Source organism: Streptomyces sp. NPDC052114 (genome assembly GCF_040680155.1).
GTDB lineage: Bacteria > Actinomycetota > Actinomycetes > Streptomycetales > Streptomycetaceae > Streptomyces.
Window position 1 is genome coordinate 1 of the sequence record NZ_JBFAWC010000013.1, and the last position, 55,516, is coordinate 55,516.

The 55,516-nt window shown below is 72.9% G+C and carries 53 protein-coding genes (1 of these 53 cut by a window edge); 37 read left to right on the top strand and 16 right to left on the bottom strand.

Annotated features, from left to right (window positions below):
- Positions 1–197: 197 nt before the first annotated feature.
- Positions 198–746: a YbjN domain-containing protein gene (locus AB0L89_RS26995; protein WP_365145937.1), complete on the top strand. Its 549-nt coding sequence runs from the start codon at positions 198–200 to the stop codon at positions 744–746.
- 9 nt (positions 747–755) lie between these two features.
- Here AB0L89_RS26995 and AB0L89_RS27000 read toward each other — a convergent pair whose 3' ends face one another.
- Entirely contained in the window at positions 756–1,886 is a 1,131-nt protein-coding gene (locus AB0L89_RS27000) for a glycosyltransferase family 39 protein (protein WP_365146547.1), read from the bottom strand.
- Between the two features lie 201 nt (positions 1,887–2,087).
- Positions 2,088–3,287 (bottom strand): pyridoxal phosphate-dependent aminotransferase, encoded by a 1,200-nt coding sequence (locus tag AB0L89_RS27005; RefSeq protein ID WP_365145940.1) that lies wholly within the window; start codon positions 3,285–3,287, stop codon positions 2,088–2,090.
- Positions 3,288–3,410: 123 nt separating this feature from the next.
- Here AB0L89_RS27005 and AB0L89_RS27010 point away from each other — a divergent pair, with 123 nt between their 5' ends.
- The 8 genes from AB0L89_RS27010 (at position 3,411) to AB0L89_RS27045 (ending at position 10,402) form a co-directional block, all read left to right on the top strand.
- Positions 3,411–3,713, top strand: coding sequence for a hypothetical protein (locus tag AB0L89_RS27010; protein WP_365145943.1), 303 nt, complete (start codon positions 3,411–3,413; stop codon positions 3,711–3,713).
- Between the two features lie 395 nt (positions 3,714–4,108).
- Entirely contained in the window at positions 4,109–4,633 is a 525-nt protein-coding gene (locus AB0L89_RS27015; RefSeq protein ID WP_365145946.1) for a DUF2617 family protein, read from the top strand.
- Positions 4,634–4,745: 112 nt separating this feature from the next.
- Entirely contained in the window at positions 4,746–6,314 is a 1,569-nt protein-coding gene (locus AB0L89_RS27020) for a polyamine aminopropyltransferase (protein ID WP_365145949.1), read from the top strand.
- Between the two features lie 60 nt (positions 6,315–6,374).
- Positions 6,375–7,229, top strand: a complete 855-nt coding sequence (locus tag AB0L89_RS27025; RefSeq protein ID WP_365145952.1) for an SRPBCC domain-containing protein — start codon at positions 6,375–6,377, stop codon at positions 7,227–7,229.
- Between the two features lie 144 nt (positions 7,230–7,373).
- A complete protein-coding gene (locus tag AB0L89_RS27030; protein WP_365145955.1) occupies positions 7,374–8,168 on the top strand; it encodes an aldose 1-epimerase in 795 nt (264 codons plus the stop codon).
- 10 nt (positions 8,169–8,178) lie between these two features.
- On the top strand, positions 8,179–8,730 hold the full coding sequence (pyrE, locus tag AB0L89_RS27035) for an orotate phosphoribosyltransferase (RefSeq protein WP_365145958.1): 552 nt from the start codon (positions 8,179–8,181) through the stop codon (positions 8,728–8,730).
- Positions 8,731–8,865: 135 nt separating this feature from the next.
- Positions 8,866–9,888 carry a class II fructose-bisphosphate aldolase gene (gene fbaA / locus AB0L89_RS27040; RefSeq protein WP_365145961.1) on the top strand — a complete coding sequence of 341 codons (1,023 nt, stop codon included), beginning with the start codon at positions 8,866–8,868 and terminating at the stop codon, positions 9,886–9,888.
- A 100-nt stretch (positions 9,889–9,988) separates the two neighbouring features.
- Positions 9,989–10,402, top strand: coding sequence for a DUF3151 domain-containing protein (locus AB0L89_RS27045; RefSeq protein WP_365145964.1), 414 nt, complete (start codon positions 9,989–9,991; stop codon positions 10,400–10,402).
- Between the two features lie 110 nt (positions 10,403–10,512).
- Here AB0L89_RS27045 and AB0L89_RS27050 read toward each other — a convergent pair whose 3' ends face one another.
- Positions 10,513–11,643 (bottom strand): NADH:flavin oxidoreductase, encoded by a 1,131-nt coding sequence (locus tag AB0L89_RS27050; protein WP_365145967.1) that lies wholly within the window; start codon positions 11,641–11,643, stop codon positions 10,513–10,515.
- 120 nt (positions 11,644–11,763) lie between these two features.
- On the opposite strand from AB0L89_RS27050, the gene AB0L89_RS27055 reads away from it, so the two are divergent.
- From AB0L89_RS27055 to AB0L89_RS27085, 7 genes are all read left to right on the top strand, one after another.
- Complete coding sequence (locus tag AB0L89_RS27055; protein WP_365145970.1) at positions 11,764–12,360, top strand: CGNR zinc finger domain-containing protein; 597 nt, start codon at positions 11,764–11,766, stop codon at positions 12,358–12,360.
- Positions 12,361–12,510: 150 nt separating this feature from the next.
- Positions 12,511–13,404 carry a tryptophan 2,3-dioxygenase family protein gene (locus AB0L89_RS27060; protein WP_365145973.1) on the top strand — a complete coding sequence of 298 codons (894 nt, stop codon included), beginning with the start codon at positions 12,511–12,513 and terminating at the stop codon, positions 13,402–13,404.
- Positions 13,397–14,599, top strand: coding sequence for a kynureninase (gene kynU, locus AB0L89_RS27065; RefSeq protein ID WP_365145976.1), 1,203 nt, complete (start codon positions 13,397–13,399; stop codon positions 14,597–14,599). Before AB0L89_RS27060 ends, kynU begins: the two co-directional genes overlap by 8 nt.
- Positions 14,600–14,689: 90 nt before the next feature.
- Positions 14,690–15,568, top strand: coding sequence for an alpha/beta hydrolase (locus tag AB0L89_RS27070; protein WP_365145978.1), 879 nt, complete (start codon positions 14,690–14,692; stop codon positions 15,566–15,568).
- Between the two features lie 200 nt (positions 15,569–15,768).
- Positions 15,769–17,031, top strand: coding sequence for a histidine kinase (locus tag AB0L89_RS27075; RefSeq protein WP_365146550.1), 1,263 nt, complete (start codon positions 15,769–15,771; stop codon positions 17,029–17,031).
- Entirely contained in the window at positions 17,028–17,702 is a 675-nt protein-coding gene (locus AB0L89_RS27080; protein WP_365145981.1) for a response regulator transcription factor, read from the top strand. Before AB0L89_RS27075 ends, AB0L89_RS27080 begins: the two co-directional genes overlap by 4 nt.
- A gap of 57 nt (positions 17,703–17,759) precedes the next feature.
- The gene (locus AB0L89_RS27085) at positions 17,760–18,980 is read left to right on the top strand and encodes a cytochrome P450 (RefSeq protein ID WP_365145983.1); all 1,221 of its coding nucleotides are present in this window, start codon (positions 17,760–17,762) and stop codon (positions 18,978–18,980) included.
- A 32-nt stretch (positions 18,981–19,012) separates the two neighbouring features.
- Here AB0L89_RS27085 and AB0L89_RS27090 read toward each other — a convergent pair whose 3' ends face one another.
- Both AB0L89_RS27090 and AB0L89_RS27095 read right to left on the bottom strand, forming a co-directional pair.
- Positions 19,013–20,638, bottom strand: coding sequence for an ABC transporter permease (locus tag AB0L89_RS27090; protein WP_365145986.1), 1,626 nt, complete (start codon positions 20,636–20,638; stop codon positions 19,013–19,015).
- A complete protein-coding gene (locus AB0L89_RS27095; protein ID WP_365145988.1) occupies positions 20,635–21,555 on the bottom strand; it encodes an ABC transporter ATP-binding protein in 921 nt (306 codons plus the stop codon). Before AB0L89_RS27095 ends, AB0L89_RS27090 begins: the two co-directional genes overlap by 4 nt.
- Before the next feature lie 222 nt (positions 21,556–21,777).
- On the opposite strand from AB0L89_RS27095, the gene AB0L89_RS27100 reads away from it, so the two are divergent.
- Positions 21,778–22,191 (top strand): helix-turn-helix domain-containing protein, encoded by a 414-nt coding sequence (locus AB0L89_RS27100; protein WP_365146553.1) that lies wholly within the window; start codon positions 21,778–21,780, stop codon positions 22,189–22,191.
- A gap of 92 nt (positions 22,192–22,283) precedes the next feature.
- Here AB0L89_RS27100 and AB0L89_RS27105 read toward each other — a convergent pair whose 3' ends face one another.
- The gene (locus tag AB0L89_RS27105; RefSeq protein ID WP_365145991.1) at positions 22,284–23,120 is read right to left on the bottom strand and encodes a diacylglycerol kinase family protein; all 837 of its coding nucleotides are present in this window, start codon (positions 23,118–23,120) and stop codon (positions 22,284–22,286) included.
- A gap of 175 nt (positions 23,121–23,295) precedes the next feature.
- Here AB0L89_RS27105 and AB0L89_RS27110 point away from each other — a divergent pair, with 175 nt between their 5' ends.
- Positions 23,296–24,579, top strand: a complete 1,284-nt coding sequence (locus AB0L89_RS27110) for an adenylosuccinate synthase (RefSeq protein ID WP_365145994.1) — start codon at positions 23,296–23,298, stop codon at positions 24,577–24,579.
- A gap of 85 nt (positions 24,580–24,664) precedes the next feature.
- Here the strand turns inward: AB0L89_RS27110 and AB0L89_RS27115 are convergent, their stop codons facing one another.
- The 4 genes from AB0L89_RS27115 to AB0L89_RS27130 all read right to left on the bottom strand — a co-directional run bounded on the left by AB0L89_RS27115 (position 24,665) and on the right by AB0L89_RS27130 (position 29,415).
- Complete coding sequence (locus tag AB0L89_RS27115; protein WP_365145997.1) at positions 24,665–26,218, bottom strand: substrate-binding domain-containing protein; 1,554 nt, start codon at positions 26,216–26,218, stop codon at positions 24,665–24,667.
- A gap of 104 nt (positions 26,219–26,322) precedes the next feature.
- Complete coding sequence (locus tag AB0L89_RS27120; RefSeq protein WP_365146556.1) at positions 26,323–28,218, bottom strand: serine/threonine-protein kinase; 1,896 nt, start codon at positions 28,216–28,218, stop codon at positions 26,323–26,325.
- Positions 28,219–28,297: 79 nt separating this feature from the next.
- Positions 28,298–28,804: a MarR family transcriptional regulator gene (locus AB0L89_RS27125; RefSeq protein WP_365146000.1), complete on the bottom strand. Its 507-nt coding sequence runs from the start codon at positions 28,802–28,804 to the stop codon at positions 28,298–28,300.
- A gap of 14 nt (positions 28,805–28,818) precedes the next feature.
- A complete protein-coding gene (locus AB0L89_RS27130) occupies positions 28,819–29,415 on the bottom strand; it encodes a DJ-1/PfpI family protein (RefSeq protein WP_365146003.1) in 597 nt (198 codons plus the stop codon).
- Between the two features lie 163 nt (positions 29,416–29,578).
- Here AB0L89_RS27130 and AB0L89_RS27135 point away from each other — a divergent pair, with 163 nt between their 5' ends.
- Positions 29,579–30,226: a DUF4956 domain-containing protein gene (locus tag AB0L89_RS27135; RefSeq protein WP_365146006.1), complete on the top strand. Its 648-nt coding sequence runs from the start codon at positions 29,579–29,581 to the stop codon at positions 30,224–30,226.
- Positions 30,223–31,035, top strand: a complete 813-nt coding sequence (locus AB0L89_RS27140) for a VTC domain-containing protein (protein ID WP_365146009.1) — start codon at positions 30,223–30,225, stop codon at positions 31,033–31,035. The genes AB0L89_RS27135 and AB0L89_RS27140 overlap by 4 nt, the downstream gene beginning before the upstream one ends.
- Here AB0L89_RS27140 and AB0L89_RS27145 read toward each other — a convergent pair.
- Both AB0L89_RS27145 and AB0L89_RS27150 read right to left on the bottom strand, forming a co-directional pair.
- Positions 30,968–32,305, bottom strand: coding sequence for a HAMP domain-containing sensor histidine kinase (locus tag AB0L89_RS27145; RefSeq protein WP_365146012.1), 1,338 nt, complete (start codon positions 32,303–32,305; stop codon positions 30,968–30,970). The genes AB0L89_RS27140 and AB0L89_RS27145 overlap by 68 nt on opposite strands.
- Entirely contained in the window at positions 32,305–33,009 is a 705-nt protein-coding gene (locus AB0L89_RS27150) for a response regulator transcription factor (protein ID WP_365146015.1), read from the bottom strand. The genes AB0L89_RS27145 and AB0L89_RS27150 overlap by 1 nt, the downstream gene beginning before the upstream one ends.
- An 83-nt stretch (positions 33,010–33,092) precedes the next feature.
- Between AB0L89_RS27150 and AB0L89_RS27155 the strand changes: the two genes are divergently transcribed.
- The 5 genes from AB0L89_RS27155 to AB0L89_RS27175 all read left to right on the top strand — a co-directional run bounded on the left by AB0L89_RS27155 (position 33,093) and on the right by AB0L89_RS27175 (position 39,185).
- On the top strand, positions 33,093–33,683 hold the full coding sequence (locus AB0L89_RS27155; RefSeq protein ID WP_365146018.1) for a hypothetical protein: 591 nt from the start codon (positions 33,093–33,095) through the stop codon (positions 33,681–33,683).
- Between the two features lie 104 nt (positions 33,684–33,787).
- Positions 33,788–35,143: an aspartate aminotransferase family protein gene (locus tag AB0L89_RS27160; protein ID WP_365146021.1), complete on the top strand. Its 1,356-nt coding sequence runs from the start codon at positions 33,788–33,790 to the stop codon at positions 35,141–35,143.
- A gap of 180 nt (positions 35,144–35,323) precedes the next feature.
- Positions 35,324–36,022, top strand: a complete 699-nt coding sequence (locus AB0L89_RS27165; protein WP_365146024.1) for a GntR family transcriptional regulator — start codon at positions 35,324–35,326, stop codon at positions 36,020–36,022.
- Entirely contained in the window at positions 36,019–38,436 is a 2,418-nt protein-coding gene (locus tag AB0L89_RS27170; RefSeq protein ID WP_365146027.1) for a dolichyl-phosphate beta-glucosyltransferase, read from the top strand. Before AB0L89_RS27165 ends, AB0L89_RS27170 begins: the two co-directional genes overlap by 4 nt.
- 98 nt (positions 38,437–38,534) lie before the next feature.
- On the top strand, positions 38,535–39,185 hold the full coding sequence (locus AB0L89_RS27175) for a hypothetical protein (RefSeq protein WP_365146030.1): 651 nt from the start codon (positions 38,535–38,537) through the stop codon (positions 39,183–39,185).
- Between the two features lie 42 nt (positions 39,186–39,227).
- Here AB0L89_RS27175 and AB0L89_RS27180 read toward each other — a convergent pair whose 3' ends face one another.
- Positions 39,228–39,974 (bottom strand): SLATT domain-containing protein, encoded by a 747-nt coding sequence (locus tag AB0L89_RS27180; protein ID WP_365146032.1) that lies wholly within the window; start codon positions 39,972–39,974, stop codon positions 39,228–39,230.
- Between the two features lie 368 nt (positions 39,975–40,342).
- On the opposite strand from AB0L89_RS27180, the gene AB0L89_RS27185 reads away from it, so the two are divergent.
- The 10 genes from AB0L89_RS27185 (at position 40,343) to AB0L89_RS27230 (ending at position 50,566) form a co-directional block, all read left to right on the top strand.
- Positions 40,343–40,684, top strand: coding sequence for a YbaB/EbfC family nucleoid-associated protein (locus AB0L89_RS27185; RefSeq protein ID WP_079036579.1), 342 nt, complete (start codon positions 40,343–40,345; stop codon positions 40,682–40,684).
- 75 nt (positions 40,685–40,759) lie between these two features.
- Positions 40,760–41,359, top strand: a complete 600-nt coding sequence (gene recR, locus AB0L89_RS27190; protein WP_365146034.1) for a recombination mediator RecR — start codon at positions 40,760–40,762, stop codon at positions 41,357–41,359.
- The gene (locus AB0L89_RS27195) at positions 41,352–42,011 is read left to right on the top strand and encodes a DUF5063 domain-containing protein (RefSeq protein ID WP_365146037.1); all 660 of its coding nucleotides are present in this window, start codon (positions 41,352–41,354) and stop codon (positions 42,009–42,011) included. The genes recR and AB0L89_RS27195 overlap by 8 nt, the downstream gene beginning before the upstream one ends.
- A 74-nt stretch (positions 42,012–42,085) precedes the next feature.
- Positions 42,086–42,400, top strand: a complete 315-nt coding sequence (locus tag AB0L89_RS27200) for a trypco2 family protein (protein WP_365146040.1) — start codon at positions 42,086–42,088, stop codon at positions 42,398–42,400.
- Between the two features lie 15 nt (positions 42,401–42,415).
- A complete protein-coding gene (locus AB0L89_RS27205; protein WP_365146043.1) occupies positions 42,416–45,112 on the top strand; it encodes a tetratricopeptide repeat protein in 2,697 nt (898 codons plus the stop codon).
- A 121-nt stretch (positions 45,113–45,233) separates the two neighbouring features.
- Positions 45,234–45,752 carry a group II truncated hemoglobin gene (locus AB0L89_RS27210; protein ID WP_365146046.1) on the top strand — a complete coding sequence of 173 codons (519 nt, stop codon included), beginning with the start codon at positions 45,234–45,236 and terminating at the stop codon, positions 45,750–45,752.
- Between the two features lie 203 nt (positions 45,753–45,955).
- Positions 45,956–47,230 (top strand): aspartate kinase, encoded by a 1,275-nt coding sequence (locus AB0L89_RS27215; protein ID WP_362329816.1) that lies wholly within the window; start codon positions 45,956–45,958, stop codon positions 47,228–47,230.
- The gene (locus AB0L89_RS27220) at positions 47,227–48,297 is read left to right on the top strand and encodes an aspartate-semialdehyde dehydrogenase (RefSeq protein WP_365146049.1); all 1,071 of its coding nucleotides are present in this window, start codon (positions 47,227–47,229) and stop codon (positions 48,295–48,297) included. Before AB0L89_RS27215 ends, AB0L89_RS27220 begins: the two co-directional genes overlap by 4 nt.
- Positions 48,298–48,623: 326 nt before the next feature.
- Entirely contained in the window at positions 48,624–49,286 is a 663-nt protein-coding gene (locus AB0L89_RS27225) for a SigE family RNA polymerase sigma factor (protein ID WP_365146052.1), read from the top strand.
- A gap of 53 nt (positions 49,287–49,339) precedes the next feature.
- The gene (locus tag AB0L89_RS27230; protein ID WP_365146055.1) at positions 49,340–50,566 is read left to right on the top strand and encodes a hypothetical protein; all 1,227 of its coding nucleotides are present in this window, start codon (positions 49,340–49,342) and stop codon (positions 50,564–50,566) included.
- 95 nt (positions 50,567–50,661) lie between these two features.
- Here the strand turns inward: AB0L89_RS27230 and AB0L89_RS27235 are convergent, their stop codons facing one another.
- Both AB0L89_RS27235 and AB0L89_RS27240 read right to left on the bottom strand, forming a co-directional pair.
- Positions 50,662–51,510, bottom strand: a complete 849-nt coding sequence (locus AB0L89_RS27235) for an SURF1 family protein (RefSeq protein ID WP_365146058.1) — start codon at positions 51,508–51,510, stop codon at positions 50,662–50,664.
- Between the two features lie 522 nt (positions 51,511–52,032).
- Entirely contained in the window at positions 52,033–53,877 is a 1,845-nt protein-coding gene (locus AB0L89_RS27240) for a prolyl oligopeptidase family serine peptidase (protein ID WP_365146061.1), read from the bottom strand.
- Between the two features lie 71 nt (positions 53,878–53,948).
- On the opposite strand from AB0L89_RS27240, the gene AB0L89_RS27245 reads away from it, so the two are divergent.
- Together AB0L89_RS27245 and AB0L89_RS27250 are read left to right on the top strand one after the other, a co-directional pair.
- Positions 53,949–54,773 carry a class I SAM-dependent methyltransferase gene (locus tag AB0L89_RS27245; protein ID WP_365146063.1) on the top strand — a complete coding sequence of 275 codons (825 nt, stop codon included), beginning with the start codon at positions 53,949–53,951 and terminating at the stop codon, positions 54,771–54,773.
- Between the two features lie 124 nt (positions 54,774–54,897).
- A complete protein-coding gene (locus tag AB0L89_RS27250) occupies positions 54,898–55,056 on the top strand; it encodes a hypothetical protein (protein WP_157872243.1) in 159 nt (52 codons plus the stop codon).
- 175 nt (positions 55,057–55,231) lie between these two features.
- Here the strand turns inward: AB0L89_RS27250 and AB0L89_RS27255 are convergent, their stop codons facing one another.
- On the bottom strand, positions 55,232–55,516 hold the 3' portion of the coding sequence (locus AB0L89_RS27255; protein ID WP_365146066.1) for a hypothetical protein. It continues 249 nt past the right edge of the window; 285 of the gene's 534 nt are visible here — the last part of the coding sequence; the start codon falls outside the window, past its right edge; the stop codon is at positions 55,232–55,234.

A 55,516-nucleotide genomic window follows, 5' to 3' on the forward strand; every position in this document is an offset into this window, starting at 1 on the left:
AGACGCTGATCGGTGGTGCCGGGCTGGACCTGGTCGCGCCGGCGCAGCACCCGTCAGGGGCGCGGGGAACTGCGCGACCGGCCACGGCCTGTCCGCGGTCGGCGGACGGCAGAAACCCGGCAGTCGAGGGGCCGGGCTTGCCCCGGGGGCCCCACCCTGGGAGAGGATGGGCCCATCCATACGAAGGGACAAAGCACGTGAGCATCGACCCGTCCTCGATTCCGAATTTCGGGGGCCAGCCCGAACCGCAGCAGGGCGCAGGACCGGCGGGCCCCGTCGTCCCCGACCAGGACCTGGTCAAGCAGCTCCTGGACCAGATGGAGCTCAAGCACGTCGTCGACGACGAGGGTGACCTCGCGGCGCCGTGGGAGGAGTTCCGTACGTACTTCATGTTCCGCGGCGAGGACGACCAGCAGGTCTTCTCGGTGCGGACGTTCTACGACCGGCCGCACCAGATCGAGGAGAAGCAGCGGCTTCTCGAGTCGATCGACGACTGGAACCGCCGCACGCTGTGGCCGAAGGTCTACAGCCACACGCACGACGACGGCACGGTCCGCCTCATCGGTGAGGCCCAGATGCTGATCGGCACCGGCGTCTCGCTGGAGCACTTCGTGTCGTCGACGGTCAGCTGGGTGCGCGCCGCGATCGAGTTCGACCGCTGGCTCGTCGAGCAGCTGGGCCTGGAGGCCGACGTGGACTCGGCCGACGGCGAGGGCGACGAGAAGCCCGGCGACGAGCAGGCCTGAGCCCCCGCCTCACAACGGCATGTGGGCGATCGTCACCAGATACGTCCCATACGCGAACGAGAGCCCGGCCAGGGCGACCACCACCAGGTGGGCGCTCCTCGGCCGGGCTCTCGTCATGGCCAGGGCCAGCGGGATCAGCAGCGGGAACGCGGGCAGCAGGAAGCGCGGCTTGGACTCGAAGAAGCCGGAGCCGCCGACCGTGATCAGCACCAGCACGCCCGTGTAGACGAGGAGCGGCAGCGGCGCGGCGCGGTCCGCGACGAGCAGCGCGAACAGGAGCAGCGCCGCCGCGACGATCACCATCGTCATCGCGAAGACCAGCTTGTCGCCGTCGCGCAGCAGGTGCTTCACGAAGGCGAGCGAGCCCGCGCCGAAGTCGAAGCGGGACCCCCAGCCGTCCTGCACCGCGAAGTAGCCGCGCAGCGGATCGCCGGTGCGGATGCCGACATAGAGGACATAAGCGGTCCAGCCGAGCGGGGCGAGCGCCGCGCCCGTACAAACTTTCCACAGGCTGTGGGGAACTTTCCGGCGCCGCCACCGGACCAGCTCGAACGCGGCCGCCGCGCAGACCGCCGCGGCCACCGCGAAGCCGTTGGGCCGCGCGAGCCCCGCGAGGGCGGCCAGCGAACCGGCCCACAGCCACCGCCCGCTCAGCACCGCGTACAGCGACCAGGCCGCGAGCGCGGTGAGCACCGGCTCCGTGTACGCGAGGGACAGCACGACGGAGTGCGGGAGCAGTGCCCAGAGCGCCACGAGGAGGACGGCGGTGCGCCGCCCGTGCAGCCGCTCCCCGATCGCGTACACGCCCCAGGCGGCGGCCCCCGCCGCGAGCCAGGACAGCAGCAGCCCGGCGGCGCCGTGGCCGACGGGCAGGACGGCGGTGACGGCGCGCACCAGCCCCGGGTAGAGCGGGAAGAAGGCGAGGTCGCTCTGGACCACACCGGGCTCGAAGTGGAGGGTGCGCCCGTACCCGTGCGCGGCGATCCCCGTGTACCACCGCGAGTCCCACGACATCCCGAGCAGCCGGAAGGCGTCCTGGTGGGTGAGGTGCGCGACGAGGGCGACGCACGCGAGCCCGGTGAGCCGGACGGCGGCGAAGATCCCGAGGGCGAGGAGAGGGCCTGACGCTGTTGCGGGCAGGCGTCCCGCGGGGCGGGACGGGTGGGCACAGCCCCCGGTGCGGGGTGCCGATACGGGGGCGGCCAGCAGGGTACGACTCACACCCGCACCCTGCGCCCCACGCGGGCCCCGCGCGACCCGGGTCGTCCGTGCGGGGTAAGCGACGGCCCGTCGGAGCCGACGGCCCGTCAGACCCTCAGGGCCGTCGCTCCCTCAGCAGCGTCACCCCGCCAGCGACTTGAGCCGCGTGACGGCCTCCTCCAGGACGGACGTCCGCTTGCAGAAGGCGAACCGCACGAAGGGCGCCCCCGCGTCCCGGTGGTCGTAGAAGACCGCGTTCGGGATGGCGACGACACCGGCACGCTCCGGCAGGGAGCGGCAGAAGGCGAACCCGTCGGTCTCGCCGAGGGGCGTGATGTCGGTCGTGATGAAGTACGTGCCCGCCGGACGGTAGACGTCGAACCCGGCCGCCGTCAGGCCCTCGCTCAGCAGGTCCCGCTTGGCCAGCATGTCCGCGCGGAAGTCGGCGAAGTAGGAGTCGGGCAGGGCGAGCGCCTCGGCCACCGCGTACTGGAAGGGCCCCGAGGAGACGTACGTGAGGAACTGCTTCGCCGAGCGGACCGCCGTCACCAGCTCGGGCGTGGCCGTCACCCAGCCGACCTTCCAGCCCGTGAAGGAGAACGTCTTGCCCGCCGAGCCGATGGTGACGGTGCGCTCGCGCATGCCGGGCAGCGAGGCCAGCGGGATGTGCTCGGCGTCGTCGAAGACCAGGTGTTCGTAGACCTCGTCGGTGACGACGAGGAGGTCCCGCTCGACGGCCAGCTTCGCGATCTCCGTGAGCTCGGCGCGGGTGAGGACCGTGCCGGTCGGGTTGTGCGGGGTGTTGAGGAGGATCAGCCGGGTGCGGTCGGTGACGGCGTCGCGCAGCTCGTCCAGGTCGAGGACGAAACGGCCGTCGCGGGGGCGCAGCGTGACGGGGACGCGGGTGCCGCCCGCCAGGGCGATCGAGGCGGCGTACGAGTCGTAATAGGGCTCCAGTGCGACGACCTCGTCACCCGGCTCGACGAGGGCGAGCAGCGACGCGGCGATCGCCTCGGTGGCGCCCGCCGTCACGAGGACCTCGCGGTCGGGGTCGTAGGAGAGGCCGTAGCGGGCGAGTTGGTGTGCGGCGATCGCGGTGCGCAGCTCCGGGACGCCGGGGCCCGGCGGGTACTGGTTGCCGCGCCCGTCGCGCAGCGCCCGCACCGCGGCCTCGCGCACCGCCTCGGGGCCGTCGGTGTCGGGGAATCCCTGGCCGAGGTTGATCGCGCCCGTTCTCACCGCGAGTGCCGACATCTCGGCGAAGATCGTCGTACCGAACTCGGCGAGGCGGCGGTTGAGCAGCGGGCGCCCGCTCCCGGAAGTGGAGGTCATGGCCGTCATCCTGCGCCGAACCTCTGGACTTCCTCAACTCTGCTTTGCGTCGGCGTGCGCACGGGCATTCCCCTGTCACGCAAGAAGCGAGGCCCACGGGGGGACCCGCTTCGGGGGAACGGAAGGAGCGTGATGGCCGTGGTCGTGGCCTTCATCTTCATTGCGTTGTTCGTGTTCGCCCTGGCGGCGGCGATCAGCTTCGGCGGCAGCAGCCGGCGGCGGAAGCGCGCGAAGTGGAGCTCGGGCACCGCGTCGAGCACGGCGGGCGGCAGCTGGTGGGCCGGGTCCTACGACGGGAGCTACGGCTCGGGGCACCACGGTGGCGGCGGCGGGCACGCCTGCGGCAGCAGCTCCTCCTGTGGTGGCGGAGGTTCCTCCTGCGGGGGCGGTTCCTCGTGCGGAGGCGGCGGGGGCGGATGCGGCGGAGGCAGCTGACACGGGGCAGCTGGTCCACCGGTTCCACGGCGGCGCCCGGCGGGAGAGGCAACTCCCACCGGGCGCTTTCGTGTTGCGCGTGGTCGTGTGTCGTGGTGCGACGGAGGTGTGCCCCGGCGCCATGCCGTGAAGGACGACTGAACAGTTGAACTGTGCAGCCCTCGGGGGGATGGAAACCCTACGAAGTTGGGTAAAAACGCTGTGGCAGTGTCGCCGACCATGATTCCCTCTTAATCGTCAGCACCGCCCTCAATCGTCCGGCACAGGTTTCACGGACCCAGGTCTGGAGACTCGTCACGTGACGTTCTTGTGGGCACGAGCCGGCATTCCGACCTCCCGGTACCTGATCCGGGTGCGCCGGCCCCACCTCCATTGCGTGTTAGCGGAGCCGACCCATGCTCACGACCCTGAAGACTGTCTACACCGACACGCGCGCCGCGGACCTCGCCTGGGCCCTGGGGCGCGAGCCGTTGCCCGCCCTGGCCACCCTCGAACTCGAACTGTCCGACGCGAAGATGCAGCTCAGGCTGCTGGGGGCCTCGCACCAGGTGCTCCTTGAGGAGGAACACGGCAGCTGTTCCGAGACCGTGGCCTGCATCCCCGGCAGCAGTACGCCCCTGCCGCTCGGCGTCTCCAAGCGCGTGGGGGACTGGGAGTACGAGTTCGCGGCGCGCGTCGAGACGCTGTCGAGCGGTCAGTTCGCGGGCCGCGCGCAGGAGTTGCTCGCCCTGGTGGCCGAGCATCCGCACGGCCTGGCCGGCGTGTTCCCCGGCAGCCCGCACGCCTTCACCGCGATGCTGGCGCAGCGCCACGAGGGCTCGGTCATGTGGCGTACGTGGCACGCGTACCCGCAGGACGGGCAGTTGGTGGCGACGCGCACCCGGGTGGGCGTACGGATGCCGATGCCCGCCGCCCTGTGACCGGCGGGCGCCGCGGCCGTCCGCCGCGGGTGCACCAGGTGTGGCGCTTCTACACCTAGTTGCACCCTTGTGGGGGACCCAGTGCGAGTGCGCGGTGACGTAGCGTGCTGGCGTGATCGAGTCGTCGGTGCGGTTGCCGGTCTCGCCCGGAGCAGGACGGTTCTTCGTTCTCGTGGGCGTGTTCGTCTGCGCTGCCTGCGGGCTCGTCTACGAACTCGAACTGGTGGCCCTCGCCTCGTACCTGATCGGGGACTCCGTCACCCAGGCCTCCGTGGTGCTCTCCGTGATGGTGTTCGCCATGGGCATCGGCTCGCTGCTCGCCAAGCGGCTGCGGTGCCGGGCCTCGGCCTGGTTCGGCCTCGTCGAGGCGGCGCTCGCGCTGGTCGGCGGGTGCAGCGCCATGGCCCTGTACGCGGCGTTCGCGTGGACCGGCGACAAGGGCGAGGTGTGGGCGAGCGGATCGCGCTGGCTGCTCGTCGCGTTCTCCCTCGCCATCGGCGTCCTCATCGGCGCCGAGGTGCCGCTCCTGATGGTGCTCATCCAGCGCATCCGCCGCCAGGACGCCAGCGGCGCCGTCGCCGACCTGTTCGCCGCGGACTACGTGGGCGCGCTGGTCGGCGGTCTCGCCTTCCCCTTCCTGCTGCTCCCGCTGCTCGGGCAGCTGACGGGCGCCCTGTTCACCGGCGCGGTCAACGCGCTCGCGGGCGGCGCGCTCGTCTTCGGCCTCTTCGGGCGCGACCTGAGCACGCGCGGGCGCTGGGTACTGCTCACGGCGAACGTCGTGGTGCTCTCCCTGCTCGCCTCGGCCGCCGTCCTCGTCGACGACTTCGAGCGGGCCGCGCGCAGGGCGGTGTACGGCGGGGACGTGCGGGTCGCCGTCCAGACGGACGTGCAGGAGGTCGTCCTCACCGGCGCGAAGCGCAGCACCCTGCACCTCTTCCTCGACGGCCGGCTGCGCATCAGCGGACGCGACGAGAAGCCCTACCACCAGGGGCTCGTCGCACCCGCGATGCGCGGCCCCCACGCGCGCGTGCTGGTCCTCGGCGGCGGCGACGGCCTCGCGGCGCGCGAGGTGCTGCGCCACCGGGGCGTGCGCCGCGTCGACATCGTCGAGCTGGACGCCGCCGTCGTCGGCCTGGCCCGCCGCGACCCCGTCCTCAGCGCGCTCAACGGCCATGTGTACCGCGACCCGCGCGTCCACGTGGTGACCGCCGACGCGTTCCGCTGGCTGCGCTCGGCCCGCGCGACGTACGACGTGGTGATCTCCGACCTGCCGGACCCCGGCATCACGGCCAGCACGAAGCTGTACTCCCAGGAGTTCTACGGCCTGACCACCCGGGTCCTCGCCGAGGGCGGGCGGCTCGCCGTGCACGCGGGCCCGCTGTCCACCCGGGTGCGCGTCTTCTGGACGGTGGAGGCGACGCTGCGCGCGGCGGGGCTGCGGACCGTGCCGTACCGCGTCGGCGGCCGGGAGTCCGGCTTCGCCGCCGGGCCCGACCGCACGGCGGAGGGCGCGCGCGCCCCGCGCGACTGGGGGTTCCTGCTGGCCTCGCGGACCCGGCCCGTGCTGCTGCGCTCGGCCGGGTCCGAGGTGGTGCGCACGGGGGCGTGGGCGGCGGAGCGGACCCGGCTGCCGGGGCTCGCGCCCTCCACCCTGGTGCACCCGCGTTACGCGAACTGACGTACACGCTGCGCCGAACACACGTATACGGCGGCGCCCGCATGGGTAGGCTCGGCTGCCATGGAGCATGAGGTGTTCGTCCCGGTCTCGGCAGAGCGGCTCCGGCAGGTCCTGGCCGACCCCGAGCGGGTCGCCGGGGCGGTCCCGGGGCTCCAGCGCGACGCGGAGGAGACGGCGGGGCCGCTCTCCGGGCGGCTGCGGCTGCGCGTCGGGGGGCACACCATCACGTATCGCGGCGCGGCGACGGCCGTGGCGCGCAAGGACGGGACGTACGCCGTCGAGGGCGAGGGCACGGAGGCGCGCGGCTCCGGCTCCGTGAAGCTGTCGCTGACCGTGCGGCTCGTGCCGGCCGTCGCGGGGACGACGCTCGTGTTCACCGGGAGCGGGGCCGCGGACGGGCGGATCGCGGAAAGTTCTCCACAGGCTGTGGAATCCGCTGTGCGAAGGCTGCTCGAACGGTTCGCGGAGGGGCTGGGCGCGGGGGCGCCGCCCGACACGGTGCCGGAGGAGTCCGGCGCCGAGGGGGCGTCCGCGGCTCCGGAGGCTCCGGCGGCCCCGGCCGTCGCGCCCTCCGTCTTCGAGACGGAGGTGCCGCCGCCGTCCCTCGACCCGCTCGCCGACGACCTCGACGGGCTCGACGACGTGGATGACGCGGACGACGCGGATGACGCCGAGGACCTGCTGGACGACGACGGCCTCGGTGTGGCGCCCGCCGAGGCGGCGCATGCGCGGCGCACCATGATCGGTCGCAGTGCCGAGGAGGTCGACCATGCGCCGCCGCGCGGGCGGTACGCGCCCGCGCCGGCTCCCGAGGCGCTGTCCACGCGGGCCACGCTCCGGTGGGCCGCGCCCGCCGCGGCCGTCGCGCTCGCCTCCGCGATCGTCGTCGGACGGGCCCTGCGGAGGCGCCGCTGACGGCGTGCGCCGGGCGAAGGGGTTCCTCGGCCCGTCCGTCCCTGCGGGCCGCCTGTGGCCGGTCGCGCAGTTCCCCGCGCCCCTGCGGGGCTCTGGGGGGTGGTCCGTCTCGTTCCCCGGGGTGGGACGCCGTAGGGTCGGGTCGTGAGTACCGAAGACGTGATCCTTACCGCGGGTGACGCGGAAGTTGCCGTGCAGCCGGGCCATGGCTGTCGTATCGGAAGTCTCCGCATCGGCGGCGTCGAGCTGCTGAGGCAGGGGCAGAAGTACGGCTGCTTCCCGATGGTGCCCTGGTGCGGCCGTATCCGGGACGGGCGGTTCCGCGACGGCGCGACCGTCCATCAGATGCCGCTCAACTCCCCGCCGCACGCCATCCACGGCTTCGCCCGCGACGCCGAGTGGCGCACGGCGCGCACCTCGAAGACCGAGGCCGTCTTCACGTACGAACTGACCGACCCCTGGCCCTACCCCGGCCGCGTCACCCAGATCGTGGAGCTCACCGAGGAGGCGCTGACGCTGCGCCTGGGCATCGAGACGCACGGCGGCTCCTTCCCCGCGCAGGCCGGCTGGCACCCCTGGTTCAACCGCTCCCTGGACGGCGGCGGCGACCCCGTCCGCGTCGACTTCGCCCCCGCCTGGCAGGAGGAGCGCGGCGACGACCACCTGCCCACCGGCCGCCGTATCGACGTGCGGCCCGGCCCCTGGGACGACTGCTTCGGCATGCCCGAGGGCGTCGACGTGACGCTGACCTGGCCCGGAGCGCTCGAAGTGAACGTCAAGAGCCGCGAGCAGTGGGTCGTCGTGTACGACGAGCAGGAGGCCGCGGTCTGCGTCGAGCCGCAGACCGGGCCGCCGGACGGGCTCAACACCGACCCGCGCCTGGTCACGCCCATCGAGCCCCTGGAGACGGCGACGACCTGGACCTGGCGGCGGCTTTAAGCTCATAGGCATGACTGACGTACGCGGCGAGCTGCTGCAGCAGATCAAGGACAAGGCCGTCGTGCACGGCAAGGTGACGCTCTCCTCCGGCCTGGAGGCCGACTACTACATCGACCTCCGCCGGATCACCCTCGACGGCGAGGCCGCCCCGCTGGTCGGCCAGGTGCTCCTCGACCTCACCAAGGACCTCGACTTCGACGCCGTGGGCGGGCTGACCATGGGCGCCGACCCCGTCGCCGGCGCGATGCTGCACGCCTCCGCCGCGCGCGGCAGGCGCCTGGACGCCTTCGTCGTCCGCAAGGCCGCCAAGGCGCACGGCATGCAGCGCCGCGTCGAGGGCCCGGACATCAAGGGCCGCCGCGTCCTGGTCGTCGAGGACACCTCCACCACCGGCGGCTCGCCGCTGACCGCCGTCGAGGCCGTCCGCGAGGCGGGCGCCGAGGTCGTCGGCGTCGCCACGATCGTGGACCGCGCGACCGGCGCCGGCGAGAAGATCACCGAGGGTGCGGGCGTGCCGTACCTCTTCGCGTACTCGAAGGACGACCTCGGGCTGGCCGACTGAGGACCTAGGTCCCGGCGGATCCGGCCGCACTCCGGCTGGAGCTGTCCGGCAAGTCTGGAAAGATGGGGGCGACGATGACGTCGCCCCCATAGGTCAGGGCCCAGCACACACCCGCACATCCCAAGGAGCGGACACATGCCCATCGCAACTCCCGAGGTCTACGCCGAGATGCTCGACCGGGCGAAGGCAGGCAAGTTCGCCTACCCGGCGATCAACGTCACCTCCTCGCAGACCCTGCACGCCGCGCTGCGCGGCTTCGCTGAGGCCGAGAGCGACGGCATCATCCAGATCTCCACCGGTGGTGCGGAGTTCCTGGGCGGCCAGCACAGCAAGGACATGGTGACCGGCGCCGTCGCCCTCGCCGAGTTCGCGCACATCGTCGCCGCCAAGTACGACGTCACGGTCGCGCTGCACACCGACCACTGCCCCAAGGACAAGCTCGACGGCTACGTCCGCCCGCTGCTCGACGTCTCCGCCGAGCGCGTCAAGGCCGGCCGGAACCCGCTGTTCCAGTCCCACATGTGGGACGGCTCCGCCGAGACCCTCGCGGACAACCTGGCCATCGGCCAGGAGCTCCTGGAGAAGGCCCGCGCCGCCAAGATCATCCTTGAGGTCGAGATCACCCCGACCGGCGGCGAGGAGGACGGCGTCAGCCACGAGATCAACGACGAGCTGTACACCACCGTCGACGACGCGCTGCGCACCGCCGAGGCCCTGGGCCTGGGCGAGAAGGGCCGCTACCTCCTGGCCGCGTCCTTCGGCAACGTGCACGGCGTCTACAAGCCGGGCAACGTCGTCCTCCGTCCCGAGCTGCTCAAGGACCTCCAGGAGGGCGTCGGCGCCAAGTACGGCAAGACGTCCCCCTTCGACTTCGTGTTCCATGGCGGTTCGGGCTCGACCGCCGAGGAGATCGCCACCGCGCTGGAGAACGGCGTCGTGAAGATGAACCTCGACACCGACACGCAGTACGCCTTCACGCGTCCGGTCGCCGACCACATGTTCAAGAACTACGACGGCGTCCTGAAGGTCGACGGCGAGGTCGGTTCGAAGAAGACGTACGACCCGCGCACCTGGGGCAAGCTCGCCGAGGCCGGCATGGCCACGCGCGTCTCCGAGGCCTGCGCCGCGCTGCGTTCGACGGGCACGCGCCTGAAGTGACCGGCGCGGCTCCCGCGGGAGTCACCGGCACGGCTCCGTACGGGCCCGGCACCCTTCCCTGGGTGCCGGGCCCGTACGCGTATGGCGCAGACTGGAACCCATGGCCATTCACAAGGATCTGCTCGGGGGACCGCCCCCGACCCACCTGCCCGACGACCCGGAGCCGCGCGAGCTGCTCGCGAACGGCGCGGACCCGACCGACGTCGCCGCCAAGTACCCCACGTCCTCGCTCGCCTGGGCCCGGCTCGCCGACGAGGCGTACGAGAACGGCCGCGTCGTCGAGTCGTACGCGTACGCCCGTACCGGCTACCACCGCGGCCTGGACGCCCTGCGCCGCAGCGGCTGGAAGGGCCACGGCCCGGTGCCGTGGGAGCACGAGCCCAACCGCGGCTTCCTGCGCGCGCTGCACGCCCTGGCGCGGGCGGCGCAGGCGATCGGCGAGCAGGAGGAGTACGAGCGCTGCGCGGGCTTCCTCCGCGACTCCTCGCAGACGGCGGCCGAGACGCTCGGCTGAGACGCTCGGCTGAGAACGCATCCGCCCCGCGCCCCTTCCGGGGCGCGGGGCGGATCTCTTGGGGGCGAGGGGAACCGCGCGACCGGCCACAGCGGTCCCGCAGAGGCACCTCAGCGCAACGAACGCAGCAGACCCGCGTCGTACGGCGCCGCCTCGTCGAGGCGGTCCGTGAGGGCCTTGTCCGCCCACTCCGGGTCGGATATCAGCGCGCGGCCCACCGCGATCACGTCGAACTCGTCCCGCTCCATGCGGTCCAGGAGCGGGTCGATGCCGGTGACGGACGTGGTCTCCGTGGAGAAGGTCGCCGCGGCCGTGAACTGCTTGTCGAGGCCGACCGAGCCGACGGACAGCGCGGCCCTGCCGGTGAGCTTCTTGATCCAGCCCGCGAGGTTCAGGTCGTCGCCGTCGAACTCGGGGAGCCAGTAGCGGCGCGTGGACGCGTGGAAGGCGTCGACGCCCGCGGCCGCCAACGGCGCGAGCAGGGCATCCAGTTCGGCCGGGTCCGCGGCCAGCTTCTCGTCGTAGGCGTTGGCCTTCCACTGCGAGAGGCGGAGGATCACGGGGAAGCCGGGCGAGACCGCCGCGCGCACCGCCTCGACGATCTCCGCGGCGAAGCGGGTGCGGGAGGCGAGGTCGCCGCCGTAGCCGTCGGTGCGGCGGTTGGTGCGGCCCCAGAGGAACTGGTCGATCAAGTAGCCGTGCGCGCCGTGCAGTTCGACGCCGTCGAAGCCGATCCGCTCCGCGTCGGCCGCCGCGCGGGCGAAGGCCGCGATGACCTCGTCGACGTCGGCGGACGTCATCGCGTGGCCCTTCGCCGCGCCGTCGAGGTCGAGCCCGGAGGGCCCGGCGGGCGGCGCGTCGGGGAACGGCCCGTCGCCCTCGTTGCGGGTCGCGCCGACGTGCCAGAGCTGCGGGACGATCTTTCCGCCCGCCGTGTGCACGGCCTCGGCGACCTTCCGCCAGCCCGCGAGCGCGGCGTCGCCGTGGAAGTGCGGGACGCGGTGGCTGCTGCCGGCCGAGGCGTGGTCGACGTAGGTGCCCTCGGTGATGATCAGGCCGGTGCCGCCCGCGGCGCGGCGCGCGTAGTACTCCGCGACGTCGGCGCCGGGCACGCCGTCCGGGGAGAACTGGCGGGTCATGGGGGCCATGGCGATGCGGTTGCGCAGGGTGAGGCCGTTGATGTCGAAGGGACGGCCGAGGATCCGCGCGGCGCGCGACGTCGTCGTTTCCGTGGCTTCCATGGGTTCTCCTGGGGCTCTCGGTGCTTTCGGCACGGACATCGTCTTACATCGGTGACAGCACTGTACGGCTTTTGGTGATGCCGCATGAAGGGCGGGTCCCGAGCGGGTACCTTGAACGGCATGAACTGGCCAGCGACCGAGCGGCACTGTCTGACCCCCGCGCCCGGCGGCCTCGCCCTCGTCCAGGACCTCCTGAACACCGCGCCCACCGGCCACTCCGCCGCCGCCGACCTGCCCGACCTGCTGGCCGACGGCGCGCTCGAAGCCGCCCAGGAATGGGCCGACGGCGCCGTGCGCGGCTGGGCGCGGGAGACGGGGCGCGGCGACGTGCGTCTGGTGCTGACCGCCGAGGACCTGCCCAAGCTGCGCTGCCTGCGCGACCAGCTGCGCCGGGCGCTCGCCGCCGGGGAAGGGGGCGGGGACGCGGTGCGCTTCACCTCGGCGCCCGTGGTCGTCTCGCTCGGCGGCAACGGCTGCCTGACCGTGGAGCCGGAGGGCGCGGGCGCGCGCTGGCTGGCCTCCGCGGTGCTCGCCGAGGGGCTGCTCGCCCAGACCGCGGGCGTCTGGCGCCGCCTGAAGATCTGCCGCAACGAACCCTGCGCCGCCGCGTTCTTCGACCGCTCCCGCAACAACAGCGGCGTCTGGCACTCGGTGCGCGGCTGCGGGAACGCCGCCCACCAGCGGGCGTGCAGGCAGCGCAAGCGCTCGCAGGACTGACAGCAGCGTCCCGCTGTGGGCGCTGTCCGGGACCGGACATCCCTTGCCGTTTCGGAGAAAGTTGCAGAAGATTCCGGTGGGGACCGGGGCCCCCGTGCCGGTACCGGTAGGGGCGGACCGCTACCCGGAGTACGTATCGAGGAGACAGCGATGTCCCCACAGACGCATGAGGCGTCCACCCCGGCGCACGAGGCGTCCACCGAGGCGCGTGGCGGGTCCGCAGGGACCCCCGAGGGCGAGAGCCCCCACCTCGACTTCGCGGGCACCACCCCGTACGAGGACTACGTCCAGGCGGACGTCCTCACCCACCTCCAGCACCCCCGCTCGGACGACCCCGGCGAGATGGTCTTCCTGGTCACCACCCAGGTCATGGAGCTGTGGTTCACGGTGATCGTCCACGAGTGGGAGACCGCCGCGCACGCCCTGCGCCGCGACGACATCCCCGTCGCGGTCGCCGCGCTCAAGCGCAGCCTGCGCGAGCTGGAGGCCCTGAACGCCTCCTGGCGCCCGCTCGCCCAGCTCACCCCCGCGCAGTTCAACTCCTACCGCAGCGCGCTCGGCGAGGGCTCCGGCTTCCAGTCGGCGATGTACCGCCGCATGGAGTTCCTGCTCGGCGAGAAGTCCGCGTCGATGCTGGTCCCGCACCGCGGCGCGCCGCGCGTCCACGCGGAGCTGGAGAAGGCCCTCCAGGAGCCGAGCCTGTACGACGAGGTGCTGCGCCTGCTCGCCCGGCGCGGCCACGCGATCCCGGCCGCCGTCCTGGAGCGCGACCTCGCCGCGAAGTACGAGCCGTCGCCCGAGGTCGAGGCCGTCTGGACGGAGCTCTACTCCGGCGACGAGAGCGACGACCTGGCCCGCCTCGGCGAGACGCTCACCGACGTCGCCGAGCTGGTCTGGCGCTGGCGCAACGACCACCTGGTCGCCACCCGCCGCGCCATGGGCGCCAAGACGGGCACGGGCGGCTCCGCCGGTGTGGCGTGGCTGGAGAAGCGCGCCGCGAAGAACGTGTTCCCCGAGCTGTGGACTGCGAGGAGCCATGTCTGACCTGCGGACCGAGGCCGAGGCCCTCGACGAGAAGGACGAACTCCGTTCCAAGCGCGCCGAGTTCGTCCTCGACGACACCATCTATCTGGACGGCAACTCGCTGGGCGCCCTGCCCGCGAACGTCCCCGGGCGGATGGCCGAGGTGATGACCCACGAGTGGGGGAAGCTCCGCATCCGCTCCTGGGACGAGAGCGGCTGGTGGACCGCCCCCGAGCGCATCGGCGACCGCATCGCCCCGCTCGTCGGCGCCGCCCCGGGGCAGATCGTGGTCGGCGACTCCACCAGCGTGAACGTCTTCAAGGCGCTGGTGGCCGCCGTCCGTATCGCACGGGACCCCGCACACCCGGACGAGGGGCGCGACGAGATCGTCGTTGACGCCACGACGTTCCCCACGGACGGGTACATCGCGCGGTCCGCCGCCCGCCTCACCGGATGCCGGCTGATCCCGGTCGCGCCGGGCGAGGTGCACGGCGTCCTCGGCGAGCGCACCGCCGCCGTGCTCCTCAACCACGCCGACTACCGCACCGGACGCCTGCACGACCTGCCGGGCCTGACGGCGGCGATCCACGCGGCGGGCGCCCTCGCCGTCTGGGACCTGTGCCACACGGCGGGCGCCCTGCCGGTCGGCCTGGACGAGCACGGCGTCGACCTCGCGGTGGGCTGCACGTACAAGTACCTGAACGGCGGGCCGGGTTCGCCCGCCTACCTCTACGTGCGCGAGAGCCTCCAGGACCGCTTCGACTCGCCGCTGCCCGGCTGGAACTCGCACGCCGAACCCTTCGGCATGCGGCCGGAGTTCGAGGCCGCGGACGGCGCGCTGCGCGGGCGCGTCGGCACGCCGGACATCCTGTCGATGCTCGCCCTTGAGGCGGCGCTCGACGCCTGGGACGGCGTCTCCGTCGACGCCGTGCGGGCCAAGTCCCTCGCCCTGACGGACTTCTTCCTGCGGTGCGTCGATGCGTACGTACCCGAGGGGCGCGTCGAGTCGCTCACGCCGGTCGCGCACGCCGAGCGCGGCAGTCAGGTCGCGCTGCGCTGCGACGGGGCGGGCGACGTGATGAAGCGCCTCGTCGAGCAGGGTGTGGTCGGCGACTTCCGCGCCCCTGACGTGCTGCGCTTCGGATTCACCCCGCTGTACGTCTCCTTCGCGGACGCCGAGCGGGCGGCTCGGGTGCTGGCGCGCACGCTGGACTGATAGCGTCCGGCGGATCTTGCTCCCGCTTTTCCGCACCACGGAAGAGTGGGAGCATCACCGCCAGCCGCACTGCCGTTGAGAGGTTGCCGCATGCCGGACGACGCCGCCGTGGCCCGCGATGCCGCCGAGGCGGACGCCGCCTTCGCGCATCCCGCCGTGAAGCCGGACGCCACCGCCTCGTACGGCGAACACCCCGACCAGGTCGTGGACTTCTACGCCCCCAAGGGGGCGGCGGCCGCGCCCGTGCCGCTGGTCGTCGTCCTGCACGGCGGCGCCTGGCGGGCACCCTACGACCGGCAGCACATCACGCCCTTCGCGGACTTCCTGGCCCGCCGCGGCTTCGCGGTGGCCAACGTCGAGTACCGCAGGGGCAGTTCGATTCCCGCGCAGGGCGGCGACGGGCCGGTGGCCGGGCGCTGGCCGGAGACGTTCGACGACGTGGCCGCCGCGTTCGACGCGCTCCCCGCGCTCGTACGGGACGCCCTGCCGTCGGCCGACCCGCGCCGCACCGTCGTGACCGGGCACTCCGCGGGCGGCCACCTCGCGCTGTGGGCGGCCGCCCGGCACCTGCTGCCCGCCGACGCGCCCTGGCGCACCGACCGCCCGGCCGCGCTGCGCGGTGTCGTCGCGCTCGCGCCGATCGCGGACTTCACGGTCGCCGAGGAGCTCGCGGTGTGCGGGGGCGCGTCGGCGCAGTTCCTCGGCGGCGCCGAGCGGTTCGCGGAGCGCCTGCCGTACGCCGACCCGGCCGCGCTGCTCCCGACGGGCATCGCCACGACCGTGGTGCAGGGGCGCACCGACATCGTCGTGCCGCAGGCCGTGGCCGAGGCGTACGCCGACGCCGCGGCGAAGGCCGGCGAGGTGGTGGGCCTGACGCTCCTGGAGGACGTGGGGCACTTCCCCCTGATCGACCCGGCGGCCGACGCGTGCGCGGTGGTGGCGGAGGAGATCGCACAGCTGGCGTTCTGAGGCGCGCCGGTCCACCGCCGGCGGAGCGTGTAGTACCTGGGACGGACCCGGCAGAACCCCTCTTGCTGCGGACGCCCCGGCAGCGGCGCCCCCGTACCTTCGTAGACGTGACAGAGACGACCACTCAGACCCAGGCGGGCAGGACGGGCCGGCCCGGCGGCGCCCCCGAGTCCCGCTTCGTGCGCGAAGCCTTCGGCGGCATGCGCGAGGCACTGTTCCGCGACGCCTTCGCCTACCGCCCGCTGCCCCCGCGGGAGACCGCGGACGGGCTCACCGCCAAGCTGCTGCCCGGGCGGATACGGGAGTACGCGGTCTGGGCACCGCACGCCCAGGTGGTGGCCGCGGCCCTGTTCACCGTGTTCATCGGCTACCAGGTGGGCTTCGAGATGGGCGGTGTGCCGCACCTGCTCATCGGCCTCGTCCCGGCGGCCACCGTCGTGATGACGCTGGTCAGGCCGGTGGGCGCCTGGTGGATCTCGCTGGCCTCCACCCCCTTCACGGGAGTCCTCGCGGGCAGCTGGGACGGCCAGCCGTGGACACCGAGCTCCTTCGTCGCGCACATCGTGGTGATGGTCGTGGTGGCGGCGCGCACCGGACCGCGCACCGCCCTGTGGATGTGGCTCGGCACGGCGGCGTACGCGGCGGCCTCCGAGGTGCTCCTCGGGAGCTACGGGTCCGACAGCCCCCAGATGCTGTTCTTCTCGGCGCTCGCGCTGCTCGTCACCACGATGGTGCACGTGCGCCGCGAGGCGCAGCGCGAGGTCACCGTGCAGCGCACCGTCACCGCCATCGAGCGCGACAAGCGCACGCTCCTGGAGGAGCGCACCACCATCGCCCGCGAGCTGCACGACGTGGTGGCCCACCACATGTCGGTGGTCGCCATCCAGGCGGAGGCCGCGCCCTACCGCGTGGAGAACCCGCCGCCCGAGCTGGAGCAGGCCTTCGTGACGATCCGCGAGAACGCGGTGTCGGCGCTGACCGAGCTGCGCCGCGTCCTGGGCGTCGTCCGGGCCGAGGACTACGAGGCGCCGGACGCCCCGCAGCCCACGCTCGCCGACCTCGACCGCCTCCTGGACAACGTCCGCGACGCGGGTCTGACCGTCGACAAGGTGATCACCGGCGCGGTGCGGGAGCTGCCGCAGGGCGTGGAGCTGTCGGCGTACCGCATCGTGCAGGAGGCGCTCAGCAACAGCCTGCGCCACGCGCCCGGCGCCCCGGCCCGCGTCGAGGTGGGATACGTCCTGGGCGGCCTGGGCCTGCGCGTCGTCAACGGCCCCGCGACCGGCCTGGTCAAGCCGTCGCCCGGCGCGGGGCACGGCATCACCGGGATGCGCGAGCGCGTCACGATGCTGAACGGCGAGATGACGGCGGAGCCGACGGCGGAGGGCGGGTACGAGGTCACGGTCTTCCTGCCGGTGCCGCTCGCGGACCGCATCGACCCGGCGGGGGAGGACGGCTCATGACGATCCGCGTCCTGATCGCGGACGACCAGATGATGGTCCGCGAAGGGTTCTCCGTCCTGCTCAACGCGATGCCCGACATCGAGGTCGTCGGCGAGGCGGTCAACGGCCGCGAGGCGGTCGACCGCGTGCGGGAGCTGACGCCCGACGTCGTCCTCATGGACATCCGCATGCCCGAGCTGAACGGCATCGAGGCGACCCGCGAGATCGTCGCCAGGGGCGGCGAGAACGGCTGCAAGGTCCTGGTCCTGACCACCTTCGACCTCGACGAGTACGTGTACCAGGCGCTGCGCGCGGGCGCCTCCGGCTTCCTGCTCAAGGACGCCTCGGCCCGCCAGCTGGCCGACGGCGTGCGGGTGGTGGCGTCCGGCGAGGCGCTGCTCGCGCCGACGGTGACGCGCCGCCTGATCACGGAGTTCTCCAAGCTCGCGGAGTCGCCGCGGCTCTCGGCGGCCGTCCAGGCGCAGCAGTACGGCGAGCTGACCGAGCGCGAGACGGAGGTCCTGGTGCTGATCGCGCAGGGCCTGTCGAACGCGGAGATCGCCTCCCGGCTCGTGGTCGCCGAGTCCACGATCAAGACGCACGTCAGCCGGGTCCTGGTGAAGCTGGGCCTGCGCGACCGCACGCAGGCGGCGGTGTTCGCGTACGAGGCGAGGCTGGTCACGCCGGGCTGATCCCCCGGCCGTGCGGGGGATCTGGTCACGCCGGGGCGCGGGGGCTAGCGTCCCGGCATGGATGCCGCCGCGGTCTTCGCCCCCTGGTCACCGGAGTTCGTCGCCGACCCCTACCCGGCGTACGCGGAGCTGCGCGCGGCGGGCCGGGCGCACCACTACGCCCCCAGCGGCCAGTGGCTGATCCCGCACCACGCCGACGTCGCGGCGCTGCTGCGCGACCGGCGCCTGGGCCGCACCTATCTGCACCGCTTCGGGCACGAGGAGTTCGGGCGCCAGGCGCCGCCGCCCGAGCACGAGCCGTTCCACGTGCTCAACGACAACGGCATGCTCGACCTGGAGGCGCCGGTCCACACCCGCATCCGCCGTCTGGTGGCGAAGGCGTTCACACCGCGCACGGTGGAGGGACTGCGGCGCTACGTCGAGGAGCTGGCGGACCGGCTCGTGGGCGAGCTGGTGGCCGACGGGGGCGGGGACCTGGTGGCGCGCGTCGCCGAACCGCTGCCGGTGGCGGTGATCGCCCAGATGCTGGGCATCCCGGAGGGCGACCGGCATCTGCTGCGGCCCTGGTCGGCCGACATCTGCGGGATGTACGAGCTGAAGCCGTCGCCCGAGACGGCCGCGCGCGCGGTCCGCGCCTCCCTGGAGTTCTCCGCCTATCTGCGCGAGCTGATCGCGGAGCGCCGCGAGAAGCCCGGCGACGACCTGATCTCCGGCCTGATCGCGGCGCACGACGAGGACGGCGGCGCGCGTCTCGGCGAGCAGGAGATGATCTCGACCTGCGTGCTGCTCCTGAACGCGGGCCACGAGGCCACGGTCAACGCCACCGCCAACGGCTGGCACGCGCTCTTCCGCCACCCCGGACAGCTCGCCGCGCTGCGCGCCGACCCGGCGGGCCTGATCCCCACCGCCGTCGAGGAACTCCTGCGCTACGACACCCCGCTCCAGCTCTTCGAGCGGTGGGTGCTCGACGACATCGAGGTCGGCGGGGTGACGATCCCCCGGGGCGCGGAGGTCGCGCTGCTCTTCGGCTCCGCCAACCACGACCCGGCGGTCTTCGCGCGCCCCGCCGAGCTGGACCTCGCCCGCCGCGACAACCCGCACATCTCCTTCAGCGCGGGCATCCACTACTGCATCGGCGCCCCGCTGGCCCGCATCGAACTCGCCGCGTCCATGGGGGCGCTGCTGCGCAGGGCCCCGCGGCTCGCGCTCGCCGCGGAGCCCGGGCGCCGGCCGAACTTCGTGATCCGGGGGCTGGGCGAGCTCCTGGTCGCGGTCTAGGAGTTCCCGCCGTCCAGGAGCCCGCGCGGCCGTCAGGTGGTCATGTCCCGGCGCCGCAGCCCCGCGAGCCCCGCCGTCACCAGCGCCGCCGCGAGCACCGCGAGGAGCAGCACCGGCGGCCACGTCATGGCGCCGCCCGGCAGCTTCGGCAGGTGCCCGAAGGGCGAGAGGTTCATGACGGCCTGCGGCAGGTCGAGCGCGGGGCCGACCCAGCCGACGGCCAGGCAGACGCCCGCCGCCGCCCACGCGGCCACCGCCGCCCTGGGGAGCGCCCCGGCCAGCAGCACCGCGAGCCCGCCGAGCACCCACACCGCGGGGAGCTGCACCAGGCAGGCGCCCAGGACCGCGCCGAAGTCCTCGCCGTGTCCGATGCCGACGCCGACCCCGGCGAGCAGCAGCAGGGCCGCCGCGCCGCCGAAGGCGATGACCAGGTGGCCGGCCGCCCACCGCAGCCGCCCCACCGCGTTCGCGAGGACCGGCTCGGCGCGCTGCGCGGTCTCCTCGCCGTGCAGCCGCAGGACGGAGGCGACGACGTAGAGGCCGGCCACCATGCCGAACATCCCGATGATCGTGGAGAGGAACGCGTCCGTGAGGCCGGACTGTCCGCCCATCCGCTGGATGATCTCGCGGGTGCTCTCGTTGTCGCCGACCACGTCGGCCGCGCCGTCCGCCATGCCGCCGAAGACGGCCCCGGCGAGCAGGAATCCGGCGCTCCAGCCGAGGACGGCGCCGCGCTGGAGCCGCCAGGCGAGCCCGCCCGCCGTGGCGAGCCGCCCGCGCGCGGGGCCCGGCCGGGTGGCCAGGAAGCTCATGCCGACGTCCCGGCGCCCGGCGAGCGTGTAGGCGGCGACGGCCTGTGCCGCGACGGCCGCCACGACGAGCGGCAGCACCCACCACCGCTCCGTAGCGAAGGCCCGCAGGTTCTCCTGCCAGCCGAGCGGCGAGAGCCAGGTCAGGACGGAGGAACCGTCCCCGGTGGACGCGTCGCCGGCCGCCCGCAGCACGTACGCCGTGCCGAGCGCGCCCGCGGTGATGCCCTTGGCGAGCCGGGCGCTCTCCGTGAGCTGGGCGGCGATCGCCGCCATCGTGGCGAACAGCATGCCCGTGCCGGCCACCCCGAGGCCGAGCGCGAGCGCGCCCGCCGTGCCCTGTCCGGCGAGTCCGGCGGTGATCAGGAGGCCGGCCGCCGTGTTCGCCACGAGGGCCGTGAGCAGCGCGGCGGTGAGCGGCGCCCGGCGTCCCACCATGGAGGCGGAGAGCATCTCCTGGCGTCCGGTCTCCTCCTCGTCGCGGGTGTGCCGTACGACGACGACCAGGCTCATCACGGCCGCGAGCACGCCCGCGTACACACCGATGCGCCAGGCGGTGAGCGCGCCGAGGGAGTCCCCGAAGGCCGGGCCGTACATGGCGCGCATCGAGGAGTTGGAGTTCATCGACTCCACGGCGTCGGCGCGCTCGGCGGCCGTGCCGTAGACGGACTCCAGGGAGCCCGGCATGGCCAGGACGAGTCCGGCGACGACCAGGATCCAGACGGGCATCATGACCCGGTCCCGCCGCAGTGCGAGCCGCAGCAGGGTTCCGGTGCCCGCGAGCTGGCGCGCGCCGCCGCCGCGCGCGGTGAAGGCGGAGCCGGTGGCGGTGGGGGCCGCGGCGGTCATCGCGCCATCACCTCGTGGTCCGACCCGGTCCGCACGTCCTCCTGGTAGTGCCGCAGGAACAGCTCCTCCAGGGTGGGCGGGGTGCTGGTCAGCGAGCGGACGCCGGACCGGGTGAGGGACGTGAGGACCGCGTCGAGCTTGTCGGTGTCGACCTGGAGCCTGACGCGGTGGCCCTGGACGTCGAGGTCGTGGACGCCCGGCAGGCCCGAGAGGCCGTCCGGTGCGCCCGCGAGTTCGGCGGTGACGCTGGTCCGGGTCAGATGGCGCAGGTCGGCCAGGGAGCCGCTCTCGACGGTCTGCCCCTTCCTGATGATGCTGACGCGGTCGCAGAGGGTCTCGACCTCGCTGAGGATGTGCGAGGAGAGCAGGATGGTCCGCCCGCGGCGGCGCTCCTCCTCGACGCAGCTCTGGAAGACCTCCTCCATCAGCGGGTCGAGGCCGGAGGTCGGCTCGTCGAGGATCAGCAGGTCGACGTCGGAGGCGAAGGCGGCGACGAGGGCGACCTTCTGGCGGTTGCCCTTGGAGTAGGTGCGCCCCTTCTTGGTGGGGTCGAGTTCGAAGCGTTCGACGAGGCGGGCGCGCCGGGTCTCGTCGAGGCCGCCGCGCAGCTTCCCGTACAGGTCGATGACCTCGCCCCCGGAGAGGTTGCGCCACAGGGTGACGTCGCCGGGCACGTAGGCGACGCGGCGGTGCAGGTCGACGGCGTCGTGCCAGGGGTCACCGCCGAGCAGCTGGGCCGCGCCGGCGTCGGCGCGGAGCAGGCCGAGCAGGACCCGGATGGTGGTGGACTTCCCGGCGCCGTTCGGGCCGAGGAAGCCGTGCACCTCGCCGGTCTCGACGTCCAGGTCGAGGCCGTCCAGCGCGTGCGTCGCCCCGAACGACTTGTGCAGTCCGGAGACGGTGATTGCCTTCGTCATGTTTCTGAACATACGCTACTTTCACAAAGTTGTGAAGTTAAGGAAGCGTATAAACTGGCCAGTACCGGGGTGAGCTGCGAGGACGGCAGAGGAGATGATCGACGCATGACGCGGGACGAGACGGCGGGCGGGACGCAGGGCGGGGCGGCCGAGGGGCAGCCCGACGCCGAGGTGGTCTCCCGCTTCGTGGAGAAGTTCGCCTCACAGCTCGTCGAGGCGGGCATGCCGCGGATGCCCGCGCGGGTCTTCGCCGCCCTGCTCGCCTCCGACTCCGGCGCGCTCACCTCGGCGGAGCTCGGGGAGCGGCTGCGGGTCAGCCCGGCGGCCGTGTCCGGCGCGGTGCGCTACCTCACCCAGCAGCACATGGTCGCCCGCGAGCGGGAGCCCGGGACGCGCCGCGACATCTTCCGGGTGCACAGCAACCAGTGGTACGAGGCGCTGGCCAACCGCGACGGCATCCTCGACCGCTGGGAGAGCGCGCTCCAGGACGGCGTCACCAGCCTCGGCGCCGACTCCCCGGCGGGCCGCCGCCTCACGGAGACGCTGGCGTTCTTCGAGTTCGTGCAGGTGGAACTGGCCGGGATGATGACCCGCTGGCGGACCCACCGGGAGTCCCTCTTCGGCCCGGAGCAGTGATCCACCGGGGGTTCCTCTGCGGCCCGGAGCAGTGATCCACCGGTAGTCCCTCTGCGGCCCGGAGCAGCCCCCTCCGGACGGCGCGGGGAGCCTCAGCGCGGCAGCGTCAGCGACCACGCCCCGGGACGGACCGTCCAGGTCCGCGTGCGGACCGGGCCCGCCACCACCGCGTCCGCGCGGTAGCGGAAGTCCGCGCCCGACACCGTCACCGTCCGCGCCCGCACCCGCAGCGGCGTCGCCTCCGCGCCCACCGAGGACGGCCGGATCTCCACCTGCGCCATGCCCCCGCCGTGCCCCGCGCGCACGCTCACGCCCTCGACCGGCTGGTCCAGGTCGACCAGCGTGACGCCGTCCGCCTCGACCCGCAGCCGCGCGGGCGCGGGCCCGGGGGGCGCCGCCACGCGTGAGGGGCGCGTGGCCAGGGTGCGTACGAAGGACTGGCAGGTGCGCAGCCAGGCGTGCCCCTCGCCCGGCGAGGCGGTGGCCGGCTCCGGGGCGGACGGCACCGGCGGGATCCGGAGGTCGCCGAGCACCACGCCGTCGCTGTCGTCCACCAGCAGATCCAGCCGCCGCTCGGCCCCTTCGAGGACCGCGCGCGCGGCGGCGACCGCCCCCGACGGCACCCCGAGCGCCCGCGCGAGCGTCTGCGCCGCGCCCACCGGGACGACCGAGAGCGCGCTCCCCGCGAGGTCCCGCTCCCGGTGCAGCGTGCCGACCGCCCGCAGCAGCGCCCGGTCGTCGCCGACCACCACGAGCCGTCGCGCACCCCTCCTGGCCAGGGCTTTCGTGAAGTCCTCGGGCCCTTCGGGCCAGCAGACCCGGACCGCCGCACCCGCACCGAGTACGTCCTTCGCGATCCGTACCGACTCACCGTCCGTGCGCCGGGCGAACGGGTCGATGACGACAAGGAGCTGGTCGCGAGCCGACAACGTGCTCCCCTTCTTTTAGCCGTTCTTTGAGACCTCGGGTAGCATCTTTGTGCAAGAGCCCCTTGCGCTATTGCGCCAGGGGCTTCGTCTATTCCGGGGCAGCATCCAAGGCACACCCATAGGGCGTCGACGCCCCAGACCTTGGACATGCCCCGCCCGGAAGGGGTGTACGCCTGTGCCCGCACTTGTGCTGCTCGGTGCTCAGTGGGGTGACGAAGGCAAGGGAAAGGCCACTGACCTGCTCGGTGGCTCGGTGGACTATGTAGTGCGCTACCAGGGCGGCAACAACGCCGGCCACACGGTCGTCGTGGGCGACCAGAAGTACGCGCTGCATCTCCTCCCTTCCGGGATTCTCTCCCCGGACTGCGTCCCGGTCATCGGCAATGGAGTCGTCGTCGACCCGTCGGTCCTGCTCTCCGAGCTGAGCGGTCTGAACGAGCGCGGCGTCGACACGTCCAAGCTGCTGATCAGCGGCAACGCGCACATCATCACGCCGTACAACGTCACGGTGGACAAGGTCGGCGAGCGCTTCCTCGGCAAGCGGAAGATCGGCACGACCGGCCGAGGCATCGGCCCGACCTACGCCGACAAGATCAACCGCACCGGCATCCGCGTGCAGGACCTCTATGACGAGTCGATTCTGCAGCAGAAGGTCGAGGCGGCCCTGGAGCAGAAGAACCAGCTGCTCACCAAGGTCTTCAACCGCCGCGCCATCGAGGCCGAGCAGATCGTCGAGCAGCTCCTGGAGCACGGCGAGAACATCAAGCAGTACGTCGCCGACACCACGCTGATCCTGAACAACGCCCTCGACGAGGACAAGGTCGTCCTGTTCGAGGGCGGCCAGGGCACGCTCCTGGACGTGGACCACGGCACGTACCCCTTCGTCACCTCGTCCAACCCGACCGCCGGCGGCGCCTGCACCGGCACCGGCGTGGGCCCGACGAAGATCAGCCGCGTCATCGGCATCCTCAAGGCGTACACGACCCGTGTCGGCGCCGGACCGTTCCCGACGGAGCTGTTCGACGACGACGGCGAGGCGCTGCGCACCATCGGCGGCGAGCGCGGTGTCACCACGGGACGGGACCGCCGCTGCGGCTGGTTCGACGCCCCGATCGCCCGCTACGCGACCCGCGTGAACGGCCTGACGGACTTCTTCCTCACCAAGCTCGACGTCCTCACCGGCTGGGAGCAGATCCCGGTCTGCGTGGCGTACGAGATCGACGGCAAGCGCGTCGAGGAACTGCCCTACAACCAGACCGACTTCCACCACGCGAAGCCGGTCTACGAAATGCTGCCGGGCTGGTCCGAGGACATCACCAAGGCCAAGACCTTCGCCGACCTGCCGAAGAACGCGCAGGGGTACGTGAAGGCCCTGGAGGAGATGTCCGGCGCCCCGATCTCCGCGATCGGCGTGGGTCCGGGCCGCACCGAGACGATCGAGATCAACTCGTTCATCTAGGGGCACGTCCGCTCGTACCGAAGGGGCGTCCCGGCTCGGCCGGGACGCCCCTTCGGCGTGGGGAAGCGGCCTTGCGCCCCGCGGCTCAGGTGTCGTCGCCGCAGATGCGCAGGCCCTCCGGGGTGGCGCAGGGGAGGTGGCCGTGGGTGCGGATGACGTCCAGGCCGTTGCCGCGCGCGTAGGCGAGGAAGCTGGAGGCCAGCGAGTCGGCGGGCGGCCGGCCGTAGGTGTAGGCGTACTCGATCTCGCGGTAGGGGTAGCCGCTCCTGCGCAGCTGCTCGGGGGAGGGCTCGTGGCCGTCGAGGTTCAGCCGGTGCAGGCCCTTGAGGCCGGTGGCGGCGCGCAGTTCGCTGTAGCCGATGGCGCCGGGGATGCGGCCGACGGCGTCGAGGACCTGGTCGGTGGAGTCCAGCTCGCAGCGGGTGACGGGCACGGACCTGTCGTCCCTGCCCAGACAGTCGTTGGACGACGCCTTGAGCTCGAAGCCGCCGCCCAGGACCCGGCGTTGGAGGGTGTCACGGGTGCCCGAGCTCGACCCCCGGCTGACCAGGACGACCGGCAGGTCGGGGCCGCCGAGCTCCTTCCAGTTGCGTACGTCGCCGCGGTAGATGCGGCGCACCTCGGGCAGCGTCAGATTCCGCAGCGGTACGCGGTCGTTGAGGACCAGCGCGAAGACGGAGACCGCCACGCGCGTCTCGGCCAGGCGCGGGAAGCCGTCGGACTTGGGGCCGTCGGAGAAGGTGAGCAGCGGAGGGGAGCCCTTCGTGCCCCCGGTGCCCGCCGGACCGGCGAACGTCCGCCCCCGGTCGTCCAGTTCGCGCACCCCCGCCGCGCTGCCGTGCGCGCTCACCTCGATGTCGGAGCCGGGGCAGTCCTCCTCGTACTTGTCCGCGAGCTCCTCGGCGACCGGCGCGAACGCCGTCGAGCCGAGCACCGTCAGCTCGCCCGTCGCGCACTCGATCGGCGGCGGGTCGTCGTCGCGCAGCACGATGATCGAGGCGAGCGTCACGACGGAGAGCGTGAGCAGCACCGTCAGGAGCCGGGCCGGGCGGGACAGCAGCGGCGGCTTGTCGTCGGGCGTGGTCGAGCGGTTGGGCTGCACCTCGCCGTCCTGGAGGCCGCCGGACATGGTGATCTCGCCGCCGACGGGTCCGCCGGTGAGCAGCACGAGGAGCTTGTAGTGCTGGCCCCTGTTGAGCGGGACGCGCGGGATGTGCAGGGTGCTGCCCTCGTAGCGCAGGCCCGCGCCCGGGGCGAAGTGCTCCATCAGGTGGTCGGCGCCGGGCGGCGCGGTGACGGCGAGTCCGCGGACGGTGCGGCCCGTGAAGACGGCGGTCAGGCCGTGCAGGGCGCGCCCGGTGTAGTCGGCGTCGGAGACGGACTGCGAGCCGTCGTTCTCGACGCGCAGCAGGACGAGCGTGGCGTCCGACATCTCGGGCGTCTCGTCGAACAGGCCGAGGCGGGCGTTGGCGCCGCCCGTGCGGACGTCGTCCCCTATGGCCGTGTCCATCTGGACGCGGTACCCGATGCGTTTGCGGCGCGGCACCCGGCGCTCGTACCAGAGCGCGCCGACGGTGGCGGCCAGGCCGAGGACCGCCGTGAGCACGGCGATGGTGTTCTCGGCGCTCAACCAGTCCATGGGCGGTGACGGTAGGCGGCCCGGGGCCGCCCGGGGGCGGCTTCCCCGTTCCGTCGGCCGCTGTTCGCCGCGGGTTCAGCTCGCCCTCGTCGTACGCGGACCGCTCAGCTCCTGTCGTACGTCAACTCGCCCGTGCCGTCGGTGTTCGCGCGGCGCAGCTTGCCGTTGCCGAGAATCGTGACGACGCTCGACTCGCCCGGGGTGCAGGACTCCATGGGCTCGCCGACCGTGACGTCCGTGGGGCCGATGCGCAGGCGGTCCTCGGAGGCGGAGACGAGCTTGCCCTGGAACACGCAGTGGTAGGTGCCGCCGTCCTTCGTGGGCCCGTCCGCCGTCACGGAGAGCACGGTGTCGCCCACCTCGCCCTGCTGGAGGGTGAGTTCACGGGTGCTGTGGCCGGAGTCGGTGTCGAGCCCGCCCGTCCAGGTGCCCAGGTACTTGTCGGGGACCGTGCCGTCCTGGCCGGCGGGTGTGGTCGCGTCCTCGGTGGTCGGACCCGGCGTCGGCGAGTCGCTGCCCGGCGTCGTCGGGGCGCTGCTCGCCGAGTTCTTGCCGTCGCCGCCCTGCTTGTCGGTGCCGTCGCCGTTCATGACGGCGTACACCGTGCCGCCCGCTCCGATGGCCACTATCAACGCGACGACGATCAGCGCGGCGGTCGAACGGCCGCTGCGGCGCGGGGGTTCGGGCGTGGTCGCGGGGAGGTACAGACCGGGGCCGTACGGCGGGGTGGCGCCGTGGCCCGGCTGCTGGTGGGGGTAGCCGTAGGCGACGGGCTGCGGGTGCTGCTGCGGATAGCCGTACGCGGGGGTGCCGGGCGGCGGGGTGGGCGGCGGGGCCTGGCCTGCCACCATGGTCGGCAGGTGGTCGAGGGGCGCGCCGCCGGGCCTGCCGGGCGGCGGGGGCGTGGCGTCGGGGCCGTCGTGGGCGGGGGGAGCCGTGGGCGCGGGCGTGCTCGGCGGGGCGGGTGCCGCCGGGGCGGCGGGCGCCTCCGAAGGGGCCGGGCCTTCCGGGGAATCCGGTGCCCCCGCGGGAGCGGACGCCTCCGGAGCGGCCGGTGCCACCGAGGCCGCCCCCGTCTCGTCCGGGTCCTCCGCGTCCAGCAACTGCACGGCGTGCCGCCCCAGTTGGGCGACGAGGGCGCCGGGCAGCCAGGGGTCGAGCGCGCGGCCCTCGCCGAGGGCGTCCGCCGCGCCCGTGCGCTCCAGGATCTCGTCGAGGGAGGGGCGGGCCGCCGGGTCCTTGCGCAGGCACAGGCCGATCAGCTCGGCGAGGTTCTCGGGGATGCCCGCCAGATCGGGCTCCTCCTGCGCGATGCGGAACATCAGCGCGTGCACCCCGCTGTTGGCGGTGCCGAACGGCAGCGCGCCCGACGCCGCGTAGGCGAGGACGGAGCCGAGGCAGAAGACGTCGCACGCCGGGGTGATGCGGTCCCCGCGCACCTGCTCGGGCGCCATGAAGCCGGGCGAGCCGACCAGCGCGCCGGTGCGCGTCAGGCCGCCGTCGGTGACCGTCTCCAGGGCCCTGGCTATGCCGAAGTCGATGACGCGGGGGCCGTCGATCGTGATCAGCACGTTCGACGGCTTGAGGTCGCGGTGGACGATGCCCGCCGCGTGGATGTCCTTGAGCGCGCCCGCGAGCCCGGCCGCGAGGACGGTGACGGACCGCTCGGGCAGCGGGCCGTGGCCGTGCGAGACGACGCTCTGCAGCGAGGGGCCCGCGACGTACCCGGTGGCGACCCAGGGGATCGCCGCCTCGGTGTCCGCGTCCAGGACCGGCGCCGTCCACGCCCCGCCGACCTGCCGCGCGGAGCGCACTTCCTGGCGGAAGCGGTTCCTGAACTCCTCCTGCTCGGCCAGCTCCTGGCGGACGAGCTTGACCGCGACCGTGCGGCCCCGCCCCGACCGCGCCAGATAGACCTGCCCCATCCCGCCGGCACCGAGCCGCGCCAGCAGTCGGTACGCGCCGATCCGCTGTGGATCTCCGGGCCCGAGCTTCTCCATCGCCGCACCGACCTCCCCCATTGGTGTGCAACAGAGTGAGGATAGTGCGGCCCTACGACAGGGTGGACCGGACCGCTCTCTACGGTTCCGTAACGGGTTCCGGATCGGGCTCCGTGACGTTGTCCAGCACCTCGGACAGGCGTTCCAACACCCGTACGGTTTCCTCGAAACCGTCCTCGCCGAGCGCGGCCGAGAGCCATCCGGCGAGCTCCGCGTGGCCCGGGTCGATCCTGGCGACCGCCGCCCGGCCCGCCTCCGTCGGGCGCAGCAGTTTGGCGCGGCGGTGGGCCGGGTTCGGCACGTACTCGGCGAGGCCCTCGCGCGCCAGGAGATCGGCCACGCGCTGCACGCTCTGCCGGGTGATGCCCATCGCGCGGGCGATCCCCGCGACGGGCAGCGGCTCGCGCAGCACCGCGCCGAGCACCTGCCACCAGGCGGCGGTCAGGCCCGCGGGCTTCGCCAACTCCTCGGAGGCGGTGAGGAACTGGCCGTTGAGACGGAAGACGGTCAGGGCGGTGCGGCTGAGCAGGTCCTGCTGTGCGCGGCGCTCCGCCGCCCGCTCCGGGGCGCGGTCGGGGTCGGTCATCGTCCGTGCCCCGCTCAGGAGTTGAGCGTCTCGAACGCCGCCGGGTCCGAGTCGTGGAAGAGGCGGTACCAGGCGTCCAGCTTCTCGCCCTCGAAGACGTCGCCGAGCCGTCCGAAGACCTCCCGCGCGAACGCGACCGGCTCGGTCGGGCCCGCCGTGATCAGATCGCCGTCGGTGACCGCGTCCGCCTCGACGTACCGCTCGCCGCCCTTGTAGCCGGTGGCCGCCAGGTACATCGACGCGGCGCTGGTGTGCGCGCGGTCGTCGAGCAGGCCCTCGCGGGCGAGTCCGGCCGTGGCGCCGCAGATCGCGGCGACCGGCACCCCGGCGTCGAGGAACGCGCGGGCCGTGCGGGCGAACGGCGCCAGGTCCTCGCCCGCCTCCCACAGGTCGGCGCCCGGCAGGATCAGCAGGGCGCTGTCCTCGGGCCGCAGCTCGTCGAGGGCGAGGTCGGGGCGCACGCGCAGGCCGCCCATGGTGAGGACCGGGTCCGTGGAGAGCGCGACCGTGCGGATCCCGTACCCGGCGCGGGTGAGCCAGGCCGTGGTGTGGCCGGTCTCCCAGTCGGCGAGCGTGTCGTAGACGGCCAGGTGCGCGAGCCTGCGGTTCATGACGACCTCCTGCGTGCGGCGAGTGGTGCGTACGTAAGCATGCTGTCAAAACGACAGCATGCTGTCAATGGGTTCTCCCGTCGGCCCGCCCCGCGCCCCCGGCTCCGTTTCGTTAACGTCCGCGAGGGGCGGCCTTAACCCGGCCGTCCCTAGCGTCCTCGGCATGGACAGCACACTGACCCTCAGCGCCCATCTGGGCCTCGATCTGGCCGCCGTCTCGCTGCTGACCTTCGGTGTCTTCTATCCGCGGCACCGCAGGCGCGAGCTCGTGCCCGCGTATCTCGCCCTGAACGTCGCCCTGTTCGCGGTCGTCGCCGGGCTCGGTACCGTCGGCGGCGACGGCGGACTCGCCCTGGGCTTCGGGCTCTTCGGCGTGCTGTCGATCGTGCGGCTGCGCTCGGACGCCCTCCAGCACCAGGAAGTGGCGTACTACTTCATCACCCTGGTGCTCGGTCTGCTCTGCGGGCTCCCGGCGCTGAGCCTGCCCGTGGCGGGGCTGCTCGCCGCCGTGCTGCTCCTGGTGATGTACGGCGCCGACCACCCCCGGCTGTTCGCCGGGGACCGGCGCGCGGTCGTCACGCTCGACGCCGTCTTCCGCGAGGAGGGCCCCCTGCGGGCCGAACTGGAACGGCGCCTCGGGCGGCCCCTGGGCTGGACGGTCCAGGAGATCGACTACGTACGCGACCTCATGGTCGTGGAAGTCCGCTTCCGGCAACCGGAACCTTCTGTCCGGTCCCGGGAGTTGACGGTACGACGACGCACGACCCGGTCCAACACGATCGCCCCCAGCCAGCAGAAGGAGACCGTGTGAACCCCGCCGTACGCGCCATCGGCCGCGCCGCCCTCGCCGCGCACCCCATCGCGCTTGACGAGGTGAACGCCAGGGCGGAGCTCCTCGCCCGGTACGACAACAGCTACCTCGTGCCCGTGGAGATCTTCGAGGATCTCGCGGCGCTGCTCACCGACCCGCGCCGCGCCGGAGGCCCCTTCCGGGCGCTCAGCATCGGCGGCAAGAGGTGGTTCCGCTATCACTCGACGTACTACGACACCCCGGAGCTGGTGACCTTCCACGACCACCGGCAGGGCCGGCGCCTGCGCTACCGCATCCGGGAGCGCGTCTACCAGGACAGCGGGGAGCGGCAGTTCGAGATCAAGCTCAAGAGCGGCCGCGGCGAGACCGTCAAGCACCGCCAGCGGCTGGAGGGCGACGACCACGTCCTGGACGCGGCCCGGCGCGGCTTCCTCACCGGTGTGCTGCGCGGGTCGTACGGCATCGACGCCCCCGGCGGCCTCACCACCTCGCTGGTCACCGACTACCAGCGGGCCACCTTCGTCGCCGACGGACAGCGCATCACGTGCGACGCCGGGCTCGTCGTGCGGGACACGGTGACCGGGCGCAGCGCCGCCGCCGACTCCGGGCTCGTCCTCGTGGAGACCAAGACGAAGGGCCACCTGACCGAGGCCGACCGCGTCCTGCACCGCTACGGCGTGCGGGCCGCCGACTTCACCAAGTACTGCGGCGGATACGCGGCGGTGCGGCCCGAGCTCGGCATCAACAAGTGGGCCCGCGCGGTGCGGACGGCGTTCCCCCGGGCGCAACGGGAGGAAACCGCAGGGTGACCCGGGCGCCCTCGGGCGTGCTCCGCGCCTCGAAGGTCCCCTCCGCCTCCTGGGCCGTACGCCGGGCGATGTCCAGGCCGAGGCCCGTGGAACCGGCGCCGCTGGTGCCGCGGTCGGACGAGCCGGCGTCGGGGAATCCGGGGCCCTCGTCGGCCACGGCCAGCTCCGCGCCGCCGTCCCCGGTGCGCAGGACGGTGACGGAGAACGCCGTGCCGTGAGGGGTGTGGTCCAGGACGTTGCCGATCAACGCGTCCAGGGCCGCGGCCAGTTCGTCGGCGGGGACCGGCACCGGGACCTCGTCGGACGGGACGGACGTGCCGGCGCGGCGGCTCTGGTCCTCGGCCAACGGCTCCCAGAACGCGGCCCGTTCCCGCGCCACCGCAGCCAGGTCCGCGCGCGGCGCCTCCCGCAGGGGGCGCCGCGCCTTGCGGATCACGTCGTCGACGCTGCGCTCCAGGGCGGTGACGTCCGCCGCGATGCGGCGGGCCTCGGCCGTGTCGCGCAGGGTCTCCGCGTCCAGGCGCAGGGCGGCCACCGGGGTGCGCAGCCGGTGCGCCAGGTCGGCGGCGTTCTCCCGTTCGGCGGTCAGGAGTTCGTCGATGCGGGCGGCCAGGCGGTTCAGCTCGCCCGCGATCAGCCGGAGTTCGGGCGGGCCCTCGGGCGTGGCGCGGGCCGTCAGGTCGCCGGCGGCCAGCCGGTCCGCGGTGCGGGCCAGGCGCCGGGTGGCGCCGACCAGCCGGGACCCCAGGCGGTCGGCGAGCAGCAGGCCCAGGAGGACCAGGCCCACGCCGATGCCGGCCAGGACCAGCCAGGACGCGAGCGTGCCCGCGTACAACTGGCGCTCGGTCAGCGTCACCTGCACCACCGCCGTGCCGTCCTCGGCGCCCTGCACGGGCACCAGCACCAGACGGCCGCCGGACCCGGGCTCGTACGTGAAGGCGCGGCCCGTGCGGGCCAGCCGGACGGGGGCGGTGACGGCGGAGCCCCGCCGGGCGGCCGGGCCGACGACGGTGTCGTCCGCGAGGATCAGCGAAGTGAGCGGCAGGTCCTTGCCGTTGACGCTCTCCACCGTCTGCTCGGCCGTCTCCCGCTCGTCGGCGGTCGCGAGCGCGGGGCCGAGTGCGTGCGCCACCCACTGGGCGCGCGCGGTCGCCTCGGCGGTGGCGCGGTCCGCGGCGTGCGTGCGGGTCAGGAGGGTGAGCGGGACGAGGAGGGCGGTGAGGACGAGGGCGGTGGTCGCGGCGGTCAGCAGGAGCAGGCTGCGGCGCATCAGTCGGCCTCGGCGGCGGGGGTCTCGTCGGGGGCCGCCAGTTTGACGCCCACCGTGCGGACCGTGTGGAGGTAGCGGGGCGCCTGGGCCGTCTCGCCGAGTTTGCGGCGCAGCCAGGAGAGGTGGACGTCGACCGTCTTGTCGGCGCCGCCCAGGGGCTGCTGCCAGACCTCGGCGAGGAGTTCGCGGCGCGAGACGACCTGGCCGGGGCGGCGGGCCAGGTAGGCGAGCAGGTCGAACTCGCGGGGCGTGAGGTCGATGTCCGCGCCGTCGAGGGCGACTTCGCGGGCGACCGGGTCGACGCAGAGGGCGCCGATGTGCAGGGGCTCCTCCGTCTCCGGCGTGCCCAGGCGGCGCAGCACCGCCTTGATGCGGGCGTCCAGCTGCGCGGCGCCGAAGGGCTTGACGATGTAGTCGTCGGCCCCGGCCTCCAGGACCGTGACCATCTCCGGCTCGTCGTCGCGGGCCGTCGCCACGATGACCGGCACGTCGCTGACCGCCCGCAGCATGCGCAGGACCTGTGCCCCGTCGACGTCCGGCAGACCGAGGTCGAGCACCACGAGATCGGGTCTGCTGGTCACCGCCGCGTCCAGGCCCGCCATGCCGCTCGGCGCGGTCGCCACCGCGTGCCCCTTGTCGCGCAGGGCCCGCACGAGTGCGCCGCGGAGCTGGGGGTCGTCCTCGACGACAAGAAGATGCGCCATACAACCACCGTAGTCAGGGCCGGGGGACGGGCTTTGGCGGGGTCTTAACCGGGCGTTAGGAAACGATGCGGCACAGTGGCGGGATGAGGAAGTGGCGGAGCGCCGTGGTCACCGCGGCCTGGGTGGCCGTGGGGACGGCGGCGGGGGCGCTGGGCGCCTGGCAGTTGGCCGGTTCGGACAGCGCGGGCGAGACCGCGCACAGCAGACCGCTGGACGAGGCGGCGGTGCGCAAGGCGCTGGCGGCGGCGTCCGGGTCGGCGGACCCGGGGTCGGGTCCGGGGACTGATCCGGGGACGGGTCCCGGGTCCGGGAAGTCCTCGGGTGCACCGTCGGGGCCCGGCGCCTCGGCCGGCCCCTCGGGGAAGCCGTCCGGGTCCCCCTCCTCGTCCTCCTCGTCCCTCTCCTCCTCGCCCACCCCCGAGCGCTCGACCGTCCGCTTCACGGGCGGCTCCGCCACGGTGGAGTGCCGTCCCGACGGCACCGTCTTCCTCGTCTCCTGGAGCCCCGCCGACGGCTTCCACATGGACGACGACGTGGAGCGCGGCCCCGCGGCCGTGGCCCGCCTGGAGGCCGAACCGGGCGACGACGACGAGCAGGACGACCTCCCGTACGAGATCCGCTGCACCGCGGACGGCCCCCGCGCGAAGGTCGTCCCGGACACGGACGACGACTGAGGGCCTCGCACCGGCCCGGCGTACGACACTCTGTCGGGTTCCGCCGCGCACGCCAGACAAGGCGCCCATGTCGTGTCCACTTTGCGGACACTTACCCTCGGCCCATGACCCCTCAGCCGAATCCTCAGGTCGGCGCCGCCGTGAAGGCCGCGGACCGCGCACACGTCTTCCACTCCTGGTCCGCACAGGAGCTCATCGATCCGCCGGCCATCGCCGGCGCCGAGGGCTCGTACTTCTGGGACTACGACGGGAACCGCTACCTCGACTTCACCAGCGGCCTCGTCTACACCAACATCGGGTACCAGCACCCGAAGGTCGTCGCCGCGATCCAGGAGCAGGCCGCGACGATGACGACGTTCGCGCCCGCCTTCGCCGTCGAGGCCCGCTCGGAGGCCGCACGCCTCATCGCCGAGCGGACCCCCGGCGACCTGGACAAGATCTTCTTCACCAACGGCGGCGCCGACGCCGTGGAGCACGCCGTCCGGATGGCCCGTCTGCACACGGGCCGCCCCAAGGTGCTCTCCGCCTACCGCGGCTACCACGGGGGCACCCAGCAGGCCATCAACCTCACCGGTGACCCGCGCCGCTGGGCCTCCGACACCGGCACGGCGGGCGTCGTCCGCTTCTGGGCGCCGTTCCTGTACCGCTCCCGCTTCTACGCCGAGACCGAGCAGCAGGAGTGCGAGCGCGCCCTCCAGCACCTCGAGGACACCATCGTCTTCGAGGGCCCCGCGACCATTGCCGCGATCATCCTGGAGACCGTGCCCGGCACCGCGGGCATCATGGTCCCGCCGCCCGGCTACCTCGCGGGCGTGCGCGAGCTGTGCGACAAGTACGGCATCGTCTTCGTCCTCGACGAGGTCATGGCCGGCTTCGGCCGCACCGGCGAGTGGTTCGCCGCGGACCTCTTCGACGTCACGCCGGACCTGATGACCTTCGCCAAGGGCGTGAACTCCGGGTACGTGCCGCTGGGCGGCGTCGCCATCTCCGGCAGGATCGCGGAGACCTTCGCCACGCGGCCCTACCCGGGCGGTCTCACCTACTCCGGCCACCCGCTGGCCTGCGCCGCCGCCGTCGCCACGATCAACGTCATGGCGGAGGAGGGCGTCGTCGAGCACGCGGCGAACCTGGGCGCCCAGGTCATCGAGCCGGGCCTGCGCGCGCTCGCCGAGCGCCACCCGTCGGTCGGCGAGGTGCGCGGCGCCGGCATGTTCTGGGCGCTGGAGCTGGTCAGGAACCGCGAGACCCGCGAGCCGCTGGTGCCGTACAACGCGACGGGCGAGGCGAACGCCCCCATGGCGGCGTTCGGCGCGGCGGCCAAGAAGAACGGCCTGTGGCCCTTCATCAACATGAACCGCACGCACGTGGTCCCGCCCTGCAACATCACGGAGGCGGAGGCGAAGGAGGGCCTGACGGCCCTGGACGCGGCCCTGTCGGTGGCGGACGAGCACACGGCGTAACCGCCCCGACGAACGACCGCCCCTTGCCCCGTTGTGGGCAGGCGTTCCGCACGGCGGAACGGGTGGGCACAACCCCCGGTGCCGGGTGCTGATCAAGAAGGCCCCGGCCCCGTGGAACCCGGACCACGTAGTCTGACGTGCTCATAAGCGACCACGTACACGGACTCCGCGGGGGAAAAGATGCCCGGCACCGACGGCCCCGCCGTCATCCGCAGCACTCTGCGCCAGCAGATCGCCGACGCCCTCCGAGACGAGGTGCTCGCGGGCAGACTGGAGCCGGGCCAGGAGTTCACGGTCAAGGAGATCGCCGAGCAGTACGGCGTCTCCGCGACCCCCGTCCGCGAGGCCCTGGTGAACCTCACCGCCCAGGGCCTCCTGGACGCCGACCAGCACCGCGGCTTCCGCGTCCACGAACACACCCTGGACGACTACCGCGGCATGCTGGAGGCCCGCGGCCTCGTCGCGGACGGCATCTTCCGCGACCTCGCGGAGAACGGCGCGGAGCGCGGCGACATGTCCGCCGCCCTGCTCGCCGTACGCCGCCGCGGCGAGGAGGCCGCCCGCGCCGCCTGCGCCGGCGACCTGACCGTCCTGATCGGCTACGACCTCCGCTTCTGGCGCGAGCTCAGCGGCCTCTTCGGCAACCCCTACCTCTCCGACTTCCTGCACCGCCTGCGCGTGAAGTCCTGGGTCTGCGCCGTCACCCACCTGCGCCGCTGGAGCGAGCAGGGCGGCGGCGACCTGCGCGGCGTCCTGTGGTCCCGGCACACGGAACTCGTCGACGCGCTGGTGCGCCGCGACCCGTGCGCCGCCCACGCGATCGTCGTGGAGTACAACGCGCACTCCCTGTCCCTCATCGAGCGGCTGGCCGCGGCATGAGCGTGGATCTGACCGTCGTCGTCCCCGCGTACAACGAGGAACGGCGCCTGGGCCCCACCCTGGCCGCGATCCGGGAGCACCTGGAGGCGACCGACCAGGGCGAGTGGGAGCTGATCGTCGTCGACGACGGCTCCACCGACCGCACCGCGGAGATCGCCGCCGAGGCGTCCGCCGCCGACCCCCGCGTCCACCTGGTCAGCGGCGAGCGCAACCGGGGCAAGGGCCACGCCCTGCGCCTGGGCGTCCTCGCCTCCTACGGCCGCCGCGTCCTGATCACCGACGCCGACCTCGCCACGCCCATCGAGGAGCTCGAACTGCTCGACAAGGCGCTCGGCGACGGCCACGGGGCCGCGATCGGCTCCCGCGCCCGGCCCGGCGCGACCATCGACCGGCACCAGCACCGGCTGCGCGAGCTCCTCGGCCGCACCGGCAACTTCCTCATACGCTCGGTCGCCGTCCCCGGAGTGCGCGACACCCAGTGCGGGTTCAAGCTCTTCGACGGCGACCTCGCCCGTGAGGCCTTCGCCGCGGCCCGGCTGCGCGGCTGGGGCACCGACGTCGAGATACTGCAGTACTTCCACCGGGCCGGCTGGTCCGTCGCCGAGGTGCCGGTCCGCTGGTCCCACCAGGAGGGCTCGAAGGTCCGGCCGCTGGACTACGCGAAGGTCCTCGCCGAGCTGACCGCCCTCAAGGCCCGCTCGCTCCACCGCGCCGACCTGCTGGTCGCGCTCCTCTTCCTGGTCTTCTCGATCACGCTCTACTCGGGCCGCTGGGTGGCACCCGCCCACCGCTACATCCCCGACTCGATGCAGGACCAGAACCAGTGGGAGTGGTTCTTCGCGGTGACGGCCGACAACGTCCGCCACCTGCACAACCCGTTGTTCACGACCCTCCAGAACGTGCCCGACGGCGTGAACCTCATGGCCAACACGGTCATGCTCGGCCTCTCCGTCCCGCTCGCCCCCGTGACCTGGCTCCTGGGCCCGGCGGTCGCCCTGAACGTGGCGATGACCGGGGGCATCGCCCTCACGGCCGTCGCCTGGTACCGGCTGATCCGCCGCCGGCTCGTCCCGCACCGCGGCGCCGCCGCCGTCGGCGCGGCCCTCGCGGCCTTCGCGCCGCCGATGATCAGCCACGCCAACGCGCACCCGAACTTCGTCGTCCTGTTCATGATCCCGGTGATCATCGAGCGGGCGCTGCGGCTCTGCGAGGGCACCCGCGTCGTACGCGACGGCGTCGTCCTCGGCCTCTGCGTGACGTACCAGGTCTTCCTGGGCGAGGAGCCGCTGCTGCTCGCCGCGCTCGGCATGCTGGTCTTCGCCCTCGCGTACGCGGCCGCGCGCCCCGACGTGGCCAGGGAGTCCTGGCGCCCGCTCGCCCGCGGCACCGGCATCGCCCTCGCGGTCGCCGTCCCGCTGGTCGCCTTCCCGCTCTACTGGCAGTTCTTCGGCCCGCAGAGCTACAAGAGCGTCCTGCACGGCGACAACGCGGGCAACAGCCCGCTCGCCATGATCTCCTTCGCCGAGCGCTCCCTGGCGGGCGCCAAGGAGACCGCGGACGCCCTCGCGATGAACCCCACCGAGCAGAACGCGTTCTTCGGCTGGCCGCTCGTCGCGCTTGCCTTCGCGATCGTCGTACGCCTCTGGGAGCGCGCGGTCGTCAAGGCGCTGGCCGTCACCGTGGTCGCGGCGGCGCTGCTCTCGCTCGGCCCGAAGTTCCGCGTCCCGCTGACGGACGTCGTCCTGCCGGGCCCCTGGGCGCTGCTCTCCGACCGCCCGCTCTTCGAGTCCGTGATCGAGTCGCGCGTGGCGATGGTGTGCGCACCGGCGCTCGGCATGCTGCTCGCGCTGGCGCTCGCCGGTCTACTGCGCGCGCCGCAGCGCGCGCTCCGGTACGGCGGCCTCGTGGCCGTCGCCCTCGCGCTGCTGCCGATCGTGCCCGCGCCGCTGAAGGCCGTGGACCGGGTCGACGTGCCGCCGTTCATCGCCGACGGCACCTGGCGGACGTACCTCGGCGAGGGCGAGACGCTCGTCCCGATCCCGGTGCCCGACCCCGCCAACGCGGAGGGCCTGCACTGGCAGACCACCGCCGGTCTGGGCTTCCGCATCCCCGGCGGCTACTTCAACGGCCCCTGGGGCCCCGACCGCGTCGGCATCTACGGCCCCTCGCCCCGCAACACCTCCAACCTCCTGCGCGACGTCAAGTCCGTGGGCCGCGTCCCGAAGATCACGCCCGCCTGGCGGGCCGCGGCCCGCCAGGACCTGGAGTTCTGGAAGGCCGGCGTCCTGGTGCTCGCGCCGCAGCCGCACGAGACGGAACTGCGCGAGACCGTGGACGCGCTGGTCGGCCGTCGCGGAAAGTGGGTGGGCGGCGTATGGATATGGGACCTGCACCGGGGCAGTCAGAGGACCTAGGGCCCGACTACGCTGCCAGCACGCCGGGCGACGCACAGCTACGAACACCCGCTCCGACCCGTTCCGTCCACTGTCCGACCCGACCCTAGGAGTGCTTCTTGGCCTGCGACCTGTGGCTGGTCCCGCTCGTCGACGTGCTGTGCCACAGCGCCGACAATCCGTTCGCGGAGGAGCTCGCCGCCTACGACAAGGCGCTGCACGAGGCAGGGCTCCCCTCCGTTCCCGTCTTCGCCTACATGCCGGGCCTCTCCGGCGACGTGGCCCCGGTCGCGGGCTTCGACTACGACGCGCTGCACTTCCTGCGCCGCGCCTACCTCCTGCGGATCTGCGGCCTGGAGGTCACGCCGGTCGACGAACTGGGCGGCGACTACGAACAGCTCCTGGAGATGTTCGACGCCACGGCCCAGCAGTCCCACCTGGTCTGGCACTACGACCACGCGGGCGCGTACGTCCCCGTGGACTTCCCCGCCCCGCTCTCCAACGACGAGCTGCTCGCCGGCGGCGGCCCGCTGGGCTCCTCGCAGGCGCTCCTGCGCGAGCTGGAGTTCGTGGCCCCGTCGATCGGGATAGACCCGTCGAACCCCCCGCTTCCCCCGGCCCCGCCGGAGTCCCCCACGTCCCTGGAGGAACCGGCTGCCCCGGCCCCACGGGACGAGAGCCCCTTCGCGAGGGAACGCCACGTATGGCTGGGCCTGCACGCGGCGACCACACGGAGCCTGGCACAGGGCTCAATGATCATCTACAGCTGAGGGAAATCGCCCGGTCCCCGTCGGTCCCCGTCACGGCAGCGGTCACCGGGGCTCGGGAGGCCGCTGCCGAGGCATGTTCGGCCGGGCCCCCGGCGGCAGGGGAAACCGCCCGGGGCTCGCGGGGGCCTCCCCCCGCGAGCCGCCGGGAACCAGCGCCTGCATGGCCAACGGCACCGGCCCCGCCCGGAACTCCACCATCCAGTCGGCCGTCTCCGCCCGCACCAGCTCCGTCACGTCCTCGGAGAACTTCCGCAGCACAGCGAGGCACCGCTCCGCCGCCTCCCCGGCGGTCCCCTCCGTGGGCCCGAGCACCTCCCGCACGCTCTCCGAGGCCCAGTCGAACTGGAGGACCTGGAGCCGCCGCTGCACGGCCTGCGCCGTCGCCACGTTCCGCATCCAGCCGGAGGTGAGCCCGAAGAACCGGTCGCAGCCCACGCACGCCACCCCGGCGAGCAGCGAGACGAACCCCCAGGTGGCCACGCCCGCCACGGCCCCCGCCAGATCGAGCAGCGGCAGCACGCCCGCGCCCACGGCGCCCAGCGCGGCGCCGCCCCGCAGCAGCCGCGCCCCGCGCCGCTTCAGGGCGCGCTCGGCGAGATACCACTCGGCGGTGTTCAGGGCGCCCCGCTCCACCCAGCGGTAGAGCTCGTCGAGGCGCTCGGCGGGCTCCCCCCAGTCGCCGAGCGGAAAGGCGCGTCCGGTGAGGTCGCCGAGCCGCGCACCCGCCCCCGCCCCCGCACCCTGCCCCTCTGGGGGCACCCCCTCGGGCTGCATCTCCGGCTGGCTCACCCGGCACTCCCTCTATGAACGAACTACCTCTTGACGGCCCGCGCGCGACGCGCGGCGCACACCGCACGACGTACTGCGTACGGCGTATGAGCAGGCGTGACGACCGGTGCGGAAACGTTCGCCGCTCCGGTGCCGAAACGATCGGTGCTGGTGCGCAGCACTAAGTCCTACCGCCCAATGGGTGGCCATGAGCCCGCTTTCGCGGCTTTTCCGCCCGGAAGAGGTGCTTGATCAGGTATAGGGAGACGGCCGATCTCACTCGAAAGAGTGCTGGGGCGATGGCGCCCCCGACCACGTAGGCTCGTTCCAGGCGGATACCCCGCCCTTCGCAACCGCTCATCGCACCCGTTCGAAACCAGGAGCTGATCGTGATCCCCGGTGGTGGCCAGCCCAACATGCAGCAGCTGCTCCAGCAGGCCCAGAAGATGCAGCAGGACCTCGCGGCGGCCCAGGAGGAACTGGCGCGCACGGAGGTGGACGGCCAGGCGGGCGGCGGCCTCGTCAAGGCGACGGTCACCGGTTCCGGTGAGCTGCGCGGCCTGGTGATCGACCCGAAGGCCGTCGACCCCGAGGACACCGAGACGCTGGCGGACCTGGTCGTCGCGGCAGTCCAGGCGGCCAACGAGAACGCCCAGACGCTCCAGCAGCAGAAGCTGGGCCCGCTGGCCCAGGGCCTGGGCGGCGGCGGCATGCCGGGCCTTCCCTTCTAAGAAACCCCCCGGCCAACTACCGTACGTAGAAGCTCGGCATCCTCAGGGCCGCAGCACTTCAGGAGAGGCGTTCCGTTGTACGAAGGCGTGGTTCAGGACCTCATCGACGAGCTGGGCAGACTGCCCGGTGTCGGTCCCAAGAGCGCGCAGCGGATCGCCTTCCACATCCTCCAGGCGGAGCCCACGGACGTGCGCCGGCTCGCGCACGCCCTGCTCGAAGTGAAGGACAAGGTCCGCTTCTGCGCGACCTGCGGGAACGTCGCGCAGGAAGAGCTCTGCAACATCTGCCGCGACGCGCGCCGCGACCCCTCGGTCATCTGTGTCGTGGAGGAGCCGAAGGACGTGGTCGCCATCGAGCGGACCCGCGAGTTCCGGGGCCGGTACCACGTCCTGGGCGGCGCGATCAGCCCGATCGAGGGCGTGGGCCCGGACGACCTGCGCATACGGGAACTCCTCGCGCGCCTGGCGGACGGCACGGTCACGGAGCTGATCCTCGCCACCGACCCGAACCTGGAGGGCGAGGCCACGGCCACGTACCTCGCGCGCATGATCAAGCCCATGGGCCTGAAGGTCACCCGCCTGGCCAGCGGGCTCCCTGTCGGGGGAGATCTGGAATACGCGGACGAGGTCACCCTGGGCCGCGCCTTCGAGGGGAGACGACTCCTAGATGTCTGACGCCACGCTGAACACCGTGACCGACAATCCGGACGACTTCGCGGTGCAGATCTCCGACCAGGTCGAGAGCTTCATCGTCTCGGTCAAGGAGGTCGCGAAGGGCGACGAGCCGGACTCGGCCGTCCCCTTCCTCCTCCTGGAGGTCTCCCAGCTCCTGCTGGCCGGCGGCCGCCTCGGCGCCCACGAGGACATCGTCCCCGAGGAGCGGTACGAGCCGGACCTCGGCCCGGAGGCGGACGTCGACGAGCTCCGCGAACGCCTGGCGGCGCTCCTGGACCCGATCGACGTCTACTCCGAGGTCTTCGACCCGTACGAGCCCCGCAAGGCCCCGGTCGCCCACCGCATCTCCGACGACTTCGCCGACGTGGTCGCGGACCTGGCCCACGGCCTGGCCCACTACCGCGCGGGCCGCACGGTCGAGGCCCTGTGGTGGTGGCAGTTCTCGTACTTCTCCAACTGGGGCAGCACGGCCTCTGCGGCCCTGCGCGCCCTCCAGTCCCTGGTGGCGCACGTCCGCCTGAACCAGCCCCTGGAGGACCTGAACGGCCTCGACACGGACGAGGACCTCACCGAGGACGTGCTGGCCGAGGAGGCCGGCCGGGTGATGGCGGAGGAGATCGCGGGCCCGCTGGGCCTGCGGACGGTCAAGTAGCGCTTTTCCGGACCGAGTTGTGGGACGCGGCGATACGCTGCGTCCCACAGCTTTTTCCCGGGGGGCGGCGCGGTATGGCGAACGAGACGTGGGCGGGCCTGGCGGAGGCGATCGCGGCGGTCCGCGGCGAGCTCCAGCGGGCGGCGGAGGACGGCCGGGAAGAGGATCTCCGGTTCCGGACGGGCCCGGTGGAGCTGGAGTTCACGGTCGACGTCCGCAAGGAGGGCGAGGCGCGGGCGAAGGTCTTCGTGCTGCCCTTCGGCGCGGAGGCGAAGGCCGCGGCGGCCAAGGGCACGGTGAACCGCCTGAAGGTCACGTTGCAGCCGGTCGATCCCGGGACGGGGGAGGACGCGCGGGTCGGCGACGACGTGGACGAGCGCCCTCGGTAGAGAGGCGGTCGCGTCATGGACGTACGACGGGTCGTGGAGATCTGGAACCCGGCCGAACGGCTCGCGGGCACGGGGTACTTGGTGGCGGACCGGATCGTCCTCACCGCCCTGCACAACGTGCGGGGCGCGGGCGGCACCGAGGTCCGACGGCTCGATCCCGAGGGGCGCGAGGGGTGGGCCGCGGCCGAGGTGCTCTGGCCCGAGCCGGGCCAGGACGGCCAGGTCGACGCGGCGCTGCTCCGGGTGACGGACGGCGGATGGGTGCCGCCGTCCGGGGCGGATCCGGTGCGGTGGGGCCGCATCGACGCCGCGGTGAGCGAGCGCCGCCTGGGCTGCCTGGCGGTCGGCTTCCCGCGCTCGGAGGTGCGGGACGGGGTTCGGGACACGAAGGAGATCCGGGGCCATGTGGAGGCCCTGACGGGCCTGAAGTCGGGCGGCGACCTGATCACGGCGTACGTGGACGAGGTCGCGGCCCCCAGCCGGCCGGACGCGAGGACGCGCTGGTCGGGGGCGTCGGGTTCGGCGCTGTTCGCGCGGGGCCGCCTGGTCGGCGTGGTCACCACCGACCGGGCGCGGGACTACGAGGCGGACCAGCTGACGGCGGTGTCGGTGGCGTCGCTGGCGGCGCGGCCGGGGTTCGCGACGGCGGTGAAGGCGGCGGGCGGCGACCTGGTCCTGGAGGACGTCACGGCGGCGGCCTCCGCCGAACTCCCGCGCACGGCCTACGACATCGAGGTCCCGCGAGGCCTGCACAACCTTCCGGAGCTGCCGTCGCGGATCTTCGTGGGCCGTGCCGAGGCCCTCGCCGCGCTGGGCACGGCGCTGGCCGAGGGCTCCCAGACGATCACGCAGACCCTGCACGGTCTGGGCGGGGTCGGCAAGACGACCCTGGCGCTGCACTACGCCCACGGTCACGTGGGGGACTACCGGCTGGTGTGGTGGATCCGCTCCGACACGGCCGACCTGATCGACACGGGCCTGGCCGCGCTGGCGGCCCGCCTCCGGGGAGAGGGCGCCCCGGTCCTGGCCACGGCGGAGGCGGCCTCGTGGGCCATCGGCTGGCTGCAGACCCATCCGGGCTGGCTGCTGGTCTTCGACAACGTGGAGAGACCGGAGGACGTCGGTGCGATCACGGGCCAACTCCGTGCGTCCGGACGCCAATTGATCACCAGCCGCTGCAAGGACGGCTGGTCGGGCGAGCCGATTCCCCTCCCGGTGCTGGACGCCGGGGCCTCGCTGGACCTCCTGGCACGCCTGACGGCCGGCGACGACGAGGAGGAGGCCCGCGCCCTGGCGGAGGACCTGGGCCACCTCCCCCTCGCCCTGGAACAGGCGGGCGCCTTCATCGCCCAGACCTCGATCACGATCGGGGAGTACCGGGCGATGCTGCGCGACTACGCCCGTGACACCACGGAGGCGGCACCGCAGGGCTCGGACCCGACGCGGACGATGGCCAGGATCTGGCGGATCACCCTGGACGTGCTCCACGAACGGGACCCGCGCGCGGTGGACTTGCTGCGCATCGCGGCCTGGTACGCGCCGACGGCCATGCCGCGCGAGCTGTTCGCCCCGCTCGCGGAGAACCCCGTGGACCTCGCAGGACTCCTGGCCCTGCTGGCGAACTACAACATGATCACCCTCGACCAGGGGACGATCGGGGTCCACCGCCTGGTCCAGACGGTGGCCCGCACGGTGTCGGAGGAGGACCCGCACCGCACCGAGCCGCTCGTCCTGGAGGCCCGCGACCGGGCGGCGGAGTGGATGGGCGACATGCTCCCGAAGCAGCCTCACAACAACGTGGCCGGATGGCCGACGTGGAGACGGCTCCTGCCGCACGCCGAGGCGCTGTTGGAGGTGTGGCGGCCGGAGGAGGACACGAGCACGACCTCTCTCGCGCTCAACCAGGTCGCGTCGTACCTGGAAGGGCAGGGGGAGGTGCCCAAGGCGATCGAGCTCTTCCGCCGTGCTCTGGAGGCGGATACCCGGGCCCTGGGCGTGGATCATCCGAACACGCTGGCTTCGCGGAACAATCTCGCCCATGCGTACGCGTCGGCGGGCGACACCGCTCGTGCGATTCCCTTGTACGAGGAGACGGCGGCCGACTACGTCCGAGTGCTGGGCGCGGATCATCCCGATACGTTGACGTCGCGGAACAATCTGGCGTCCGCCTACGAGTCGGTGGGTGATGTCGCCCGTGCGATTCCGCTGCTGGAGCAGGTCCTGGACGACTATCTCCAGCAGTTGGGCGAGGACCATCCCGATACGTTGGCGACGCGGAACAATCTGGCCTCCACCTATGAGTCGGCGGGTGATCTCGATCGTGCGATCCCTTTGTACGAGCGGACGCTGGCCGACCGCGTACGCGTGCTGGGCGAGGACCACCCCGCCACACTGACGTCGCGGAACAACCTTGCCTACGCGTACCGGGCGGCGGGTGACGCGAGTCGCGCCGTGGAGCTGTTCGAGGAGACGCTGGCCGCCTGCGTCCGGGTCCTGGGCCCGGAGCACCCCTCCACGCTGACGTCCCGGAACAATCTGGCGGGGGCGTGCGAGTCGGCGGGCGACGTGGCCCGTGCGATCCCCTTGTACGAGGAGACGCTGGCCGCCTGCGTCCGCGTTCTGGGCCCGGCCCACCCGACGACCACGGTGGTGCGCAAGAACCTGGCCGGCGCGTTGACGGGCAACTGGAAGCTAGAGAAGGCCACGGACTGAGCCGGCCCGGCGCAGGGGCTACGCCGGCCGTGCCCCGGCCGGTCGGCGGTACGGCGTACATCCCGGTCGACCCCTTGGCGGTGCCCGTCGCCGCGGCTCAGGATGGCCGCAGGGGGTCACCATGGTTGAACGCCACAGTCAGGACCGCACCGGCGCTCCGCGCGAGGAGAGTCTCTACGAGCACGCGGGCGGGGAAGCGGCCCTCCACCGGCTTGAGGAGGTCTTCTACGCGAAGGCGCTCGCCGACCCCGTCCTGCGCGGCGTCTTCCCGAGGCGGCAGCCGCACCACGTCGATCACCTCACCTGGTTCACCGCGGAGTCCTTCGGCGGCCCGGACCGGTTCACGCGGGAGCTCGGGTTCCGGCACCTCATCGACGTACACAGGAATCTGAAGATCACCGACGAGCAGCGGGAGCGGTTCGCCGCGCTGTATCTGGAGTCGCTGCGCGAGGCGGGACTGCCGGACGACGAGCGGTTCCTCGGGGCGGTCAGGTCGCACATAGAGTTCGGCACCCGTGTCGCCCAGCAGAACTCGCACGCGGCGAGCGAGGACGAGCTGCACCCTCTGCGCGAGGTGCCGCGCTGGCAGTGGCCGAAGGGCGGGGACGCGCGGCGCGAGGGCCCCGGGCAGGGCCTGTGACCCGTCCCACTTTCCGGAGTGCCACGCTCCGAAGCGGGCATGTGACGGTCTGAGCGGCCGGAACGTACGACCCGAGAGCGTGGGCGTATGCCCGTGATGATCACCTCGTGAGCGGGACATCTCACGATGTGATATTGGCGAGGCGAATTTCGGCCGCTCGTTAGACTGAGCCGACCGCACAACGGATTGAGCGAGGAGCGCACGTGAGCCTTGTCGTGCAGAAGTACGGAGGCTCCTCCGTAGCCGATGCCGAGGGCATCAAGCGGGTCGCCAAGAGGATTGTCGACGCCAAGAAGAACGGCCATCAGGTCGTTGTCGTGGTGTCCGCCATGGGTGACACGACGGATGAGTTGATCGATCTTGCCGGGCAGGTATCCCCGATTCCCGCCGGGCGCGAATTCGACATGCTGCTGACCGCTGGTGAGCGCATCTCCATGGCCCTGCTGGCCATGGCGATCAAAAACCTGGGCCACGAGGCCCAGTCGTTCACGGGCAGCCAGGCCGGCGTCATCACCGACTCCGTCCACAACAAAGCGCGGATCATCGATGTGACCCCCGGCCGCATCCGGGCCTCGATCGACGAGGGCAACATCGCCATCGTCGCCGGGTTCCAGGGCGTGAGCCAGGAGGGCAAGAACATCACCACGCTCGGGCGTGGCGGGTCCGACACCACCGCTGTTGCGCTTGCCGCCGCCCTTGATGCGGAGGTCTGCGAGATCTACACCGACGTCGACGGCGTCTTCACCGCCGACCCGCGGGTCGTCAAGAAGGCGCGGAAGATCGACTGGATCTCGTTCGAGGACATGCTGGAGCTCGCCAGCTCCGGCTCCAAGGTGCTGCTCCACCGCTGTGTGGAGTACGCGCGTCGTTACAACATCCCGATTCACGTGCGTTCGTCCTTCAGCGGACTGCAGGGTACGTGGGTCAGCAATGAGCCGAAGCAAGGGGACCGCACGGTGGAGCAGGCCATCATCTCCGGTGTCGCGCACGACACCTCGGAGGCCAAGATCACGGTCGTCGGCGTCCCGGACAAGCCGGGCGAGGCCGCCTCGATCTTCCGCGCCATCGCGGACGCCGAGGTCAACATCGACATGGTCGTGCAGAACGTGTCGGCCGCCTCGACGGGCCTGACCGACATCTCCTTCACCCTGCCCAAGGCCGAGGGCCGCAAGGCCATCGACGCCCTGGAGAAGACCCGGCAGTCCGTCGGCTTCGACTCCCTGCGCTACGACGACCAGATCGCGAAGATCTCGCTCGTCGGGGCCGGGATGAAGACCAACCCCGGCGTCACCGCGACCTTCTTCGAGGCGCTCAGCGACGCCGGCGTGAACATCGAGCTGATCTCGACCTCCGAGATCCGCATCTCGGTCGTCACGCGCGCCGACGACGTGAACGAGGCCGTGCGTGCGGTGCACACCGCCTTCGGTCTCGACTCCGACACGGACGAGGCCGTGGTGTATGGAGGCACCGGCCGATGAGCCGGAAGCCGACGCTCGCGGTCGTCGGGGCGACCGGGGCGGTCGGCACGGTGATGCTCCAGATCCTGTCGCAGCACGCCGACATCTGGGGCGAGATCCGACTCGTGGCCTCGCCGCGCTCGGCCGGGCGGAAGCTGGCCGTGCGCGGTGAGGAGATCGAGGTCCTGGCCCTCGACGAAGCCGTCTTCGACGGCGTCGACGTGGCCATGTTCGACGTGCCCGACGACGTGTCCGCGCAGTGGGCGCCCGTCGCCGCCGCCAAGGGCGTCGTCGTGGTCGACAACTCCGCCGCCTTCCGCATGGACCCGGACGTCCCGCTGGTCGTGCCGGAGGTCAATCCGCACGCCGCGCGCGTGCGGCCGCGCGGCATCGTCGCCAATCCGAACTGCACGACGCTCTCGATGATCGTGGCCGTCGGCGCGCTGCACGCCGAGTTCGGGCTGCGCGAGCTGATCGTCTCCTCGTACCAGGCCGTGAGCGGGGCCGGGCGCGAGGGCGTGGAGACGCTGCGGCGCCAGCTGGAGCTGGTCGCGGGCAGCGAGCTGGGCAGCAGCCCCGGGGACGTGCGCCGGGCCGTCGGCGACGACACCGGGCCCTTCCCGGAGCCCGTGGCGCTGAACGTGGTGCCGTGGGCCGGGTCCCTCAAGGACGACGGCTGGTCGTCCGAGGAGATGAAGGTGCGCGACGAGTCGCGGAAGATCCTCGGGCTGCCGGGGCTGCGCGTCGCCGCCACCTGTGTGCGGGTCCCCGTCGTGACCACGCACTCCCTGACCGTCCACGCGCGCTTCGAGGACGAGGTCACCGTGGACCGCGCGCGCGAGATCCTCGCCACCGCGCCCGGTGTCGTGCTCTTCGACAACCCGGCCGCGGGGGAGTTCCCCACCCCGGTCGACGCCGTGGGCACCGATCCGACCTGGGTGGGCCGCGTGCGGCGCTCCCTCGACGACCCGACGGCCCTGGAGCTCTTCGTGTGCGGGGACAACCTGCGCAAGGGGGCCGCTCTGAACACCGCCCAGATCGCGGAGCTGGTGGCGGGGGAGTTGACGTCGGGCTCCCTGGACCGATGATTGGTATGGACCACCCCTCGACGGGGTCCTTTGTGGGATCTGTGTAAGTTCTGTGTCCAACTTGGTGGCCAGAGAGCCTTGAACTGGACCATCTCCGCGTTCGAAGATTCCCGTTCCGATCACTGGAACCGGCGCGGACGTGGGGGCGTCTTTAGCGGTCGCCCTTCAGAGGGTGGCCCAAGCGCCGCAAGTAAATGGGGCATAGGGGAAGAGCTGGTACGCATGGGGGCATTTGATGCATCGTCACGGGCGGTGCCCGCGCAGCATGCCGCAAACGCGATGCCGGACGCGTACAACCCTGACGGGGGGAAGCGTGTCCAACAGGCGTGGCAGAGGTACTCGACTTCACAGCGGTACAGGCGAGAGGCGCGGCGGGACTGCGCCCTGTTCGCCGTCCCCGCGCGGCCGGTGGCATGCCGGTGATCGCGCCCATGCCCGCGGCGCGGCCCGCCCGCATCCCGTCGCAGCGCGAGGGCGCTGACGACACGATGACCGCGGGCACCACAGTCGACCATCTGACCGAGACCTACCGCGCCCACTACCGGTCGCTGCTCGGCCTCGCCGCGCTGCTGCTGGACGACACGGCGTCCTGCGAGGACGTCGTGCAGGAGGCGTTCATCAGGGTGCACTCGGCGCGCAAACGGGTGCGGGACCCGGAGAAGACGCTCGCGTATCTGCGTCAGACCGTGGTCAACCTCTCGCGCTCCGCGCTGCGCCGGCGCATCCTCGGGCTGAAGCTGCTGTCCAAGCCGATGCCCGACATGGCGAGCGCGGAGGAGGGGGCGTACGACCAGCTGGAGCGCGACGAGCTGATCAAGGCGATGCGCGGCCTCCAGCGGCGCCAGCGCGAGGTCCTCGTGCTGCGCTACTTCGCCGACATGACCGAGGCGCAGGTCGCCGAGACCCTGGGCATATCGCTGGGCTCGGTGAAGGCGTACGGATCACGTGGCATCGCGGCCCTCAGGGTCGCCATGGAGGCGCCGGCATGAGTGAGCGCAAGCGTGACGAGCAGGAAAATGAACGGCATGGCGGGAACGGAAACGTGAATCACGGCCCTGGCCCTGAGGGCGACCTCGGCCCGGACGGCGACGGCGACGGCGCTCTTGGTCCGGACGGCGGTGACGGGTCCGGGTCCGGCTCCGGTTCCGCCGGCGGCGGGACGGGGCTCGACGCGCTGCGCGCCGAGCTCGGGCTCGGTGCCTCCGGCCCGTCCGGCGACTCCGGCTCCCGTGACTCCTCCGGCTCTCCCGGCTCGTCCGACCTGTCCGGCTCTTCCGACGGAGGGCTCGGCACCGACGAGCTCGCGCTGCGGCGGATGATGCGGCAGGCCGTCGAGGAGATCGAGCCGAGCGAGCGCTCCCTCGAACACCTGCGGAAGGCGGTCCCCGCCCGCCGGGCCCGCAAGCGCCAGGCCGTCGTCGGCCTCGCGGCGGCGGCGCTCTTCATCGGCACCGCCGTCCCCGCCCTGGTGCACGTCACCAACTCCAGCGGCGACTCGAACGACCGGCCCTCGATCGCCGGCAACAGCCAGGAGTCGCAGGGCGGTTCGAGTCAGGGCAAGGGCCCGGACGGCGGCGAGAAGGACGCCGGCGCCAAGCCCGACAAGTCCAAGGACAAGGACAAGAAGGACAAGAAGGAAAAGCGCGACGGCAAGGAGAAGGACGGCACGGGCGGCGGCGGCACGGGATCGCCCGACCCCTCCGCCTCCGAGGCCGCCACCACGCCCGTCTGCGACGCCGCCCAGCTCGGCGCCACGGGCACCACGAACGCGGCGGAGGCCGACGGCAAGGTCTACGGCACCTTCCGCGTCTCCAACATCTCCGACAGCGGCTGCACCATCGAGGCGGCGGGCTCCGTCGGCGCGGCGGCGCAGGGCGCGGCCGACCCCGCGAAGATCGCCGTGGTCGACCACGCGCCGGGCGACGCGGCCGCCGGTCTGCCCGACCCCTCGCAGGAGACCACTCCGCTCGTGCTGCAGCCCGGCGCGGCGTACGAGGTGCGGTTCGCCTGGGTGCCGGGGGACAGCTGTCCCACGGAGGGCGGCGACCCCTCGCCCAACCCGACGCCTTCGGAAGGCGCCGGTGGCACCGACGGCGGCACGCCCGAGGGCGGCGTGGAGCCCCAGCTGGAGCGCGAGGACGGCGGTGTGGCCGAGGGCAGCGTCGTGGTGTCCCTGACCGCGGCGGCGGGCGCTCCCTCGGCGGGGGCGACGATCACCAACGCGTGTGCGGGGACGGTGTACCGCACCGGGGTGCTGCCGGCGTCCTGAGCGCGAGACGCCGAGGCTCCGGCGCAGTGAGGCGCCGTCCGCTCCGTGAGGGGCGGGCGGCGCCTCTCGCGTGCGCGGGAGCGTTCGGGGCGGGGTCAGGCCTTCTGCGGGGCCGTGGTGGAGGCATCGGTGGCCTCGGAGGGCGCGGGGGCCTCGGACGCCTCGGGGGACGCGTCCGGGAGCAGGCCCAGATGGGCGTCGCGGGCGAGCTCGGCCTCGCGGCGGAACAGCCGGAACCACATGAAGAGCACGAAGCCCGCGAAGACGAACCACTCGCCGGTGTAGCCGAGGTTCTGGAACGCCTTCAGGTCCAGGCCGGTGTCGTTCGGCGTGGTCGCCGGGACCGCCTTCATCCCCGCGTCGGCCTTGGCGAGCGTGATCCACGCGTCGTACAGGTCGTCGGGCACGAGGTTCACCAGGGACGCCGAGCTGATCGCGCCCAGTTGGCCCTTGGGCAGGCCGCCGGCGGCGCTCACCCCGTTCGAACCGGGGCTCTCCGGGGCCTGGAGGGCGCCCTTCACCGTGACCTCGCCCTTGGGGGCGGCCGGGGCCTTGGCCGCGCTCGCCTCGCCGGGGAGCCAGCCGCGGACCACGGGCAGCGACCTGCCGTCGTCGGTGCGCAGCAGCGTCAGGACGTAGAAGCCGCTCTTGTCGTCCAGCTTCCGGTCCGGGACGAGGAACTGCGTGCCGTAGCGGCCGGTGGCGGTGGCCTGTTCGCCCGAGGTCTTCTTGTCGACGGGCAGCAGGGAGTCGAGCGGGCGGCCCTCGGCCTCACGGCTCGGCTCGCTCTGGGCCCTGGCCTGTTCCTTCGCGGACTCGTGGTCCTGCACACGGTCCTCGAAACGGCCGAGCTGCCAGGACCCCATGAAGACGCAGAAGGGGATGGCCAGCACGACGAAGACGTTGATTCCCCACCAGCGGGGCGTCAGCAGAAACCGGTACACGCCCTCCACGGTACGGGGGCGTTGCACTGGGCTTGGGCGTGGGGGTGCGTACCCGGCGCCGTGCGCTGCGCGCGGCTTGAACGGTGCGTTGTCACCTGCGGGCCTGCTGTGGCCGCTCGCGCAGTTCCCCGCGCCCCTGACGGGGCGCCTGCGGTGGTTCCTCGCCTGCGGGCCCGCTGTGGTTGCTCGCGCAGTTCCCCGCGCCCCTGACGGGGCCTCTGCGGTGGTTCGTCGTCTGCGGGCCTCGCGCCCCTGATGGGGCGCCCCGATAGGGCGCGAGGAACTGCGCGCCAAGCCACAGCGGACCCGCAGACGACAGCCAGCGGCAGGCGCCCGATAGGGGCGCGGGGAACTGCGCGCCAAGCGACAGCGAACCCGCAGATGACGACCAGCGGCAGGGCCCCGTCAGGGGCGCGGGGAACTGCGCGACGAGCCACCGTGGAGCCGCAGGAGACGGCCGACCGCAGGGCCCCGCACGGGGGTGGCCGGAACCGGCAAAGGTTCCGCCCGCCCCCGTGCCGTTCAGCTCGCCGCAGGCGGCAGGTGGCGGGAGGCGAAGTCCAGCTCCAGAGCCACCTGCTTGATGCGTTCGTCCACGACCAGTGACCCGTGGCCCGCGTCGTAGCGGTAGACCTCGTGGGGTGCGCCCCGCGCCGCCAGGCGGGCCACATAGTTGTCGATCTGACGGATGGGGCAGCGCGGGTCGTTCACCCCGGCGGAGATGTAGACCGGGGCCTTCACCTCGTCCACGTACGTCAGCGGGGACGAGGCAGTGAAGCGCTCGGGAACCTCCTCGGGGGCGCCGCCGAAGAGCGTGCGGTCCATGGCCTTCAGGGCCTCCATCTCGTCGTGGTACGCCGTCACGTAGTCCGCGACGGGCACCGCCGCCAGGCCCACCGCCCAGTCCTGGGGCCGGGTGCCGAGGCCGAGCAGGGTGAGGTAGCCGCCCCAGGAACCGCCCGCGAGGACCAGGCGGTCCGGGTCGGCGAGGCCGGACGAGACCGCCCACTCCCGCACCGCCGTGATGTCCTCCAGCTCGATGAGGCCGACGCGGTGCTTGAGGGCGTCCGTCCACTCGCGGCCGTACCCCGTGGAGCCGCGGTAGTTGACCCGGACCACCGCGTACCCGTGGTCGACCCAGGCCGCCGGGCCCGCCGCGAAGGAGTCGCTGTCGTGCCAGGTCGGACCGCCGTGCACCTCGAAGACGGTGGGCAGCGGGCCCGAGACGCCCACGGGGCGCTGGACGAGGGCGTGGATGCGGCCGCCGGGGCCCTCCACCCACACGTCCTCCACGGGGACGGACCGCGGGGCCTTCGGGCCGGGCGGGTCCAGGACCACGCCGCCCGCCGTGGAACGGACCACCGGCGGCTCGGCGGCCGAGGACCACATGTACTCCACGGTGCCGTCGGGCCGCGCCGTCGCGCCCGACACCGAGCCCGCGGGCGTCTCGATGCGCACCAGCTCGCGCGACGCGAGGTCGTAGCGGAACAGCTCGCCGCGGGCCTCGAAGCCGTGCGCGACCAGCAGCGCGGAGCCGTCCGGATACCACTCGGCGCTCACGTCGCCCGGCAGCCCGAGCACGAGGTCGGTCTCCTCGCCCGACGCGACGTCCCACACCATCGGCTCCCAGCGCCCGCGCCGCTGGTGCCCGACCAGCAGGCGCGTGTCCCCGTCGACCGGCGCGAAGCCGAGGACCTCCAGGCCCAGGTCGGCCGTGCCGCCCTTGCTGTCGTCCAGCTCGGCGACGGCGGAGCCGTCCAGGCGCACGACGCGGATCGCGGAGTGCATCGCGTCGCCGTGCTCGGTGTGCTCGACGGCGATCAGCGAGCCGTCGTACGACAGGTCGCCCACGCCCGCCGACTCCCGGTGGCGGTACACCTCGACGGGCTCATCGGCGCCGGGGCGCACCACGTGGATCGTCGAGCCGTCCTCGTCCGTGGAGCGGCCGACGACCGCCGTCGCGCCGTCCCGGCCGAGGGCGAGGCCCGCGGGGTAGGAGGCGGCGAGGCCCGGCACCGCCGGCTCGTCCGCGCCGCCGCCGAAGGGCTGGCGCAGCCAGGTGCCGAACTCGTCGCCGTCCGTGTCGCTGAACCACCAGATCCACTCGCCGTCGGGCGAGAGGACGCCGTCCGTCGTGCCGTTCGGCCGGTCGGTCACCTGGCGCTGGGCGCCGGTGGTCCTGTCCCAGGCGTACAACTCGTACGTCCCCGTCGCGTTCGACACGAACAAGGAGTGCTGCGGGGCGTCCTCCGCCCAGTCCGGCAGCGACACCCGCGGTGCCCTGAACCGCTTCTCCCAGTCCGGCGCGGACTCCGGCCGCGCGGCATCCGACGCTCGTGTGGACTTCTCTGCACCCGTCTCGCTCATGCCCCCCATAGTGCCCGGAGCCGACGACAATCCGCTGGCGAGGTTCCCCAGCCTGTGGATAACTTTCGACCATGTACTCCGCGACGCCCTCCGACTGGCGCGAGACCAACAGGAAGCGCTGGGACGAGCGCGTCCCGCTGCACCTCGCCAGCGACTACTACGACCTCGACGCCTTCCGCGCCGGCCAGGACGCCCTGCGCGACTTCGAGGTCGCCGAGGTCGGCGACGTACGCGGCAGGTCCCTGCTGCACCTGCAGTGCCACATCGGCCTGGACACGCTGTCCTGGGCGCGGCGCGGGGCGTCACGCGTCGTCGGCCTCGACTTCTCCGAGCCCGCCGTCGAGGCGGCCCGCGAGCTCGCCGCGGAGCTGGACCTCACCCCGGAGCGGGCCACGTTCGTCGCCGCCGACGTGTACGACGCGGCCGAGGCGGTGCCCGACTCGTCGTACGACATCGTCTACACCGGCGTGGGCGCGCTCGGCTGGCTGCCCGACATCCGGCGCTGGGCCGAGACGGCCGCCTCGCTCGTGGCGCCCGGCGGCTTCCTCTACCTCGCCGAGTTCCATCCGCTCACCGACATCCTGGACGACGCCACGGGCTCACGGATCGAGCACGACTACTTCGCGCGCGACGCCTGGATCGACGACGCCCCCGGCGGCTACGCGGACACCACCACCCCCACCGTCCACAACCGCACCGTCGAGTGGCAGCACCCCCTCGGCGACGTCGTCTCCGCGCTCGCCGCCGCGGGCCTGCGCATCGACTTCCTGCGCGAGCACGACACGACCCTCTTCGCCCGCTTCGGCGCGCTCGAACGGCGCGACGGCGCCTACCGGTTCCCGGCCGACCGCCCGCGCATCCCGCTCATGTACTCGCTGCGGGCGAGCCGGGACTGACCGGCCCGGCGCGCGGGTCCGCGCGCCGGGTGCCGCGCCGGGCTCCGCGCCTCTCCGGATGCCGATCGGGGAGGGGCGGAGGAGAGTGGTGGGGTTCGCTCCGACGCGAGGAGGAGAGCCCGTCATGGCCAAGTCGCACGATCCGCGAGAGCAGTCCCAGCAGGCCAGGAACGCCGCCGCCGAAGCCCGTGCCAAGCAGGCCAAGCGGCCCGTGGAGTCGATCTCCGCGAAGACCCGGGGCATGCAGCAGAAGGCGCAGGCGCGCCGACAGGGCAACCGCTGAGACCGAAGGCCGAAGACCGAAGGCCCAGGACCGGCGCGGGATCCGTACGCGTCACTGCAGGCCGGATCCGTACGCGTCACGGCAGACAGGACCCGTACCCGCCACGACAGGCCGGATCCGTACCCGTCACGACAGGCCGGATCCGTACGCCCCGCGCGGTCACGGCGTCACGGCGTCACGGCAGGGGCGACGGCGGGCGCAGCCAGCCCTCGCGCTCCTCGGCCAGATCGCCCAGCTTCGTCCAGTCCCACGCCCGCAGCACCGCCCGCGCCTGGTCGTCGCCCCGCCCGATGACGGTGACGACGACGTCGGAGATGTGCCGGGTCAGGAGCAGCGTGCGCAGCCGCGTGGCGACGCCCCTCCTGCGCTCGGACGGCAGCACCATCAGCTCGGTCAGCAGGAACACCTGCCCCGACGCGGTCTGTTCCTCCAGCTCGGCGGGCAGGATGCCGCGGAACCC

Excerpts from the sequence above, each read along its gene's own strand:
- AB0L89_RS27005 (WP_365145940.1), bottom strand. The coding sequence starts at position 3,287 with ATGACGGCCATGACCTCCACTTCCGGGAGCGGGCGCCCGCTGCTCAAC.
- AB0L89_RS27010 (WP_365145943.1), top strand. The coding sequence starts at position 3,411 with ATGGCCGTGGTCGTGGCCTTCATCTTCATTGCGTTGTTCGTGTTCGCC.
- AB0L89_RS27015 (WP_365145946.1), top strand. The coding sequence starts at position 4,109 with ATGCTCACGACCCTGAAGACTGTCTACACCGACACGCGCGCCGCGGAC.
- AB0L89_RS27025 (WP_365145952.1), top strand. The coding sequence starts at position 6,375 with ATGGAGCATGAGGTGTTCGTCCCGGTCTCGGCAGAGCGGCTCCGGCAG.
- pyrE (WP_365145958.1), top strand. The coding sequence starts at position 8,179 with ATGACTGACGTACGCGGCGAGCTGCTGCAGCAGATCAAGGACAAGGCC.
- fbaA (WP_365145961.1), top strand. The coding sequence starts at position 8,866 with ATGCCCATCGCAACTCCCGAGGTCTACGCCGAGATGCTCGACCGGGCG.
- AB0L89_RS27045 (WP_365145964.1), top strand. The coding sequence starts at position 9,989 with ATGGCCATTCACAAGGATCTGCTCGGGGGACCGCCCCCGACCCACCTG.
- AB0L89_RS27050 (WP_365145967.1), bottom strand. The coding sequence starts at position 11,643 with ATGGAAGCCACGGAAACGACGACGTCGCGCGCCGCGCGGATCCTCGGC.
- AB0L89_RS27055 (WP_365145970.1), top strand. The coding sequence starts at position 11,764 with ATGAACTGGCCAGCGACCGAGCGGCACTGTCTGACCCCCGCGCCCGGC.
- AB0L89_RS27060 (WP_365145973.1), top strand. The coding sequence starts at position 12,511 with ATGTCCCCACAGACGCATGAGGCGTCCACCCCGGCGCACGAGGCGTCC.
- kynU (WP_365145976.1), top strand. The coding sequence starts at position 13,397 with ATGTCTGACCTGCGGACCGAGGCCGAGGCCCTCGACGAGAAGGACGAA.
- AB0L89_RS27070 (WP_365145978.1), top strand. The coding sequence starts at position 14,690 with ATGCCGGACGACGCCGCCGTGGCCCGCGATGCCGCCGAGGCGGACGCC.
- AB0L89_RS27075 (WP_365146550.1), top strand. The coding sequence starts at position 15,769 with ATGCGCGAGGCACTGTTCCGCGACGCCTTCGCCTACCGCCCGCTGCCC.
- AB0L89_RS27080 (WP_365145981.1), top strand. The coding sequence starts at position 17,028 with ATGACGATCCGCGTCCTGATCGCGGACGACCAGATGATGGTCCGCGAA.
- AB0L89_RS27085 (WP_365145983.1), top strand. The coding sequence starts at position 17,760 with ATGGATGCCGCCGCGGTCTTCGCCCCCTGGTCACCGGAGTTCGTCGCC.
- AB0L89_RS27090 (WP_365145986.1), bottom strand. The coding sequence starts at position 20,638 with ATGACCGCCGCGGCCCCCACCGCCACCGGCTCCGCCTTCACCGCGCGC.
- AB0L89_RS27095 (WP_365145988.1), bottom strand. The coding sequence starts at position 21,555 with ATGACGAAGGCAATCACCGTCTCCGGACTGCACAAGTCGTTCGGGGCG.
- AB0L89_RS27100 (WP_365146553.1), top strand. The coding sequence starts at position 21,778 with ATGCCGCGGATGCCCGCGCGGGTCTTCGCCGCCCTGCTCGCCTCCGAC.
- AB0L89_RS27115 (WP_365145997.1), bottom strand. The coding sequence starts at position 26,218 with ATGGACTGGTTGAGCGCCGAGAACACCATCGCCGTGCTCACGGCGGTC.
- AB0L89_RS27120 (WP_365146556.1), bottom strand. The coding sequence starts at position 28,218 with ATGGAGAAGCTCGGGCCCGGAGATCCACAGCGGATCGGCGCGTACCGA.
- AB0L89_RS27125 (WP_365146000.1), bottom strand. The coding sequence starts at position 28,804 with ATGACCGACCCCGACCGCGCCCCGGAGCGGGCGGCGGAGCGCCGCGCA.
- AB0L89_RS27130 (WP_365146003.1), bottom strand. The coding sequence starts at position 29,415 with ATGAACCGCAGGCTCGCGCACCTGGCCGTCTACGACACGCTCGCCGAC.
- AB0L89_RS27135 (WP_365146006.1), top strand. The coding sequence starts at position 29,579 with ATGGACAGCACACTGACCCTCAGCGCCCATCTGGGCCTCGATCTGGCC.
- AB0L89_RS27145 (WP_365146012.1), bottom strand. The coding sequence starts at position 32,305 with ATGCGCCGCAGCCTGCTCCTGCTGACCGCCGCGACCACCGCCCTCGTC.
- AB0L89_RS27150 (WP_365146015.1), bottom strand. The coding sequence starts at position 33,009 with ATGGCGCATCTTCTTGTCGTCGAGGACGACCCCCAGCTCCGCGGCGCA.
- AB0L89_RS27155 (WP_365146018.1), top strand. The coding sequence starts at position 33,093 with ATGAGGAAGTGGCGGAGCGCCGTGGTCACCGCGGCCTGGGTGGCCGTG.
- AB0L89_RS27160 (WP_365146021.1), top strand. The coding sequence starts at position 33,788 with ATGACCCCTCAGCCGAATCCTCAGGTCGGCGCCGCCGTGAAGGCCGCG.
- AB0L89_RS27165 (WP_365146024.1), top strand. The coding sequence starts at position 35,324 with ATGCCCGGCACCGACGGCCCCGCCGTCATCCGCAGCACTCTGCGCCAG.
- AB0L89_RS27170 (WP_365146027.1), top strand. The coding sequence starts at position 36,019 with ATGAGCGTGGATCTGACCGTCGTCGTCCCCGCGTACAACGAGGAACGG.
- AB0L89_RS27195 (WP_365146037.1), top strand. The coding sequence starts at position 41,352 with ATGTCTGACGCCACGCTGAACACCGTGACCGACAATCCGGACGACTTC.
- AB0L89_RS27200 (WP_365146040.1), top strand. The coding sequence starts at position 42,086 with ATGGCGAACGAGACGTGGGCGGGCCTGGCGGAGGCGATCGCGGCGGTC.
- AB0L89_RS27205 (WP_365146043.1), top strand. The coding sequence starts at position 42,416 with ATGGACGTACGACGGGTCGTGGAGATCTGGAACCCGGCCGAACGGCTC.
- AB0L89_RS27210 (WP_365146046.1), top strand. The coding sequence starts at position 45,234 with ATGGTTGAACGCCACAGTCAGGACCGCACCGGCGCTCCGCGCGAGGAG.
- AB0L89_RS27220 (WP_365146049.1), top strand. The coding sequence starts at position 47,227 with ATGAGCCGGAAGCCGACGCTCGCGGTCGTCGGGGCGACCGGGGCGGTC.
- AB0L89_RS27240 (WP_365146061.1), bottom strand. The coding sequence starts at position 53,877 with ATGAGCGAGACGGGTGCAGAGAAGTCCACACGAGCGTCGGATGCCGCG.
- AB0L89_RS27245 (WP_365146063.1), top strand. The coding sequence starts at position 53,949 with ATGTACTCCGCGACGCCCTCCGACTGGCGCGAGACCAACAGGAAGCGC.
- AB0L89_RS27250 (WP_157872243.1), top strand. The coding sequence starts at position 54,898 with ATGGCCAAGTCGCACGATCCGCGAGAGCAGTCCCAGCAGGCCAGGAAC.